The sequence below is a fragment of the Streptomyces callyspongiae genome, assembly GCF_047200695.1.
GTDB lineage: Bacteria > Actinomycetota > Actinomycetes > Streptomycetales > Streptomycetaceae > Streptomyces.
In genome coordinates, this window is the sequence record NZ_JBJZOM010000019.1 from 57,672 (window position 1) to 101,814 (window position 44,143).

Below are 44,143 nucleotides of genomic sequence, written 5' to 3' on the forward strand. Positions count from 1 at the left end.
TACGGGGTGAAACACATCGAGGACAGCTCCTACGACTTCAACGTCTTCACCCTCGACGACGAGCCCGTCCTGGGCCGGATGCACATGACCGAGGACGTCTTCCCGCCCTCCGTCCCGGCCTACCTGAACGTGTACTTCACCGTCCCGGACTGCGACGCCGCGGTGGCGCGCGCGACCGAACGGGGCGGAACCCTGCAGTTCGGCCCGATGGACACGCCGTTCGGCCGGTTCGCCGCCCTCGGCGACCCGCAGGGCGCGCAGTTCTCGGTCATCGACGTGACCACGACCACGGGCGGGATGCCGCGCACTACCGACGTGGTCTGACCTCCCGCGTGGCGCCTCGCTCCCGGGCTCACCCCGGAGCCGCGTCCCCGCGCCCGCCGACCACCAGCACCGGCACGGTGCGCTGACGCACCAGTGCCCGGGCGACGTCGCCGAGCAGCCGACGGGACAGACCTCTCCCGTGGCTGCCGACCACGACGAGGTCCATGTGCTGCTCCTCCGCATAGGCCGTCAGCGCCTGTGCCGGTGGCCCCGAGAGGATGTCGCACTCCGTCACCCGCCCGCCGCTGCGCTCGGCGACCGCCCCCAGGCGGTTCCTGGCCGCGGTGGTGCTGGGTGCCCGTGCGTCCTCGGCCGCGTCGTAACCCACCACCTCCGCCGCGACGAGGGCCTCCGCGTACGGCCCCAGCAGCTCGACGGCCAGGTCCAGTGCGGCCTGCGACGTCTCGGAGCCGTCCACCCCCACCAGCACCCGCAGGCCGCCCGGCCCCCGCGCACCGACCTCCATCCGGGCGAGCGGCCCGACCTGGTGGAGCTGGACCCGCTCGCCGGCGGCGAGGGCGAGGAAAGGCCCGAACACGGCGCCCATCACGAGCCACCCCCAGTGGTGGTAGCCCCGGCGAGCCATCCACCAGGCGGTGATGAGCCCGATCGCGACCCACACCCCCACGACGACGAGGGCGAACACCAGATCACTCATGGTCCGTTTCCCGGGTGGCGGCGGAGGCGGCAGACGTGTGCGTGAGGTGATGCCTGCCACGGTGCGACGCATCGCCCGGCGGTCCCGGTCCGGGACCACCTGTTCGGGGCAACCACGAAGGTGTCCGGGTCGGCGCGCACTCCCGCCGGGGAATCCGGGTCAGACGAAGTGGTGTCGCAGACGCTTGTCGAGAGCCACCACGAGGGTGGCGAGGGCGGCCAGGGCGAAGATTCTCAGCCAGGCACCGCCGCTGATGGGTGCGGTGCGGAAGAGATGGTTCATGGCCGGGAGGTAGGTGAGGGCGAGCTGCCCCGCCGTTTGGGCAAGGATTCCGCCGATGATCCAGCGGTTCCCGAACGGACCGAGACGCCACGCGGACCGGGTCAGCGAGCGGCAACTGAACACATAGAACAGTTCGACCGCGACGAACAGATTCACCGCGGCGGTGCGTGCCTCGGGCAAGGTCGCCCCGGTGTCGCGTTCCCAGGTGAAGAGCCACCAGGAGCCGGCGACGAGCAGGGCGGAGACCAGCAGGACGCGTACGACGAGTGCGCCGGTGAGCAGAGGGCGGGCCGGGTCACGGGGCGGCCGAACCATTACCCCGGCCTCTTTCGGTTCGAACGCGAGCATCAGGCCGAGCGCGACGGCTGTGGTCATGTTGATCCACAGGATCTGCGCGGGCAGGATCGGCAGCGTGGCGCCGAACAGGATGGCGGCCAGAACGACGAGCCCTTCGCCCATATTGGTGGGAAGCGTCCACACGATGAACTTGGTGAGATTGTCGAAGACGCCGCGCCCCTCCTCCACCGCGGCCTCGATGGTGGCGAAGTCGTCATCGGTCAGCACCATGTCGGCGGCGTCCTCGGCGACCTGGGTGCCGGAGCGTCCCATGGCGACGCCGATATCGGCCTGACGCAGGGCAGGAGCGTCGTTGACCCCGTCACCGGTCATGGTGACGATCTGCCCGCGTGCCTGCAGAGCCTGCACCAGGTGGAGTTTCTGCTCGGGCGAGACACGGGCGAAGACACGGGCCCCGTCCACCGCACCGGGATACGCGTGGTCGGACAGTGCCGTGAGTTCGGCCCCTGTCAGTACCTCCCCCTTGCCCGGGCCGGGCTGCTCCAGCAGGCCGATCCGGTCGGCGACGGCGGACGCAGTGACCGCATGATCGCCCGTGATCATCTTGACGGCGATCCCGGCGGAGCGGCAGGCGCGGACCGCGGCGGTCGCGGCCGGACGGGGCGGGTCGAGCATGGCCTGCAGGCCCGTGAAGACCAGGGAGCGGGGAAGAGGCCGCGCGGCGAACGCATCCGGAGCCGCGGACGGCAGGGCCGCCGTGGCCAGCACCCGCAGACCGTCGGAGGCCAGGTCCTCGACGGCTGCCGCAATCGTGCCGCGGTCCAGCGGACGTATACCGCCGTCGACCCCCATCTGTCCCGTGCACAGGTCGAGGATCCGCTCGACAGCGCCCTTGGCCAGCACCAGGTGGCCCCCGCCGGCTTCCCTGTGCAGGGTAGCCATGAACTGCCGCTCGGAACTGAACGGAACCGTGTCCACCCGGGGGCGGCGTTCGGACACGTCGGCCGTGCCCATGCCGCCCTTGCCCGCCACCACACGCATCGCAGCCTCGGTGGGATCACCCACCAGGTCCCACCCGCCGTCCCTGCGGGTGAGGACAGCATCGTTGCAGGCGGCACCCGCCAGCAGGCACCACCACAGCGCCTGGCTCGTACCGGCGGAGACCACAGTGCCGTCGCGGGCGTGCAGTGCACCGTCGGGGGCGTAGCCGACGCCGGTGACGTCGAAGACGGCGTCCGGTGTCCAGACCGAGCGCACCGTCATCTGATTCTCGGTGAGCGTACCGGTCTTGTCCGCGCAGATGACCGTGGTGCTGCCGAGCGTCTCCACGGCGGGCATCCTGCGGACCACCGCTCTGCGTCCGGCCATGCGGGCGACACCGATCGCCAAGGTGATGGTGACCGCCGCGGGAAGCCCCTCGGGGATCGCTCCCACGGCCAGTGCCACAGCAGCCGTGAACGTCCGCACCGCCTCCTGGCCGCGTACCACGCCCGCCGCGAAGGTCACCGCGGCCAGCGCAAGGATGACTACTGTCAGAACCCTGCTGAAGGCGGCAAGTTTGGCGGTGAGCGGCGTTGCCAGCGTCTCTGCGGCCCCCACCAGGCGATGGATCTGCCCCAGTTCGGTCTCCGGCCCGGTCGCGACCACGATCCCCGCCCCACGCCCGGCTGTCACCAGTGTCCCCGAATGCAGCATGTTGCGCCGATCGGCGACCGGAGTCCTCGGGTCCAGCACCACCTCGTCCTTCGGCACGGGTACCGATTCCCCCGTCAACGACGACTCGTCCGTGCGCAACTCCGCCGCCCGGAGCAGTCGCACATCGGCAGGCACCTTGACGCCTGCCTCGACCATCACCAAGTCGCCGGGCACCAGATCGGCTGACGGGACCCGGCGCCTGCGCCCGTCCCGCACCACCGTGGCGGTCGTGCGCACCATCGCACGCAGACCCTCCAGCGCGGCTTCGGCCCTCGACTCCTGCACGAAGCCGATCAACGCGTTCACCAGCACCACGCCGAAGATCACCGTCGAGTCGAGGTATTCACGCAACGCCGCAGTGATCACGCCCGCGATGACCAGGACGTGGACAAGCGGGTGGTGGAACTGTCGCAGAACCCGCCGCAGCAGACCGCCGCTCGACCTCGCGGGCAGAACATTGCGGCCGAAGCGCTCGAGTCGCTCGGCGGCTTCCTCGCCGCCGAGGCCGCGATCGGCATCGCTCTCCCACAGCAACACCGCCTCGTGGGCGGGAAGCCCGTGGTGGTGCGCGCCGGCCGCCGGGCGGCCGGCGCGAGGCCCCGAGGCCTCACCGCCGGACACCGGGTCCCCGCACCACGACGACCGGGCACCGGGCATGATGAAGGACGGCCTGACTGACCGACCCCAGGAGCAGACCGGTGAACCCGCCGCGGCCCCGGGCTCCGACCACGACCAGTCCCGCCTCCGCACTCGCGGCGATCAGCTCCTCGCGAGCACCACCCTGTACCACGGTGTGCTCGACCGGGACATCCGGATACCTCTCCTGCCGTCCGGCGAGCGATGCGGCAGCCGGACGCCTCTCGCCCGCTTCCAGCGCCACGAGGCGCGTGCCGCGCAGGGCGGCCTCCTCGAAAGCAAACCCGACCGCTCCACGGCCGGCGTCCGAACGGTCGAGCCCCAGCAGGACCGGGCCCGCCCCACTGCCCCGTCCCCGGACCACCATGACGGGGCAGCGGCCGTGGGCGGCCAGATGCACCGCTGTCGACCCCAGCAGAAGGCCCAGGAAACCGCCCAGCCCCCGGCTGCCGACCACCACCAGACAAGCCGTCTGCGACCGATGTTCCAGCACTGTCAGTGCCTCGCCCGTCACCAGGGCACCGGTGACGGGAACTTCGGGCGCCACGGAACGTGCGCGATCCACCGCGTCGGCCACCAGCCGCTCCGCAATGTTCCGCAACCCGCCCTCAGCGGGGCCGAGCGGAGACGGGCCGAGCGGCACGTGCATCACGGGCCAGATGAACGCGTGGACCACCTTCAGTCCGCACCCGCGCAGTCGAGCTTCGCCAGCGGCCACCGACACCGCATCCATGCTCGAGGGCGAGCCGTCCACCCCCACCACGACCGGTTCCTCCACGCCAGCCACCCGCTTTCCGCCGCATCACCCGCCGGAGTCAGGTGATGCCGTTGTGCCGTCTCCCCGCGGTACGGCCGACTGCTTCGCCCGCCATCGGCCGTCATGCGTGCAATTCCTCCGCGCGCGAGTGCCCACAGAGTTCCCACGGATTCCGGCGTGCCACGTGTGCAACGGGGCCACCACTCTGTGCGACGCGGCAACGCGGGACCTCCGCGAGGTTCCGCTCCGGCCCTCGGATGACGCCCCTGGGCCCGCCGCGCCGCTCAGCGCCGCCCTTGTGCGATTCCGGGCGCCCTCAGCGCGGGCCCGCGCCCACCCCGTCCGTGATGAGCGCGCACACGGCGTCCGGCGTCCACAGGCCCGCGGCCCCCGGACAGCCCGCCAGATACGCCGCGGTGCGCTCCGCGTCCCAGCCGTGGCCGGTCATCAGCCCGGCGGCCAGGTGCCGCAGGTAGGCCGCCGACGGCGGATTGCCGGGGACGTCGCCGTAGGCCCACGACGAGGTGAACGTCAGGACGGGGTAGCCGTCCAGGGTTCCGGGGCAGACCAGGGTCTCGTAGCGTCCGTGACCGATCACGACCCGTCCGAGGGCTTCCACCCGCTCCAGGTCGAGATCCTCTCCGGGGCTGCGGTGCATCTCCTGGGCGGCGATGTCCGAGAACTGCGAACGGCGCACCAGATAGGCCCGGGCCGGCGCCTCGCCCGGCGTCGCGGCAGGGTCGTAGAAAGCGCAACCGCCGGTCCAGACCGGCGACTCGGTGGCGAAGTACACCACGCCGGGAAGCATCACCGGCAGCGCGCGCATCGGCGCCCGGGCGTCCCGGCAGCCGGGGTAGGTGCGCGCACCGCCCGCGGGCCGCCCGCCCGAGAGGTAGCACTCCAGCCGGGCCCGGTGCATGTTCGAGCCGAACGAGGCGTACCAGACGTAGGAGTCGGCCGCGCGCCCACGCGCCCCGGAGTCGTCCAGGCGTTGCGGGGTGAGCATGACTTCCTCCGTCCGGCGCCCGACACGTCTCACTGCTCAGTGGTCCACCTGCCCGGTGAGCGCCCGACCACTCCCGCAGACGTCCGACGTGTGCGGAGCCGTCCCTCGGCGTACCGGTTGGCGTAAACGGGCAAAGAGAAACGCCCCGACGGTTTCCCATCGGGGCGTTTCTCCTGTTCACGCGGTGTGGCTGGGGCCGGGGTCGAACCGGCGACCTTCCGCTTTTCAGGCGGACGCTCGTACCAACTGAGCTACCCAGCCACAGCGGTCCTGACGGGATTTGAACCCGCGGCCTCCACCTTGACAGGGTGGCGAGCACTCCAAACTGCTCCACAGGACCAAGGTCGTGCATTGCGAGACAAGTCTCGCACAGGTGGTGCGTGCCCCCAACGGGATTCGAACCCGTGCTACCGCCTTGAAAGGGCGGCGTCCTGGGCCACTAGACGATGAGGGCTGATGGCCCACCTGGGCGCTTTGCAGCGCGTCGGGGACGTGAGAAGCATATGGGATGGCGGGACGGAACGCCAAAACGGCGGGGTGGAGGCACGCTCCCGGCGCCGACCGGCCCCGCGGGACCTCATCGGGCCGACTCCCGCGGACTCGGCGGCAGCCCCGGAGAGTCCGGCGAGCCGGGAGTCCCGGGGGACGGCGCCGTGGGGCTCTGCCCGTCCGGCGGTGTGCCGGAGGGAGCCGGAGAGGAAGGAGAGGGAGACGTCGGCGCGGTGCTGGGCCCCCGCGGCTGCACGTCGCCCGGGAGGTGGCGGCTGACCTCGGCCTTCGTGAGTCCCAGGCCGCCGAGCGTGATCGAGTCCCAGGCCTGCAGCCGCCCGGTCCTCTGGTCCAGGTACAGCACCGAGGCCTGCACCTTCTGCGGTTCGTCGTCCTCGACGGCCCGCAGGCCGCCACCGCCCGTCGTACCTTCGACCATGAGCCGGGTGCCTTTCGCGAGGGTCTCGTTGCTGCGCTCGTGGATGTGCCCGGCCAGGGCGAGCGGTACCGTCCCGTCCGTCTCCTCGACCCCCACCGGGTTGTGCATCACCGCGATGTCCACCGGGTTGCCCTGGGCCCGCTGCGTCCGCAGCGAGAACGCCAGTTCGCGCCCGGCCGCCCGTTCCGACGGGTCGCCGGCCGGCACCACCGACCGGTCCGGGGTGAACTGCGGGTCGCCCATCCCGGCGATCCGCAGGCCCGCAACGGTCACCGGCACGCCGTTGTCCAGCACGTACACGTTCTCGCCGAGTCCGGACATGGCCTTCTGCGTCTCGATCGAGTCGTGGTTGCCCCGCACCCACACGTACGGCGCGCCCAGGTTCGGGACGGTCTCCAGGAAGCGGTTCTCGGCGGCCGTGCCGTGGTCCATGGTGTCGCCCGCGTCGATGATCACGTCGATGTCGTACTGCTCCACCAGCGAGCGGATCACGCTCCACGCGATCGGGTTCAGGTGGATGTCGGCGACGTGCAGCACGCGGGTGGTGGAGGGCGACGGCTGGTACGCGGGCAGGGTCGAGGTCGCGTCGTAGAGCTTGGTGACGTTCGTGACCAGCCGGGCCAGCTCTTCCTGATAGGCGCCGAAGTCCGTGACGATGCTCCGGGCGCTGCCGACCACTGAGGGCGCGCTCGCCAGCAGTCCGGAGAACTTCGGTTCGAGGACCGACTTGGGGTTCCATGTCGCCCACGCCGTGGCCCCGGACGCGGCGAGCAGCACCAGCGCCAGTCCGCCCGCGGCGAGTGCCCGGCGGGGCCTGCGGTAGACGACCAGTCCGAGCGCCGTGGCGCCGGTCAGCACCGCCACGCCCGAGCGCAGCACGACGTCGGAGGTGCCCTGCTGCACGTCACGGACGATGGCGCCCTCCAGCCCCTGGATCCGTTCGGGGTGGCTGACCAGCGCAGTCGACCGCACCGGGTCCAGTTGGTCGACGTTCACGTCGAGACGCAGTGGCGCGCGATGGCTCTGCAGCTCCAGGGAGCCGAGCGGCGACACGTTGATCTTCGTGCCGCCGCCGAGTGACGGGCGCAGGGTCATGGTGGTGTCCATCGGGCCGACGGGCGCGCGGACGTTCCCCACCACCAGCAGACCCAGCCAGGCCCCCAGCAGGGTCACCGCGGCCAGGCCCGCCGCCCGCTGCCAGCGGTTGCCGGCCCCGGGAGCGGCCGGTATCGCGGGCGGGAACTGCTGCCGCCGTCCACGGCGGGCCTCCCGGCCCCGGCGGACCCGCGCCGCCGTGCGGCGCAGCGTCCCCGCCGTACGGGACAGGACCGTGCGCGGTGGCGGAGGTGAAGGGTCCGGGCGGTGCCGTGCCTCGCGTGCGGCCATGGAGTCCCCTCTGCCCAGACGTGGGAGATTCATGTGGAACACGGGCATTCAACACCACTCGGTGCGTGCCGGGCGATACCCCCGCAGGGCAGGAGAGGTGCCGACTCGCGGGACGTGTCCGGCGGGCGGACCGTGCCGCCGGCCCCGTGCGCGGGGAGACGCAGGCTGCCGCAGGTGTCGCCGCGGGGCCCCGGTGCACGACAATGGCCCCGTGCTGGAGATGACCCGCGAGGACTTCGAGGAACTGGTGGCGGAGGCGCTCGACCGGATTCCGTCCGAGCTGACCAGGCTCATGGACAACGTGGCGGTCTTCGTCGAGGACGAGCCGCCCGCACACGACCCGGACCTCCTCGGCCTGTACGAGGGCACGCCCCTGACCGAGCGCGGCGAGTGGTACGCGGGAGTGCTGCCGGATCGGATCACCGTCTACCGTGGGCCCACCGTCCGGCTGGTGGAGTCCGAGGGCGGCGACCGCGCCCTGATGGTCGAGGAGGTGGAGGTGACCGTCGTGCACGAGATCGCGCACCACTTCGGCATCGACGACGAACGCCTCCACGCGCTGGGCTACGGGTGAGTGGGCGGGTGCGCGGCCACGGGGCGGACGGCGCCGTCGATCCCGGTGACGAGGAACCCGTCGACCCCGATGTCGACCTCCATCTCCCGCAGCAGCGTGCGGAGACCCTCGGCCACCGCCTGTGGCACGTCCTGGCGGCCGTGGCCTGCGGCGGCGCGCTCGGTGCGCTGGCCCGCCACGGCGTGACCTCCGCGTTCCCTGCGCCGGGACGGTACTTCCCGTGGGGCGTCTTCTCGGCCAACGCGGCCGGGTGCGCCCTCATCGGTGCGGTGACGGTGCTGGTGACCGAGATTCCGCCGGGGCCGGGGCGCGTGCGGGCCCTGATGCGTCACTCCCTGGCCCGGCCGTTCCTCGGTGTGGGAGTGCTGGGCGGGTTCACCACCTTCTCCAGCTACGCACTCGGCGCAGCCCGTCTGCTGGAGGAGGGTCACGCGGCCACGGCCTTCGCCTACCTGGCGGGCATGCCCGCCGCCGCGCTCGTCGCGGTGGCTCTCACCACGCGGGGCGTCCGCAACCTGGTCCGGCGCGGTCCCCTCGCCGCGGAAGGGGAACGACCATGACGTGGCTGTTGGTCGCCGTGGGCGGTGCGGTGGGCGCGCCGCTGCGCTACCTCCTCGACAGAGCGGTGCAGAGCCGGCACGAATCGGACTTTCCGTGGGGCACGTTCACCGTCAACGTGCTCGGCTCGCTGCTGCTCGGCGTCGTGGCGGGCGCCGTACTCGCCGGGGCGGCGGGTTCCGGGGTGCGGGCGCTGCTCGGTACGGGCCTGTGCGGGGCACTCACGACGTACTCCACCTTCTCCTTCGAGACGCTGCGGCTCGCCGAACGCGGACGTGGCGCCTTCGCGGCGGCCAATGTCGTGGCCTCCGTCGTGGCCGGTTTCGCGGCGGTCTCGTTGACGCTCACCCTCACCCGGGACCTCCTCGGCTGACCGCGCCGCGGTGCACAGGAGTGGCACAGCTGCGCCGAACGGCGGCCCTGTCGTGTCCCGAGGCGGTGCGGGCCGTTGCACAGGGCACGCATCCCCCACACCCACACCCGGGAGGCTCCCCGTGCCCCAGCGTGCCGCGGTCCGCCGCGCAGCCCGATCCGCCCCGCTCCGTCTGGCCGCCTGCGCGCTGCTGCTCACCGCGGCGAGTGGGTGCGCGGACGCGGGTCCCGCCGGGAAGGGCGACGTTCCGTCCGGCGACCGCTCGGGCGCGAGTGGCGAGAAGAACCCCGCAGGCAGCAGCGGTGGTGCCGACGGGACGGCCGGACCGTCCGGGAGCCGCGAGGCGGACGGCCGCTCTCCGGGCGACGCCCGCGGGGGTGCGCCGGAGAAGGCGGGGGAGGACCGGCAGGGCAACCGGCCGCAGCGGGGGCCGGACCACGCGGCGGGGGCGGGGGACGGAGCTGCCCGTCCAGGCCCCGGTGCCGAGCAGCCCCCGGACTCCGGCGACGCCGCGGGCGAGCCCGAGGCCGACCCCGGCCCGTCGCCCACGGCCCCGGGCCGCAGCCCCGACGTCTCCGCCTCCCCGCAGGATCCGACTTCCCCGCAGGATCCGCCCGCCTCGTCCGGTGCACCCGAGCCGTCGGCGTCCGACGCCCCGCCCTCCGCCACGCCGGCGCCCGACGACCAGTCGGCCGCGGGAGCACCGGCCTGGGCGCACACCCGGTGAACCGGCGGCCCGCACGCACCTGGTTTGCACCCTGGTGGCGGCGGTGCGTATGCTGGCAGATCGTTTGATCCCATTTCCCCCCGGCGCCACCACAGAACGCGCCGTGTGGCGCGTCCCTTTTCTCACCGTGGCTGACCGCACCGAGGCGGTCGAGTGTGCCGAACACGGAGTTGTGGGCGCGTGCCATGACTCCGAGAGGTTCACTGACGCATGTCTGCGCCCGTTTCCACCCCTGACGCCGTCCTGCCCGAAGACCCGACCGCGGACCCGTCCGCACCCGGCGGGCAGTCCCCGGAGACCGTCACCTTCGACGGCCTGGGCCTGCCCGAGCAGGTCGTGCGCAAGCTCGCCCAGAACGGCGTCACCACGCCGTTCCCCATCCAGGCCGCGACCATCCCGGACGCCCTGTCCGGGAAGGACATCCTCGGCCGTGGCCGTACCGGCTCCGGCAAGACCCTGTCGTTCGGCCTGCCGCTCCTGGCACGCCTGGTCGGCGGCCGTACGCAGAAGAAGCGCCCGCGCGGTGTGATCCTGACCCCGACGCGTGAGCTGGCCATGCAGGTCTCCGATGCGCTGCAGCCGTACGGGGACACGCTCGGCCTCAAGTTCAAGGTGGTCTGCGGCGGCACCTCGATGGGCAACCAGATCCACGCCCTGGAGCGCGGTGTCGACATCCTCGTCGCCACGCCGGGCCGCCTCCGCGACCTGATCAACCGGGGCGCCTGCTCGCTCGACAACGTCGAGATCACGGTCCTCGACGAGGCCGACCAGATGGCCGACCTGGGCTTCCTGCCCGAGGTCACCGAGCTGCTGGATCTCGTCCCCGACGGCGGCCAGCGGATGCTCTTCTCCGCCACCCTGGAGAAGGAGATCAGCACTCTCGTCGACCGCTACCTGGTCGACCCCGTGAGTCATCAGGTGGACGCCGCCCAGGGCGCGGTGAGCACGATGACCCACCACGTGCTCGTCGTGAAGCCGCGCGACAAGCAGCCCGTCACGGCGGCGATCGCCGCCCGCAAGGGCCGCACCATCATCTTCGTCCGCACCCAGCTCGGAGCGGACCGCGTCGCCGAGCAGCTCCGGGAGGCCGGGGTGCGCGCCGACGCCCTGCACGGCGGGATGACGCAGGGCGCCCGCACCCGCACCCTGGCCGACTTCAAGGAGGGCAAGGCCAACACGCTGGTCGCGACGGACGTCGCGGCGCGCGGCATCCACGTCGACGGCATCGACCTCGTCCTCAACGTCGACCCGGCCGGCGACCACAAGGACTACCTGCACCGCTCCGGCCGCACGGCGCGTGCCGGCGAGTCCGGCACCGTCGTCTCGCTGGCGCTGCCGCACCAGCGGCGGCAGATCTTCCGGCTCATGGAGGACGCAGGTGTGGACGCCTCCCGCCACATCATCGGCCGCGGCGACGTGTTCGACGACGAGGTCGCCGGCATCACCGGTGCCCGTTCGCTGACCGAGGTGCAGGCGGAGTCCGCGTCCAACTCGGCCAAGCAGGCCGAGCGTGAGGTCCGTGACCTGACCCGCCGTCTGGAGGACGCGCAGCGCCGCGCCTCCGAACTGCGGGAGGAGGCCGACCGGCTGACGGCACGTGCCGCCCGCGAGCGCGGCGACGACCCGGAGGCGGCCGTGGCCGCGGTCGCCGAGATGCGGGCCGCGGAGGCGGCTGCGGAGGCCGAGGCGGAGGCCCGGGCACGCGCCGCCGAGGAGCGGCGCCGGGAGGAGCGGCGCGAGCGCAAGCGCGAGGAGCGCAACGGCGACAACCGGGGCGGCCGGGGCGAGGGACGCCCCTACCGTCGTGACGACCGGCGGGAGGACCGTCGTGACGACCGGCGTCCGTTCAAGCGTGACGACCGCCGCGACGACCGTCGCCCGCACCACCGCGACCGTCGTGACGACCGGCGTCCGTTCAAGCGTGACGACCGCCGCGACGAGCGCCGTCCGCACAACCGTGACCGCCGTGACGACCGCCGCCCGTACGGTCGCCGCGACGACCACCGTGGCGACCACCGGGGTGGCGGCTCCTTCCACCGCGGCAACTCCGGCGCCCGGTCCTCCGACCGCCGCACCGACAAGCCCCGCTGGAAGCGCAACGGCTGACGACCGCGGAGACGGCCCGCAGCATGTCGAGCACCCCGCACGGGGCACGCCTTAGAATTTCGGCCCGCCGCCGGGCTATGCTGCGGGGGCGGGTCGTTAGCTCAATTGGCAGAGCAGTGGACTTTTAATCCATTGGTTGTGGGTTCGAGTCCCACACGACCTACCGCAGAAGCCCAGGTCACGTGCTACGTGGCCTGGGCTTCGCGGCGTTCGGGGCGCCGAGGCGGTCTGCCGGGTGCTCCCGCCGTTCCGGGGAACCGCGAACGGCGGGAGCACCCGGCAGCGCGGAGGCCGGAGTGGTGCTCGGAGCGCAGCGCCACGCGGCGTCGACCCCGACGGAATGGCGCAACGGCTGAGGCCGGTCTTCCCGGTCCTCTACCCTCGGGCAGGAACTGCGTTGTGCTTGCCGACGTTCACCGTCGGAAGCGCTTTTCGGACGGGGGTTCCTTCGGGGGAGCGCTCTTTTCCGCGGTTCGGTGACGACGGCCGTTCCGGGAGTGCGGAGGGCGGCGGAAGCCGGCGTTCGACCTCGCCCGTGCCCCGGAGCCGTACGATCCCTGACAGATCGAAACAGGAGGCGGTACAGCCCCATGGTCTTCAAGAGACTGCTCGGTTCGCTCGGCGTGGGCGGGCCACAGGTGGACACGGTGCTCCAGGGAGGTGCCGCACCCGGTGCTGCCCTCCAGGGCCAGGTCTTCCTCAAGGGCGGCAGCGCGCAGCACGAGATCGAGGAGGTCCGCCTGGAGCTCGTCGCCCGGGTGGAGGCGGAGTACGAGCACGGCGAGGCGGAGGGCGTCGTCGCGTTCGAACACTTCGTCGTGGGCGGCGGCTTCCGCCTCGCCGAGGGCGAGGAGCGCGCCCTCCCGTTCTCGGTCGTGCTGCCCTGGGAGACGCCGATCACCCAGCTCCACGGCCAGTCCCTCGGCGTGGAGCTCGGCGTGCGCACGGAACTCGGAGTCGCCGGCGCGTCGGACAAGAGCGATCTCGACGCACTCGTCGTCCCACCGCTTCCCGCGCAGGAGGCGGTGCTCGAGGCGCTGGGACGGCTCGGTTTCGCGTTCAAGTCCGCCGACCTGGAACTGGGCCACATCCGTGGCACGGGCCAGCAGTTGCCCTTCTACCAGGAGATCGAACTCACTCCGCCGCCGCAGTACGCCCACGCCTGCAACGAGATCGAAGTGACCTTCCTCGCCGCCTCGCAAGGAGTCGAGGTGGTGCTGGAGGCGGACAAGCGCGGCGGGCTCTTCGGTGAAGGCCACGACGCCCTCGGCCGGTACACCGTGACCCACCAGGACGTCGGGCAGTACGACTGGACCGGGGAGGTCGACGGCTGGGTGCGTCGACTCCTCGACCAGCACGCCTCCTACGGCAGCGGGCACGGGGAAGGCTTCGGCCACGGCGCTCACGGCGCGGGGGGCCACTCCGGACCGGGGGCCGCCGTGGCAGCCGGAGCCGTCGGTCTCGCCGCGGGTGCCGCCGGAGGGTACGTCGCTGCCGAGATCATCGACGAGATCGGTGACGCCTTCGAGGACGACGAGGGGGATGACGACGGCGGTGACGAGGAGGAGTAGGCGACCGTTGTCACGAGACGGCGCTCAGGGCAGGACAGCAAGAGTTTCCCGTACGGAGGATGACGCGTGATCACACTCACGAAGGACGACGAGCCTGCCGACCTGGACGGGGTGACGCACCTGACCATCGGAGCGTCGTGGGACCCGACCGCGGGAGGCAGTGGCGGGGTGCTGGGCAAACTCCGTCGAAAGGTGGGCACCGACCTCGACCTGCTCGCCATCGCCATGCAGGGTCCGGACCCGGTGCGGATGGCCGGACTGGACTCCCTCGACCCGCTCGGCAACCGCTCCCTGCTGCACAGCGGGGACAACCAGACCGGGCACGGTGACGGTGACGACGAGACGGTGACCGTCGAGTTCGAGCGCATTCCGTCCAACATCACCTCCATCGTGTTCGTCGCCGCTGCGTACAAGAGGGGCAGCGCCTTCCAGCGCGCCCAGAACATCAGCTTCAAGGTGTACGACGCCACGGGTGGCGACAGTCAGCAGGTTGCCGACATCTGGCCGAGCCTGCTCACCGACCACAACGGGTGCGCCGTCGCCAAGGCGATGCGGGCGGCGAACGGCTGGAAGCTCAAGGTCATCAACGAGACCGGCAAGATCAAGCAGGGGAACCAGCAGGCTCTGATGCGCTTCGCCGTCGACAAGTAGCGCCGCGCGCTCCGGCCCCGCAGCCCGGCCGGGCCGGAGGCTCCCCCTCCGAAGGAGGGGCCCGCACCGGGAGTTCACGCGCGACCTGCCGCAGCAGCCCGGGCCACGGTTCGGCCTGGGCTGCTGCGGCGTTCCGTTGTCGGTGGCGCCTGCGAACATCGCGGAGCTGAGCGAGCACCTGCCCGGGGTGCGGGCCCGGGCCGCCCGGATCGCCGCCCGCTACTGGGCGCGGACCGGGCCGAGGAGTACGGCGACCGCGACGGCGTCCCCGGCCGGGTACTGGTGCGCCTGCGCGTCGAGCGCGCCACCGGCCTGGAGGGCATCGCCGACCGACACCGGCACGCCGGGACGGAAATCGGATGCACCGGGCAGCGGGGCGGGCCATGCTGCAGCATGGCGTGGACTCTCGGCGAAGACCTGGAAACCTTCCGCGAGGCTGCCGGTGCCCTCCTGGCGCACCGCCCCGACCGGCACACCGTCCTGCTCTCGGTGACGCACCAGTTGGCGTCCCTGGGCACCGACCTCTACGGCACCGAGCCACCGGTGTTCGGCTGGTGGCGCGAGCCCGGCGGCCGGGTGACCGGCGCGTGCCTGCGGACCCCGCCCCACCCGGTGACGCTGTCCGTGATGCCCGGTGAGGCAGCGGCGGCGCTGCCCGCCGCTCTCGCGGACGGCTCCCGTGCGGCGAACGGGCCGGGGCACCGCGGCGGCCCCGGAGCGTCACCTCCGGACGTGCACGGCCCCGCCCGTGTGGTGGAGGCGTACACCTCCGCGGTCGCGGCCCGCACCGGGTCGCGGATGGTGCAACGCCGCCGGGAGCGGCTGTACCGCCTCCACACCCTCCGGCCGCCCCGGCCGGCTCCGCCGGGACGGGCCCGCCCCGCGACGACCGAGGACCGCCCGCTGCTGGTGGAATGGTCGGCGGCCTTCCGGCGCGAGATCGGTCACGGCACGGCCGGGAGCAGCCGCGCGTTGGACGCGCGCATCGCCGAGGGCCGCATGATGCTGTGGGAGGACGGTGCGGGACCCGTCGCGATGGCCGGCAGCAGCCCCGTGGTGGCCGGGACGGTACGCATCGGCCCCGTCTACACCCCGGCGGAACACCGGGGCCGGGGCTACGCGGCGGCCGCCACCGCGGCCGAGACGCGGGTGCGGCTCGACGCGGACGTGGACGAGGTGCTGCTGTTCGCGGATCTGGCCAACGCCACCAGCAACGGCCTGTACCGGCGGCTCGGTTACGTGCCCGTGGACGACTACCTGGCCGCGGCGCTCCCCGGCTGAGGCGCTCCGTACGGATCGGGGCGACCGGAAAGCGGGACCGTGGTGCCGGCGGAGCACGAAGCGGTACGGTCGGCGCGACGCGGAGGGGGTGGCGACCGGTGCCGTCGGACAGGGGACGCTCCTGGTGGGGCTGGGGACGGGCGGCCGAGGCGCTGGCGGACGAGGAGTGCGTCGCGCTCGGCGCGCAACTGCCCGGCCTGCCCGAACGCCCGCTTCCCGTACCGCGCGTCACCGATCTGGACCTCCCCGCGCCACGGGTGTCCCCGCCTGCGGCGCTGGCCCACCTGGTCACCGACGCTCCCCCGGACCGGGCGGGCCACACGTACGGCAAGGCGTACCGCGACGTGGTCCGCGCCCTGCACGGCGAGGTCGCGGCGGCCCCGGACCTGGTGGCCTATCCGGCGACGGAGCGCGCGATCGCGGACCTTCTCGACTGGGCGGGCGAGCGGGGCGTCGCCGTGGTGCCCTACGGCGGCGGCAGTTCGGTCGTGGGCGGTACCGAGTACCGGCCGTCCGGCGACGTCCGGCACACGGGTGTGCTGTCGCTCGACCTGTCGGCCCTGGACCGTGTGCTGGAGATCGACGGCACCAGCGGAGCGGCGCGGATCCAGGCGGGTGTTCTCGGCCCTTCCCTGGAGGAGCAGTTGCGGCCGAGCGGGCTGACGCTGCGCCACTTCCCGCAGAGCTTCGAGTTCTCCACGCTCGGTGGCTGGCTCGCGACCCGCGCGGGCGGCCACTACGCGACGCTGCACACGCGCATCGACGACTTCGTGGAATCGATGCGGGTGGTCACCCCGGTCGGTGTCGGCGAGTCGTGGCGCCTGCCCGCCTCGGGGGCCGGGCCCTCGCCCGACCGGATGTTCCTGGGCTCCGAAGGCGCTCTCGGCGTGATCACCGAGGCCTGGATGCGGCTGCAGGAGCGTCCCCGGCACAAGGCGTCGACGGCGGTGCGGTTCTCCCGCTTCGCAGCTGCCGTGGAGGCCGTGCGGACGCTGGCGCGCAGCGGTCTCCATCCGGCCAACTGCCGCCTGCTGGACCCCGGTGAGGCCGCACTCTCGGGGGTGGCGCGGCGGGGGGAGAGTGTGCTGCTGCTGGGCGTGGAGTCCGCGCACCGCCCCGTCGACGGCACGCTGGCCGAGCTTGTCGGCGCGGCGCGCGACCACGGCGGCGTGCCGGACGGTGCGGACGGCGGCGAGGCGGCGGCCGGTTCCTGGCGCTCCGCCTTTCTCCGCATGCCCTACCTCCGTGACGGGCTGGCACGGATGAGCGCGCTCACCGAGACGTTCGAGACGGCGTGCACCTGGGACCGGGCCGTCGCGCTCCACGAGGCGGTGCGCCGCGACGTCGGTGCCGCCGTCGAGCAGGTCACCGGCGGTCGCGGCATGGTGAACTGCCGCCTCACGCACGTCTATCCGGACGGTGCCGCGCTGTACTTCACCGTGATCGCCGCGGGCCGCCGCGGCAGCGAGCTCGCCCAGTGGGACGCGATCAAGACGGCGGCCCTCGAGGTTCTTGCCCGGCACCGGGCGACGGTGACACATCACCATGCGGTGGGGCGCGACCACCGCGAGGGTTACGACCGGCAGCGGCCCGAGCCCTTCGCGCTGGCGCTGGGCGCGGCGAAGAACGCCCTCGATCCGCGCGGGATCCTCAACCCCGGCGTCCTGGTGGGGTGATCGCGCCGCAGCCGCAGCCGCAGCCGCAGCGGCGGTCGGCGGGCGTCAGCTGCAGAAGATCAGCCAGCAGCGCCGGCGGTCGTCCCGCCCGTCGGAGTCGTCGGGCGGCGGTGTGGGCGTGCTGCTCTGCGTGGGGCCGCCGCCGTCCGGCTCGGAGGGTTCCGGGGCGTCCGTACCGCCTTCAGGGGTCGGATCGGACGCGGAGTCGCTCGACTCCGTCGGGGACGGCTCGTCGCTCGACGCGGCGCTCGCCGTCGCGTCGGCCGGGACGGCTGATGTGTCGGGCGGCTCGGTGGGCGAGGCCGGGGCGGAGGATTCCTCCGCAGACTTCGTCGCCGTGTCCGCCGCACCGGCCGCCTGCGTCTCCCGGTCGGAAGGCGGACCGTTCCAGGGGATGTCGGGGGAGCCGAGCTCGGTGACGGTCAGTCCCAGCAGCAGGGCGCCGAGGCAGGCGGCGAGCAGGTACGTCCGTTTGCTGCGGCCCCGCCGGGCGCGGTGGCCGCCGTTGCCCGCCCTGCCCCGGCGGCCGCCCGACTCCGGCGGTGCGTCCTCGTCGTCGTGGGGCGGTGCGTCGTCGTAGGGGGCAGCCCCGTCGTGCGGTTCGGTACCGGGGGCGGTGCCGGCCGCGGCCGCGGTGCCCGCGGGCGGTGTGGCATCCGCCGGCGCGGCGTCCAGCAGTCCGGGCACGGCCTCGGGCGGCGGGTCGTGCGGGAAGGGCTTGGCGCGGTAGACCTGGGTCGCCGCGGGCACGGCGGACGCGGCCCCCGCCGGGCCATGGGGGTGCGAGGATCCGTGCGGCGAAGGGCCGACCGGGGTTCCGCACCCCGGGCAGACGAAGGCGCCGCTGAGATGTCTTCGGCACTGGGGGCAGTAATCCATGGCGTGGGCGAGGTTATGCTCGGGCGCCGCCTACGGGAACAACTGTTCTGTGAGAGTGCTGTGCCGATCCCGTCGACGTTGTCGCGCGGCTGTGCTCACGGGGTCCGGGATGCCCGGGGCCGGGCGCCGGGCGCGCCGGAGAGCAGCGTCAGGAGGCGGGGCGCACCTCGGTGAGGTGGGCGAAGACGACCACGTTCCCGGTGTACTCGTCGGCCTGCTCGTCGAACCTGCCGCCGCAGGTGATCAGCCTCAGTTCCGGGCGGTCCGACGGACCGTACACCTTCCGGTCCGGGAAGTCGTCGCCCTCGTACACCTCGACGGCGTCCACCGTGAAGACCGCGGTGGAGCCGTCGGTCCGCACCACCTCGACCTGGTCGCCCTTCCCCAGGACGCCCAGCCCGTAGAAGACGGCCGGCCCGGCCGCGGTGTCGACGTGACCGGCGACGAGGGCCGTGCCGACCGCGCCCGGCGGAACCCCGTCCGCGTACCACCCGGCGAGGTTGTCGTCATCCGGGGGCGGCGCTTCGAGGGCACCGTCCGCGGTCAGGTCCAGACGGGTGAGCGGTGCCGACACGCCGATGGTCGGGATGCTCACCCGCGACGGTGCCGCGACCTTCCCGTCGTCGGTGCTCCGCGACGGTTCCTCGCGCCCGCCCCCGCTCCCCGCGCTGCCGTCCGAGTCCCGTGGCGATGCGGCCCCTTTCCGGGACGCGTTGCGCGGAGGAGCGCTCGGCTCGCTCCCGAAGGCCGCCTCCGCGGCAGGCTGCGGAGGCGCGGTGACGTCCGTGCCGTGGTCGATCAGCCACACGCCCGCGCAGGCCGCCGCGGCGGCGAGGGTCGCCACGCATGTCTCGACGCCCACGCTGCGCTGCCGGGTTCGCGGCATCGACGGGTTCCTCCTCCTGCACGGGTCCGTGCGGCGGGAGCGGGTGCGGGCGGGCCTGCGCCGCGCGGCGGTGCGCGACTCACCCGCACCCGCGGCGGTCAGTGCCGCTGCGCGCGGTGCCGGCGGCGCAGGAAGAACACGCCGCCCGCGGCAGTGGCCAGCGCGGCCGAGCCACCGGCCAGCTGGGCGCTGTTCACGTCCTCGATGCCTCCGCCCAGGCCGGTGTGCATCCGGCCGTGCGGCATCGCGCCGCGGTGGTGGCCGGAACCGTCCCGGTGGTGGGAGTCCTTGCGGTCCTCCCACCGGCCGTCGTCCTGCCGGTCGTCCCACCGGCCGTCGTGGTGCCGGTCGTCCCACCGGCCGTCGTGGCGGCCGTCCTTCCCGCCGTCCTCCCAGCGGCCGTCCTCGTGCCGTTGCCGGGCGTGTCCGTCGTCCTCCCCCTGCCCGTCGTGCTCGGACATCTCCGGGGGCCCGGCGGGACGGTCCTCGTGCTTCCGGGGCTCCGCGCCCTTGCCGCCGCCGGGCATCGCGCCCGGGCCGTCCTTCCCGGACCGCGGTGGCTCCTCGCTCACGCGGATCGTGCCCGTGACCTCGCTGCCGTCGGTGCAGGAACCGCCCACGGTGTAGGTGCCGGGGCCCGCGTCGTCGGGGATGCGCAGCGTGCCCCGGGCGGTGGCGCTGCCGGCCTTCTCCGGTTCCAGCCCGATGATTCCGCCGTCGAGGGATCCGGCGTCGACACCCGCGCTGCCGCCCGGACCGCAGGCCCGTGTGGTGAGCGTGACGGTGTCCCCGGGACGTGCGGAGCCCGGAGATATCCCGATGTCGGCGGTGCCGGCCGCGACCGCGGCCGTGCTGGTGATGCCTGCAACCGCAACGGTGAGCGCGGCACCCGCGAGCCCGCGAGCAGCCCGAGACGGATGCGCCGTGGAATGCGCACGCATGAACGACCTCCAAACATTCGGGGCGTGGCGCGCCGTCGCGCCGTGGACGTACTCGAAGGACGCCCCGAGTCCGCTTCCGAGTCGAACCCGCGGCGACAGGTTTCGCCTGTCGTCGGCCGTTGTCGGTGGCAGTGTTCCGGGTTCCGCTTTTCGTGGCCTCCGGTGCCGCAACGGTGCTGCCCGGGCCGTGGGACTGCCCGGTTCGGCGGGATGGACGGGTGAACCGCCGCCCGGCGCCCCCGTGCGGGTGAGCAGGCTGATCCGGGCGGGTGACCCGGTGGCGGGGTGGCTCGTTGGTCCCGGCATGGCTGTGATGCTCACGCAGTGGTCGCCGGTGCCGTGGTCGGGGGAAACGGTTTCCCGTCCGTCGCCGCCGCCTGCCGAGGGGACTGCGCCCACGCCGATCTACGAGTCGTTGGTGCGCGAGTGGGCGCGTGCGGGCCGGGCCGTTCCCGGCGGACTCCGGGGCGACAGTGGCGCATCGGGCATGGCCGAGGTGGGCCGGTGGCCCGCTGAGGATCGTGCGCCCCATCCGTACGGCGTCGCGCCGGGGGCCTTCGGCTCCTTCGCGGAGGCGGTGCCCGCGCAGGAGACCGGGACGCGGGACGTCTCCGGTGCGTACGGGCGGCCCGCACGCCACCTCTCCGCCGTCGTGCAGTCGGGCACCCAGCCGCACGTCTCCGGGTACGGCGACGGCGGCGGCGAGGGCCGTCCCGACGGCTGGGGGTACGGAGAGGGGAGCCGGTCGGACCGCGCTGCCGGGAGCGGCGGGGCGTCCCCGGGCCGCGGCGGCGAGACGTCCACCGCCCAACTGCCGGATTCCGGGGCGGCGTCGGGCGGCCCGGCCTGGGAGCGCGTGCGCATCCTGTGACGCACGGCCGTGCCACCGACCCGGCCGGACCGCCCGGTGCGCGAGGCGCCGCACGGGCGGAAGTGACGCCTCCTCATGGGTGCACGACGTGACGGATCTGTGATCACCCTCGGAGCCGGCACGCTGACGCCAGGTGTCGGCGTGTCCGTAATGGCGTCCGATGAGTCAAGCGTCCCCGTCAAAGCATCGGCAAAATCGACGGACGGGCTTGGAATCGCCGAGCCAGGTCTATTAACGTTCGATAACGCAGCGCGGTCGTCACTGCCGTCACACCAGGCGGCTCCGTGCACTGTCGCCTAATCCTTCACGTGTTTCACCGCGCGGACGCATCGTGCGGATGAAGCATCGAGGGAGCCGGGGAACCACCAACTCCGGGGTGAATCGAACGGCCCCAGCCGGGGCCCGACGTAGGAGACCTTCCTGCTCCGAACCCGTCAGCTAACCCGGTAGGCGCGAAGGAAGGAAAGGAGAGCGCCCTCGTGGCGTCCACCAGATTCGCCCCCGAGGCCGGCGGAGCACCCGAGGCCTACGGGCCCGCGCGCCTGTACGGCCACACCGGCCCCACCACGTCCTTCCCGCAGGTCGTCCCGACCGGCGGCAGCACCGGCGGCTCCGACGACACACTGACGGGACTGCCTCCCTACGCCGAGGGCAACGCCGCGGACGCGTCCGACTGGGCCTACGGCCCCGAGGACGACGGGTCCTACGGCGAGTGGAATCCGACCGCCGAGTCCGTGCGCCCGGTGCGCGGCCGGCACCGCGTGGCGAAGCAGCGCGGCGGCATGGCCCGCAGCGGAGCGGTGCTGGGGGTCGGCATGATCGCCGCGGTCGGAGCGGGCGGCATGGCGGGAGCGAAGGAGCGGCCCGCGGCCATGTCCGTGCCCGACCTCGACTCCCTCGCCGGGTCCGTCGCCGGCGAGCTGCCCGACCGTCTCGCCGGCCTCGTCCCGGACGGCGGCGACGAGAACGGCACCGCCACGGTCGCGTCCCCGGCGCCGCTGACGTCCGTCACCGCGGTCGCCCCCGACACCGGCGCGGACACCACCACGGACACCGATGCGGGCGACGCGCTGCGGGCCCGCATCCTGGAGCAGGCCGCACAGCAGCAGAGCGCGGCCGACGCCACCGCCCGCGAGGAGGCCGAGAACGCCGCCGCGCAGCAGGCGTCCCAGGCCGCCGCGGACAAGGCGGAGGCGGCGCGCAAGGCGGAGGAGGAACGCAAGCGGAAGGCTGCCGAGGAAGCCGCGCGCAAGGCCGAGCAGGAGCGGCTGGCACGTCTGGCCGCCAGCTACACGGCACCGGTCACCTCCTACACCCTCACCTCCGGCTTCGGAGCCGCCGGGAGCATGTGGACGGCCGACCACACCGGCCAGGACTTCGCCGCCCCCACCGGCACCCCCGTGTCCGCCGTCCATGCCGGAACCGTCAAGGAAGCCGGCTGGGCGGGCAGTTACGGCTACCGGATCGTGCTCGAACTCGAGGACGGCACCGAGGTCTGGTACTGCCACCTGTCGTCGATGAACGTCTCCGTCGGTACGCAGGTCACCACCAAGGACGTCATCGGGAACGTCGGGGCCACCGGCAACACCACCGGACCCCACCTGCACCTGGAGGTCAGGCCGGGCGGCGGCGACCCGATCGACCCGCTGGCCTGGCTGCGGAGCAAGGGCCTCGGCATCTGACGGGCCGCATGGCCCCCCACGACAGCCGGACGGGTGCCCCCGTCCCGTCCGGCACACTCCACCCCCCACATCGCGTCCCGCCACGAGGACGCGACCGCCGTCCCGTCGCCGGACGGGACCGCGTCGTCCTCCCCCACGGCAGCGCTCGTCTCCGGAAGGGACGGGGCGGCGGTCACCGGGGACGGTACGTCCCCTCCTTCCCGGACTCCGGCGGCCCTGGTGCATACCCCCCGACACCAGGGCCGCCGGTCTCCTCCGGCAACGCGGCAGGGACCCGCGGCAGAGCGGGCACCCGCCGCCCCGTCACCCGGCAGGCGGCACCTCCCCGTTCAGCGCCGCAGCTGCCCGTAGGCATGGCGCACGTGCAGACGCACCACCCGGCGGCGCTGGTCGACCATCGCCGCCCGGTACTCGCTCCAATCGGCGTGCTCCCCCGAGATCGCCCGGTAGAGGTCGACCAGCTCCTCCACCGTCCGGTCGTACGGATCCGCCGCCATCTCCGACAGCTCCGCGTCGCCCTCCGCCACCGTCCAGGCCCAGCCGTCCGCCGTGGAGACGTGGTAGCTCGCCCGGGAGTCCCGGGCGAGGTTCCTGGTCTTGGCCCGGTCCGCGGTCACCGAGACCCGCACGATCCGCTCCTGCGGATCGTAGGCGTGCAGCACGTTCGACAGCTGCGGCCGTCCGTCCCGCTTCAGGGTCACCAGAACCCCCTGCTTCCGGTCGGACAGCAGCGACAGCAACGCCTCCTGCGGCACCTTCTCGTCCACCGCGGGCTCCTTTCGCGAAGCGGGTACGGTCCGCTCTCCCCAGGCTTCCACACGGGCACGTCCCCGGCAGCACGACCGGCTCCCGGCCGCACGCACCGCAACCCGAAGCGCCCGCGGGCGTTGAACAGCACGACCAGGAGGACACACCAGCGCGCCATCGGAGCACCGCATGCCCGCACCCCGTCCCCGCCGCACCGCCGTCCGTGCGGCCGCCGCCCTCGCGGCCCTCGCAGCCGTGCACACCCCGGCGGCCCCCGCCCAGGCCGCGGTCCCACCCGTCCGCGACCACCTCACGGTGACCGTCCACGACTCCGGCCGCCCCGTACACGACGGCCGGTTCGACCTGTTCTGCCACCCCACCGCCGGCAACCACCCCCGGCCCGAAGCAGCCTGCCGACGGCTGGACGCGCTGACGTCCTGGGGCCGGCCCGACCCCTTCGCCCCCGTACCTCCCGGGCGCATGTGCACCACCGTCTACGGCGGCCCGGCGACCGCGCACGTGACGGGCACCTGGGGCGGGCGCCCCGTCAACGCCGACTTCAGCCGCTCCGACGGCTGCCGGACCCAACGCTGGAACAACCTCGTCCCCCTCCTCCCGCGCACCCGCCTCTGAGCGGGGCGGACGCGGATCCACCACGGCGGAAATCCGCTCGCGGGCCGACCGTCGGCACGCCACGCGCGGCCCCGGACGTGCCCGCCGCCCGCGCTGTTCCCTCATGGCCCGGGCCGCCTCACCCCCGGCCGATCTGCTCCAGCGCCGCCAGCACCGGAGCGACCCCGTCCTCCGCACGGATCCGCGTCCCCAGACCGCGGGCCCGCCGCGTGTACGACGGATCGCCCGTCGCCCGGACGAGCGCGGCGCCCAACGACCGCTCATCCAGCCGCCGCAGCGGCACCGCGGCGGGAGCGACACCGAGGGAGACCAGCCGCCGCGCCCAGAACCCGCCGTCGAACTGGACCGGGACCGGCACCGCGGGCACCCCGGCCCGCAGCCCCGCCGCCGTGGTGCCCGCCCCGGCGTGGTGCACGACGGCCGCCAGGTGCGGGAACAGCTCGGCGTGTGGCACCTCGTCCACCGTCAGCATGTCCGGGTCGCGCGCGCCGCCGGACGCCTCCGCCGCGTCCAGGCCGCTCCAGCCGCGCTGGATCACGCCCCGCAGCCCGGCCGCCCGCAACGCCCGCACCACTGTCCGGCTCAGTCCCTGCGGGTCCGGCACCGTCGCGCTGCCCAGGCCCACGAACACCGGGGGAGGACCCGCGTCGAGGAACTCCCGTACCCGGGGCGGCAGTCCGTCCCCGCCCGGTGCGTACGGCCACCAGTAGCCCGCCACGGACAGGCCCGGTCGCCAATCGCGCGGCCGCGGCACCACCAGCGGGCTGAACCCGTGCACCACCGGCCACCCGCGACGCTCCCGTGCCCGCCGTGCGGCACCGGCCCGCGTGGCCCGTGCCCCCAACCGCGCGCGGAGACGACGCGAGGTGTCGGCGAAGAAGAGGTCCACGGACGCCTCCACGACCTGCCCGCCCAGCCGGTTCAACGGGCCTCCCCAGGAGCGTCCTCCGGCGATGGGCGGACCGAACTCGGCCGTCGGTGCGACGGGTTGCAGAAACACGCCGATACTCGGCAGCTCAAGGCCCTCCGCCAGCACGCACCCCAGCGGTGCGGCGGAACTCGACAGCAGCAGCACGTCGTTCTGCCGCGCCGCGGCCAGCAGGTCGTCCGCCACCAGACGTGCCAGCCCCCTCGCCCGGCGGGCCAGCTTCACCAGCTTGCCGGCGTCGGTGGCGCTCCGGTTCAGCGACCGGCCCCACTCCGACGTCAGCTCCGCCCGCGGATCGACGGGCAAGGCGTGGAACCCCACGCCGGCCCCGGCCACCAGCGGACGGAAGGGGGCGTGCGTCACCAGCGTCACCTCATGGCCCGCCGCCGCCAGGCCGTGCCCCAGCCCGGTGTACGGGGCCACGTCTCCCCGCGAACCGGCCGTCATCAGCGCCACCCGCATACGGCCAGTATGCGCGTGACGACGGCTCCCGACAGCGTCCCCACCACGGCCACGACCCCGCCCATACTGCCTGCGTACCGCGATACGACCACGCGCGCCGCCGGTTGTCGGCACAACGCCCGTGCATCCCGGGCGGATCTAGAGTGTCGCCATGACCGACACGTCCCGCCCGCGCGTGGTCGTCGGCGCCGCACTGCGGTCCGGCGGACGCCTTCTCGCCGCCCGCCGGACCGCGCCGCCCGCACTCGCCGGGAGGTGGGAGCTGCCCGGCGGAAAGGTCGAGCCGGGCGAGTCGGAGCCGGAGGCGCTGGTGCGCGAACTGCGCGAGGAACTCGGCATTGAGGCTGCCGTCGGGGCGCGGCTGCCGGGAGCGTGGCCGCTCGGCCGGTCCCTCGTCCTGCACGTCTGGCACGCCCGCATCCTGTCGGGCACCCCCGAACCCTTGCAGGACCACGATGCGTTGCGTTGGCTCGCACCGCGGGACGCGTTCACCGTCGACTGGCTCGACGGGGACGTCCCCGCCGTGCGACACCTCATGGAGCAGCAGGATCCGAGGGGTTGAGGCGGGTTCGCCCGGTCTCCTCGGCGAGGCGCAGCCGCTGGAACGCCGTGGGGAAGAGGCGGGCGGGCAGGAACTCCGCGAGGTGCCGGGCGCAGGCGAGCGGATCCGCCTGCGAGGTGTCGCACTCCACGTCGTACACGCCGTGCTCATGGCGTGGAACCTGTCCACAGGCGTGTGGAGGAACGGCCGGTCGAGCACGTCCAGGAGTTCCCGCGCGATGCCGGACTTCCCGGAGCTCGAGGTGCCGTTCAGGAACATGGTCGGACCGCGGGGAGGTGCTGCCGTGCCGGCGTCCTCCGTCACGGTGTGCTCCGTTCCGTTCCTCCGTACCGGTCGAAGCAGGCCTGGAGGTAGTCCTCGAGGCGTCGGCCGAGCAGCGCGGGTGTCAGGTCGGTGCGTCCCAGGTCGTGCCAGGGGCCGGCGATCTTCCCGGCGTCCGGGGCGAAACTCAGCGCGTCGAGGAGGCGCCAGTACAGGTGGGCGGCGGGGTCGCCGGTGAGGGCGCCGCCCGCCCCGGTGTACCGGTCGGCGAAGCGCATGCCCTCCTGGACGCCGTGCAGCAGGGCGAGGTTGGTGCAGCAGTGCGCGACATCCAGGTCCGCCGGGCCCCACGAGGTCTCCACCCAGTCCACGACGCCGCTGACGACCGAGGTGTCGCCGTCACCGGTGAACAGGACGTTGCCCGGGTGGAAGTCCCGGTGGAGGAAGCGGGGGACGTGGTTGGGCGGTTCGCGGCGGATGACGTCCACCGCCCGGTCCCAGAGGCGGGGACGCGAGGTGGACGGCGGGATCTCCACGCTCTCCGGTGCGGCCCAGGGCTGGTAGGGGCGCGGCCGGGCCCCGGGTGCGACCCGCGTCCGGTGGATTCCCAGGAGCTGGCGGGCCAGCAGGTCGGCGCGGTGGCCGGCCCCGCGGTCGGTCAGGCGTACGGCCCCCGGGAGCAGGGTCGTCAGGAGGGACGGGTGGGCGCAGTGCTCGGCGGCCGCGTCCACGGCCAGGACCGCGGCCGCGGGGATGTCGGTGTCCTCCAGCAGGTGCAGGACGGCCGCCTCGCGCGAGAGCAGGCCGACCGCGTGGCGAGTGGAGAAGGGGTGCGTGAACGACCGGAGGACCAGCTGCCGTTCCCCGCCCCGGCCCACGACCGACAGTCTGCGCATCGTGGAGGTCGAACCGCCGTGCAGTGCGACGGCGTCCGTCACGCGTTCCCGCGGCCCCAGCACCTTCTCGACCCACAGGCGCGTGGCGTGCGGGAGCCCGTCGCGGCTGCCGTCGTCGTCGGGATGTGTCGTGCGCGCGTGTCCCACGGCACCCGAGCCTAGCCCGGGACGTCGCCCCGCGCCGGGCCCGTACGGCAGCCCCGGGCCGGCTTCAGGTCGATCACCGGTGTGCCGTCCAGCGCATCGAGGGCGTCGACGTGCACCCGCGGGCCGTCCACGGCCGTCACCGTGACCCGGTGCAGCCCGACCGGGTTCGGGCGGTCGGGGGAGCGGGTGCTGAACACGCCGGTCTCGGGCCGCTCCGGCCGGCCGCGGGGATGCACCGTGAGCACCTCGCGGTCCGCGCGGTCGAGCCACGTCAGGACCAGTACGGCATCGCCCGGGCGCAGGTCCCGTGCGGCCTCCCGGTACTCCGCCGCGAGGACCACAACGGCCGGCGGCGCCCCCTCGTCCGGCTGTTTGGGAGCGGACGCACGGTCCGTCAGCGGCGATTCGACCCGTCCGACGGGGCGTACGCCGTAGGGGGCGTGCTCCATGCTCACTCCTCTCCTCGGGGCTCTCCGGGCCGGGCCCACGGGGCCCCACGCGCATGATCCCGCACCCCGCCCCGTGCGACCTCCGCGCGACTCCGCCCCGGCCGGCATCCGTCCGGCCACGGGCCGCCGGACCGCAACGGCCCGAGGACCTCGGCCGCCCGGCGGATACGCGTCTGCGCCGCAGGACCGATGCGTTCCGCACCGCTGCCGGTCACCCTGGCCCTCATGACTCCGCTGCTGCTCGGTGACGAGGACGTCCGTGCCCGCCTCGATCCCGCGACCGCCGTCCGGGCGGTGCGGGATGCGCTGCTCGCGCACCACGCCGGAGACCTCGACGCGCCGCCCCGGGCGCGGGCTCCGCTCGGGGAGAGCGATCTGGTGTTCACCGCCGGACGTCTCCGCGGCCGGCCGGGCCTGCACGGCTTCCGTGCGTACGACGCGGCCGGGGCGGCCGAACAGCTCGTCGCGGTGTGGGACTCGGCGACGGGCGCGCTGCGCGCCGTGGTGCACGGGCAGGAGCTGGGCGTGCGGCGCACCGGGGCGATCGGTGCGGTGGCGGTGGACGCGTGTGCGCGGCCCGGGCCGGTGCGGGTGGGTCTGATCGGCGCCGGGGCACAGGCATGGGCCCAGCTGTGGGCGCTGCGCGCCGTGCGGCCGGTGGCGGAGGTCGTGGTCGCGACGCGCCGCCCCGCCGCCGCCCGTGACTTCGCGCGGCGCGCGGAGCGCGCGTGGGGACTGCCGGTGCGCGCGGTGGACGGGGCGGAGACCGCGGTACGGGGCCGGGACGTCGTCCTCGTGGCGACGTCCAGCCCGGTGCCCGTGCTCCGGGCCGAGTGGCTGGAGCCCGGCACGCACCTGACGACGCTCGGCCCGAAGACGACCGCACGGCACGAGGTGCCCGTGGAACTGGCGGACCGCGCGGCCGTGACGGTGACGGACTCCCCGGCGCAGCTCGGCGCCTATCCCGAGCCGCACGTCTTCCACGGCCGTCCGATCGCCTCGCTCGGTGCGGTCCTCGCGGGAGAGGAACGGGTGCGGCAACGGGCAGAGGACGTCACAGTGTTCTGCTCCGTCGGCCTCGCCGGGACGGAGGTGGCGGTCGCGGGCACGCTGTCGGGCTGACGGTGCTGCTCCCGTTCCGGCTGCCGGACCGTACGGTCCGGGCGCCCGGGCTCAGAGCTGGCCGAAGGGCGGGCGCCCGCCCCCGTACGGCCCGGGGGACCCGCCGGTGCGGGGACCGTACGGTTCGGGCGACCCGCCCGGCCCCCGCCCGTACCGTCGGGGAGGGGTGTACCGCGGCGCGTGCCCCGGCGGCCCTCCGGGCCGCTGCGGAGGCACCGGTGGCGGCACCGGGCGGCGCGCCAGCGCCACGGCGGCGCGCTGCGTGGGTGGCGCGGCCGACGGCCGCCGCTGCCACAGGTGGTGGAGGAGTTCGTGCTCGCGGGCGCGGAAGTCGGAGACCGTGGTGCCGCGTTCGGCGCGTGCCCGCAGCAGTGCGAGGGACCTGGCGAAGTGGACGTACTCCGCGACGGCGCGTGCCGCCTCCGGCCCGCGCCCCTGGCGTGCCAGGGTGCGGGCCAGTGCGCAGGCGCGGGGGGTGCCCAGCGCCCACGCCTCGGGGGGAGTGAGCCACCCGGCGGCCACGTAGCTGCGCAGGGTCGTGCGGACGGTGCGGAGTTCGCCCAGGCGGGACCAGATCGCCAGCCAGGCCAGGGTGCCGAGGACCGGCATCATGAACAGGGCGTACACGACGAGGAACAGCGACGAGGCGTGCGAGGCCGCGCCGTTCCATATCGCGTGCAGCAGGACGGCGGTCAGCAGGCCCGCTACGGGGAGCACCGGCCGCAGGCGCCGACGTCGGTGCGGCAGCGCGGCGGCGATCCCGAATCCGACGCCCGTGAGGCCCGTGAACAGCGGGTGGGCGAGGGGCGACAGCAGGATGCGGACCACGAACGTCGCGGCGGTGGCGGACGGTCCGGCCTCGTAGGGCAGGTCGCCGGTGGTGTCCATGCCGTAGGCGCGGCCGAGGTACAGGACGTTCTCGGTGAACGCGAACCCGGCGGCCGTCATGCCGGCGATCGTGATGCCGGACACGACGCCGGTGAAGTGGCGCCGGCGGAAGAGGAACAGCAGCACCACGGGGACGGCCTTCGCGCATTCCTCCACGACGGGCGCGACGACGGTCGCGCCGAGCACGTCGGCATCGGGTGCGCCGGTCAGGGATCCGCTCAGCCAGGCGGTGGCGAACGTGTTGGCGAACAGCGCGATGAGTGTGGCGGCGCAGGCGCCCCAGCCGAAGGCGAAGAGGTGATGGCTCAACGGCGACGGCTCCACCCCGTCGAGCCAGCGGAACCCGGCGAAGAGCATCGGCACCGGGAGGACGGCCAGGGCCAGGCCCACGGCCAGGCCCGCCGTACCTGTCCGCTCCCGTACCAGCAGCAGGATCGCCACGCCGCAGAGGGCCAGCAGCACGGTGACGGTGAGCACCCGGATGAGGCGGCTGTGGCGGTGCCACCAGGACGGTGTCCGCGGCGGCCGGTAGCGCCACTCTGCGGGCGAGGCCGGCATCGCGGGGAACCGGGGTGGCGTGCGGTCGTCCGCGGGGGCGGCGTGCGGCTCGGGGAGCGGGCCGGCCTGCGGAGGTGTCTCCTGAACGGGTGGCCGGGTGCCGGACGGGCGGGACGGCGGAGCGGACGTGTCGGGTCTGTCGGGCTCGTGATGCACGGACTCGACAGTAACTGCGCAACCGGGCACTCGTGTTCGATCTTCGGGTTTCGGGCCCGTCGTCCGGGGAGGAGGCGCCCGGCCCGGCTGCCCGTCGCGGGCGTCGCCGCGCGGGACGGCACGGAGGCCGCACGGCGGTCTCACACGCGGCGGAACACCAGGTCGCGCACCACGTGTCCCTTGCGCAGCCCCTGCGTCTCGAAGCGCGTGGTCGGCCGCGCCCCGGGGCGGGGCGAGAACCCGCCGTCCTCGCGGGTGTTCTCGAACGCCGGGTGCTCCGTCAGCACTTCCAGCATCTGCTCCGCGTACGGCTCCCAGTCCGTCGCGAGGTGGACGAGAGCGCCGGGGGCGAGCGGTACGGCCGCGAGGTCGAGGAACTCCGGCTGCACGATGCGCCGCTTGTGGTGCCGTGCCTTCGGCCACGGATCGGGGAAGTAGATGCGCAGGCCCGACAGCGACTCCGGCTCCAGCATCTCCCGCAGCAGGATGATCGCGTCGCCGTTGGCGACCCTGATGTTGGTCAGCCCGTTCCGTTCCGCGAGCCGCAGCAGATTGCCCTGGCCCGGGGTGTGCACGTCGACGGCGAGGATGCCGGTCCCGGGGTCGTCGGCCGCCATCCGGGCCGTCGCCTCCCCCATGCCGAAACCGATCTCGCAGACGATCGGCGCCTCCGGCGGAAGGGTGTCGAAGAGCCGTCCGAGGTCGAGTTTCGCCAGCCCGTCGATGTCGAGGCCCCACTCCGGCCACCACCGCTCCAGGGCCTTGCGCTGGCCGTGCGTGACACGGCTCCGGCGCGGCTGGAAGCTGCGGATGCGCCGCTCGTGGTGCGAGCCGGCGGGATCGGCGGCCGGGCCGGCGCCCGGGTTGAACAGGGGCGTACCGGACTGCGGGCTGGGAGTGGAGGCATTCTCGGACACAGTGCCTCCGATTCTACGGTCGCCGCGAGCCCGCACCGGGGCCCCGGGGTGCCCGGCCTGCGGCCCGGTCCGCGCACGCCGCCGCCCCTCGGACGCCTCCTGTCAGACGTTCGCCGGGATGCGCGGGGCGGCTGCGGCCAGGACGCGGGACGCGATCTCCCTCCCGATCGGCAGCGAGGCGGTCGCGGCGGGCGAGGGCGCGTTCAGCACGTGCACGGTGTGGGGCGACTCGGCGAACAGGAAGTCGTCCACCAGGGTGCCGTCCGGCAGCACCGCCTGCGCCCTGACACCCGCAGGGGCCGGCAGCAGGTCCGCGGCCGTCACGTCGGGCAGCAGCCTGCGCACCGCCGCGGTGAAGGCGCGGCGCGACAGCGAGCGGTGCAGTTCACCCGCGCCGTACCGCCAGTGGCGCCGTCCCATCCGCCAGGCACCGGGGTAGCCCAGCGTCCCGGCGAGCTCGCGGGGCCGCAGCGTCGCCCGTCCGTAGCCCTCCCGGGCCAGGGCGGGGACCGCGTTGGGGCCGATGTGGACGCCGCCGTCGACACCGCGGGTGAGATGCACGCCGAGGAACGGGAACGCCGGGTCCGGCACCGGGTACACCAGGCCGCGCACGAGGCCGCCGCGTTCGGGGGCGAGCGAGAAGTACTCGCCGCGGAACGGCACGATCCGCATGCCCGGGTCGTCCCCCGCGAGGCGCGCGAGCCGGTCGCAGTGCAGTCCGGCGCAGTTGACCAGGGCGCGCGCCCGCAGCACGGCCCCGTCGGAGGTGCGCACGGCGACCCCGCTGCCTGCACGGCGGTCGATCGCGGTGACCTCCGAGCCGTACCGCACCTCCGTGCCCGCCCGGCCCGCCAGCCGCGCCAGCGTCGCGGCGACGGCGCGGAAGTCGCACACCCCGGTGGTGCCGACACGGATGGCGGCGACGCCGCGTACGTGCGGTTCGTACGCCGCGAGTTGGGAGGGCCCCAGCTCGCGCACCGGGATGCCGTTCTCCCGCCCTCGCTGCACCAGCGCGTGCAGCCGCGGCAGTTCCCCGCGGTCGACGGCGACGATGAGTTTGCCGGTCACCTCGTGCGGCACGTCGTGCTCGGCGCAGAACCTCACCATCTCGGCGGCGCCCTCGGTGGCGTACCGCGCCTTGAGGGAGCCGGGGCGGTAGTAGATGCCGCTGTGGATCACTCCGCTGTTCCGTCCCGTCTGGTGGCGCGCCGGTCCGTCCTCCTTCTCGAGAACGGTCACCCGGGTGCCGGGCGCGGCGCGGGTCAGTGCGTGGGCCGTCGACAGGCCGACGATGCCGGCGCCGACGACGAGGACGTCGCAGTCGTGGGCGGGAAGCGATGATCGTCGGGACACGTCTTCATCATGACCCGCGGATGCGGCGTCGATGCGTGCTCCGCCCTCCCGGTCCGGAAACGCCGCGCGACGCGAGGGGGCGACGGCGGGGGCGGGGGAATATGCCCGGGGATTCGACCCGTGGCATTTCGGCCAGATCCACGGCCCGCGCGGTCCCGGCCTGCCGCCGCGCCGGGTGCCGGTCGCCGGTGCAACCGGGGCCGGCACCCGCCCCGTTCTCCGGGGCTGTCGGCGGGGTGACCCGCGCGAGGGGCCCGCGGGCCGTTCCGGGGCGCACCATTCCGGTGGCTGTGCGCCGGTGCCGGACCCCGGCACCGGGCCACCCTCCGCAACCAGCCCCGATCCCGCTGTTACCGGCATGAATCCCGCCATCCGATGCCGCTCCTCTTAACGGAAGGCATGCGGCGAACTACTCTGGGTCGCAGTTGTTTTCCGCGCCCCGGCGCGGCGGAGGGGCCCCGGGGTCCGGCCACTCGGCCGCGCGGAGCGGCCCGGGCGCTCCCGCCTGCGCCGGAGGCGGCCGTCGCTGTGTCAGGGGTGCGCGCATGTCCAGGGAGCCTCGCGGGCCGAACGATAAGCTCGGCGCTGTCCTCGCCCTCGCCGGAATCAGCAACGCGGGCCTCGCGCGCAGGGTCAACGATCTGGGTGCCAAGCGGGGGCTGACCCTCCGCTACGACAAGACCTCGGTGGCGCGCTGGGTCTCCAAGGGGATGGTTCCGCAGGGAGCGGCCCCGCACCTGATCGCCGCGGCGATAGGGAGCAAGCTCGGCCGACCGGTCCCGCTGCACGAGATCGGCCTCGCGGACGCCGACCCCGCTCCCGAGGTCGGGCTGTCCTTCCCGCGGGACGTGCGCAGTGCCGTCACGACCGCGACGGACCTGTACCGCCTGGACGTCGGCGGGCGCCGCGGCGGCGTGTGGCACACGTTGGCCGGCTCGTTCGCGGTGACCGCCTACGCGACCCCCGTGTCGCGGTGGCTCATCACCCCGGCCGACCCCACGGTCGCGCGGCAGCCCGGGTCCGGAGCGGAGGAGCCGCCGCGGCAGGGCCCGCAGCCCGTGCACGGTGGTGAGCTGCCCGCCCCGGAGGGCGCTCCGGCCGCCCGCGGCGACCGCAGGTCCCCGCCGGCGCGGACGATACGGGTCGGGCACGCCGACGTCGCCAAACTGCGCGAGGCAGCGGACGAGGCCCGGCGCTGGGACTCCAAGTACGGCGGCGGGGACTGGCGTTCGTCCATGGTCCCCGAGTGCCTGCGCGTCGACGCGACACCGCTGCTGCTGGGGGCCTACTCCGACGAGGTCGGGCGGGCCCTGTGCCGGGCCACCGCCGAACTCACCCGCCTCGCAGGGTGGATGGCCTTCGACACCGGCCAGCAGGAGGCCGCGCAGCGCTACTACATCCAGGCCCTGCGGCTCTCCCGCGCGGCAGCCGACGTCCCCCTCGGGGGGTACGTCCTGGCGTCGATGTCGCTGCAGGCCACCTACCGCGGCTTCGCCGAGGACGGTGTCGACCTCGCGCAGGCCGCGCTCGAACGCAACCGCGGGCTGGCCACCGCCCGCACCATGAGCTTCTTCCGCCTCGTCGAGGCCCGCGCGCTGGCCAAGGCCTCCGACCCGCAGGCCTGCGAAGCCGCCATCACCGCCGCTGAGGCATGGCTCGAACGGGCCCGCCCGGGCGATCCCGACCCGTCCTGGCTGGACTTCTACTCCTACGACCGGCTCGCCGCCGACGCCGCCGAGTGCTACCGCGACCTCAGGGCCCCGCTGCAGGCGCGCCGTTTCACCGAGAAGGCGCTCTCCCGGCCGACGGAGGAGTTCGTGCGCTCGCACGGGTTACGCCTGGTCGTCTCCGCGGTGGCGGAACTGGAGTCCGGGAACCTGGACGCCGCCTGCGAGGCGGGGGCCCTGGCCGTCGAGGTCGCGGGGCGCATCTCCTCCGTCCGCACCACCGAGTACGTACGCGACCTGCTGCGGCGGCTCGAACCGTACGGGAACGAACCACGGGTCGTGGAGCTGCGGGAACGCGCCCGTCCCCTTCTGAAGACCCCAGCCTGACGCCCCGTACCGCCTGATGCCCCGTACCGCACACCCGGCGCACGCCCGGGGCACCTCACCCTCCCGTGCGCCCGTTGTGTGCCACCGTCGGGCCCACGGCGTGGCAGCATGGTCGGAACAGACGCCGACCGCGGCCTTCCTCGTGCGAAACCCGCGGCCCGGAAGCGCTGTTCGAGCAGGCACCCAACGGGGGAGGCGGGGCGATGCGGTGGTTGGTGGGGTGGAGCAGTTCCGCGGTGCGGTCGCGGGGCGCCGTCGCAGGCCCGGACACCGGCCCTCGCCGCGGCGGACCTGCGGGCGTACCGGACGGAATGAGCGGAGAAACGGTACGCCCCATCGGGGGACGACTCCTGTGGGGAGGCCCCGGTGAGCCCGACCCGCTCTGGGCGGTCGGCGACTGGCGCCCCGACGAGATCCGCATCGTCCACGGCGAGTCCGGCGACCGGCTCGCCGTGTTCGGCAGCTGCGGCGCGTCCGACGAGGAACTCCGCGCAGGCCTGTACGCGGCCCGCGGCGGCGCCTTCCGCCACCTGACCGCGTGGCCCGGCAGCCACACCGTGGTCGCCCGCGTCGGCCGGCGACTCACCGTGCCCGCCGACCTGGCCGGGGCCCGGCCGGTGTTCCACACCTCCTGGGCGGGCGGCACGGCCTATGCCACCGCCGCCCTCCCGCTCGCCGACCTCGTCGAGGCGGAACTCGACATCACCCACCTCGCGGCACTGCTCGCCTGCCCCGACGCACCCGAGGCGCTCGGCGACGGCACCCCGTACGCCGGAGTACGCAGAGTGCCGCCCGGCCATGCCCTCATCCTGCGCGACGGCAGCAGGGAGATCGCCGACTACGAACCCCGCACCTCCCTCGCCGTCGCCTCGACACCCCTCGACGCGGACCTCGCCGTGGCAGGCGTGCGCGACGCCCTGGTCGCCGCGGTGCGCGCCCGGCTCGCGGCGCCGCGGCACGCCTCGGAGCACGACATCGCCCCGGACACGGACCGCGACCCCGGGCCCGTCCCCGGCATGGGCCCCGGCGACCGGCGCGCCGCCCGCGGTGGCCCCGTCCCCGGCGTCGGCGCGGACCTCTCCGGCGGACCGGCCTCCGCGACGCTCGCCCTGCTCGCCGCCGGACTGCCCGGCATGCCCGGGACCGTCCCCGGCACCGGCACCGCCACCGCCGGGGAACGCCTGCTCGCCGTGACTTTCAACGACATGACGCCGGCCGCCGCCGGCGAGGGCCGCCGGGCGGAGATCGAACGGGCCGGCGAACTCGCCCGGAACCCGCGGCTGCACCACCTCGTCGTCACCGGCGGCGAGGACTGCCTGCCGTACGCGGACCTGGCGGAAGCCGCCGAGAACGGCCCCCTCACCGACGAGCCCGGCCCGTCGCTCGTCGCCGCCGCCCGGCACCGCCGGCGGCTGGCCGCAGGCAGCGCCGACCACCTTCTCGGACTCGGCGCCCGGGAAGTCCTCGACGCCCACCCGGCACGCCTCGCCGACCTGCTGCTCGACCGCCGCCGGCGGCACCTGCTGCGGCCCGCCGCAGCACTGGCACGGGCCGAGGGCGCCGAACGTGCCGCCCTCCGAGCGGTCCGCCGGGCCGCGGAAGCGGACCGTGCCCGCAACGGCAGTGCCGACGCGCCTCCCCCACCCGCCGCCACCGGTGCCGGACGCTCCGCCCTGGTGCCTCTCACCGTTTACCGCTCCGCGCGCAGACTGGCCCGGACGCCGTACCGCGACGGGGTCGAAGCGGTCGCCTCCCAGCTGCGCGACGGACGGTTCGCCGGCGGCGCCCACGGAGCCGCCGACGGCGGCACCGGTGCACTCGAACTGTCCCTGGCGGCCCTCACCTGGTGCCGCCCCGGACCGGCCGCGCGCTGGATGACCGGGGAAGCGCTGGCCCAGGTGTCCCTCCTGCTGGAGGCGGCGGCGCGGGCACGGCCGATCGTCGAACGCCCCGGAGAACGGCGGGCCCGGGCGGCCCTGGCCCGCCGGGCAGCGGACCACCGGGTCCTCGAACAGGCCGCGGAGATCCGCAACCAGCGCCTCCACACCCCCTTCTACGACAACCAGGTCGTGCGCGCCTGCCGCGACCTGCCCGAGGCCATCCGGGTCCGGCCCGGCGCCCGCGCATCGGTGCTGCGGGACGTCCTCGCCGGCGCGGGCGTCCACGACCTCCCCGACGGCTGGGGCGCCCCCTCGCACGCCTCGCAGCAGGCCTCCGCCCGCGCTGGGCTGCGCGCGGCGGCCGACCGGATCGCGGACCTGTTCGCGGCACCGCTGCTCGCCGACGCCGGCCTGGTCGAGGCCCGCGTGGTCCGCCGCGCGCTGCGTGCGGCCGCCGACGGGGAACGCGTGCCCCTCGACGGCCTCGCCGACCTGGTGTCCACGGAACTGTGGCTCCGCCGGCTCCTCGCCCGCCGCGGCAGCTGCTGGACGGGGGCGGACGCACCCCGCCGCCGCGCCGCCGACGCCGTCGTCACCGCGGCGCCCCCGCGCCCGCTGCTCTGAGCTGCGCCGCCGCACGGCACGGCAAGCGGGCGCGGCCCGTCCCGCTCAGCGGCAGCGGAACGCCGCGTCGGCCCAGTCCGCCAGGGTGGTGGCACCGCCGAGCGCACCGCCGGCCGGGCCGCCGACGGCACCGCCGTCCCGCGCCTCGGCCTGCTCCACCACCAGCCGCACCGTCTCCACACCCGCCAGCGGGACGTGCACGGCCACCGGGCGGTCCCCACTCCCGACGACCGGCGACCGCCACAACGCCGCACCGTCACCCAGAACGGTGAAGCGGACCGACCGGTCCCCGACGGTGAGCGCATCGATTCCGGCCCACCCGTCGTACGCGGTGCAGGTGCGGTTCAGGTCGACCGTCACCGACGAGCGCGCCGACACCGTGACCCCGGACCGGAACGTGCGCCCGCCCGTGCGCACCGCCCCGTACCGCTGCCACAACCAACTGCTGTCCTCGGTGCGGATCGTCGGCGGCCCGCCCGCGGTACCGGGGCGCCGGACGTCCCACGACAACGCGTCCAGCCGGAACTCCCGCGTCGGTGCCGGAGGCGGCGGCTCCGACGAGGGAGAGGCATCCGGCGTCGGCGTCGCCGGTGCCGGGCGCACCGGTGCAGGGGACGACGGCACGGTCGGCTCCGGCTCCGCGGCCTGCCGCGCCGTCGGCTTCGGCGCGGGCGGCGGCACCGCGGGCGGCTGCTCACTCGGCTCGGACGGCTCCGGCTCCCGCGTGGGCTGCGGTTCCGGGGCGGCCGGCGCCGACGACGGTGCGGCACGCGGAGCGGACTGCGGCGCATCCGCTCCGATGAGCGCGAAGGCCACCGCCACCCCGGCCGCGGTCGCCACTCCCGCGGCGATGCCGATCTTCACCGGGGTGCTCGCGCCCTCGGCCGCCGCGCCCGCGCCGCCGGCAGCCGCCGTTCCCGTCCCGGCGGCGGCGCCGCTCCCGGCCACCAGGCCGAGGAGCTTCGCCCCGCCGGCGGAACCGAACCAGCCGAGGAAGGCCACCGGCACCAGCAGGCGGATCTGCGCGTTGAGATCGCCGACCTCGGCCGCGGCCGTCCGGCACGAGGCGCAGCTCTCCAGGTGCTTCCGCAGCCCGCGCTCCGCCCGCATGCGCAACCCGCCCCGGGCGTACGCGCCCAGCCGGTCCGCGTGGCGGGCGCACTCCCCGCCCGCCTCCACCGCCCGCTGCACATGCGCCTGCAGGTAGGCCTGCTTCAGTTTCTCCCGCGCCCGGTGCGCGAGAACGGCCGTCGCGTTGCCCGACAACCCCAGCAGCGGCGCGACCTGCTTCGGCGACTCCTGCTCGACGGCCGTGTGCCAGAGCACGGTCCGGTACTTCTCCGGCAGGCTGCGGAACGCCTGCACCACCAGCGTCCGGTCCGCCTCATGCATCGCCCGGACGTCCGCGCCCGGCGACAGGGTGTCCTCCTCCGAGGCGGCCGAAGCACCCGAGACGGCCTCGGCGAACACCGCGAAGTCCTCGACGAGCCGCTCCCGCTTGGCCGTCCGCACCCACGCCGCCGCGACCCGCCGCACCGACGTCAGCAGATAGGCGCGCACCGACGTGACGGGACCCGCTCCGGAACGGACCGCCTGCAGCGTCCGCGCGAACACCTCGTTGGTGAGGTCCTCGGCGGTGTGGGTGTCGCGGCAGCAGGTTGCCGCGTACCGGCGCACGGCCGAGGCATGGCGCCGGTACAGCGTCTCGTAGGCCGAACTGTCGCCCTCGCGCATCCGCCGCAGCAGGACGTCGTCGGACAGCGCCCCGTCCACCGTCTCCCGGCCGGAGCGCCGCTGCCGCGGAACGTCCCGCGAGGAGCGGTCGCTCGCGGCCCGGCGCCGCCGCCCGCCCGACACCGGACCACCCTGCCCCGGCACCTGCGGCGCCCGCTCCCGGCGGGCCGAACGGCCCGACCCCGACGCCTTCCCCGACGCCGCGTCCCCACCTCGCCCCGGGCCCGGGGCCTCGCCCCGCCCGTCAGCAGCCATCCTGTACGCCCCCGTCCCGGGCTTCGCCTCGCAACACCGCCACAGCGTGCCACGAGTGGCGCGACGGGAAGCCGTTCACCCGGAAGGCCTTCACTCTTCCGGGTAATCGACCAGGACGCGGGACGTGACCGCTCATCTCCGGGTACGCAGCCCCTCCAGCAGGATGTTCAGCAACCGCTCCGAGGCGGCGGCCTGCTGGGCCGAGTCCGGCAGTGCGGGAGCCGACGTGGCGATCACCAGCAGCACGTCGCCGACGGTGACGCCGTCCCGCAGCTCGCCCGCGGCGCGAGCGCGCTCCACGAGCCGCCCCACGACCGCCAGAAGCTCCCCCACCACCGGACCGCCCGCGTCCTCGGAACACGCCGGATGCACTCCGCCCGACTCCGCCACGTGCCCGCCCGGGGCGTCCCCGCCCCGAACGTCCAGGTCGTCGAACGGCGTCTCCACGACCCGCTCACCGCCGCCCCCGCGCGGGCCGGGAACCGTCCACGCCCCGGGCACGGGCGCCTCGCCGCTCCCGGGCAGCCCGCCCGCCCGCAGCACCTGCGGCGGCAGCAGCCGGCCGGCTCCCGACGCCGCCGAGGTGCGGAGGAAGCACGCCAGCGCGCACCACGGCTCGTCCTCCTGGCCGAGCGCCGTCAGCGCCTGCTCGGTGAGCCGCGCCGTCTCCTCCTCCGCGATCCGCCGGACGAGGACGTCCTTGCTCGGGAAGCGCCGGTACACCGTGCCCACCCCGACGCGCGCACGCCGCGCCACGTCCTCCATCGGCGCGCCGTACCCCAGCTCCCCGAAGACCTCGCGCGCCGCACGCAGCACGTGCTCCAGATTCCGCCGCGCATCGACCCGCAGCGGCGCAACGCGCGAAGAGGTGTCCTGAATCCCCTCAGTACTCATGAAAAATCCCCCGGTGATGGTCTCCCGAGGAGACCCCCGCCCCGTTGTGGTCGTGAGTGCGGCCCTTCCGGTCGCTCACCGCACCCGTCCGGTGACGAACATAGTTGAGCCCACGTCAGGAGAGAAGAGGAATCACCCTTCCGCCCCTCGCACGCCCGGCGCACGAACGGTCCCCTCTGCGCCCCCGTCCCGCGGCGGCGAGGAGGGGCGAGCGGTCCTTCACCCGTCCGGCGTCACGCAATCCGCGCGGACCTGTGGACAAACCACCGGACCCGGGTGCGTCATGGACGAGTGACGAAGGAACCCCAGCGCATTCTCGTCGTCGGCGGCGGCTACGTCGGCATGTACACGGCGCTGCGCCTGCAGCGGAGGCTCAAGCAGTCCATCAGGCGGAACGACGTCCACGTCGTCGTCGTCGACCCCGAGCCCTACATGACGTACCAGCCGTTCCTGCCCGAGGCGGCCGCCGGCTCCATCTCGCCGCGCCACGTCGTCGTCCCGCTGCGCCGCACGCTGCCGGACTGCCGGCTGGTCGTCGGAGAGGTCACCGCCCTCGACCACGGCGAGCGCCGCGCCGCCGTCCGGACGCTCGCCACGGAGGAGGAGGGCTCGGGCGACATCGAGATCCCCTACACCGAACTCGTCCTCGCCCCCGGCTCGATCTCCCGCACGCTGCCCGTACCGGGACTGGCCGAGCACGGCATCGGCTTCAAGAGCGTGGAGGAGGCCATCGGGCTCCGCAACCACGTCCTCGAACAACTGGACATCGCGTCCTCGACCCGGGACCCGAACATCCGCGACGCCGCCCTCCGCTTCGTGTTCGTCGGCGGCGGCTACGCCGGCGTGGAGGCCCTCGCCGAACTCGAGGACATGGCCCGCTACGCCTGCCGCTACTACCACAACCTCAAACCGGAGGACCTGAAGTTCCTGCTGGTCGAGGCGAGCGACCGCATTCTCCCCGAGGTCGGTGCGGAGATGGGCCGCTACGCCCTCCGCGAGCTGCGCGGCCGCAACATCGACGTCCGGCTCGAGACACGGCTGGAGAGCTGCGAGCGGCGGGAGGCGGTGCTCAGCGACGGCTCGCGCCACCCGGCCCGCACCCTGGTGTGGACCGCGGGCGTCAAACCCCACCCGATCCTCGCCGCGACCGGCATGCCCCTGAACGACCGCGGCCGGATCCGCTGCACCGCCCGACTGCGGGTGCACGGCACCGACCACGCGTGGGCGGCCGGCGATGCGGCAGCCGTCCCGGACCTGGCCGCCTCCGGAGGCGCGGCCGCCGACGGTGCCGCCGTACCGGAGTGCGCGCCCAACGCCCAGCACGCCGTGCGCCAGGCGCGGGTGCTCGCCGACAACCTCGCCGCGGCCCTGACGGGCGGCGAGGAGACCGACTACCGCCACTCGTACGCCGGTTCGGTCGCCTCCCTCGGACTGCACAAGGGCGTCGCCCATGTGTACGGGCGCAAGCTGAAGGGCTACCCTGCCTGGTTCATGCACCGCGCGTACCACCTGAGCCGGGTGCCGACCTTCAACCGCAAGGCGCGGGTGCTCGCCGAGTGGACGCTCTCCGGACTCTTCAAAAGAGAGATCGTCTCCCTGGGCTCGCTCGAACACCCCAGGGCGGAGTTCGAACTGGCGGCAGGAACGGGCCGCCGCCCGGAAGCGGGCTGAACGCACCGCGCACGGGGGCGACACGACGCGCGAGCGGCCGTCCGGCGCGTCCGGACGGGTGTCGGTGCGGCGGGCCGCCCCCGACGTGTGACCATGGGTGAGGGCGGCACCGGCGCACAGTGACGACCGGTCGCCTCGAAGGCGACAGGACACCGGCGCCGTACCGTCCCGCGCGGCGGCGCACAGGACGGATGCGAGGATTCGGACGACGTGAACTTCACGCGCTGGAGCGCCCGACTGCCCGGCACTCAGCGGCGTACGGCCGCCGCCGCCCAGGCGGCGAAGCGCACGAGAACGCGACAGCCGTCCGGTCCGCGGTCCGACGCGGTCCCCGCCGCACGGTCCGCCTCGGAGAGCGGTGACGGCACGACGGCCGCACCTCCGTCGGGGCTGCCGGGTGCCGTCGAGGCCCTCACCGTCCACGACCTCCTCGGCCCCGTGCCCGCGCTCGCGGCCGTCGTCCACGGCCCCGACCATCGCATCGCCTACGTCAACGACGCCTACGCCGAGGTGTTCGGCGTCCGCCCCCTCGGCGAACCGGCCCGCACCGCACTGCCCGAGCTGCAGGAGCTGGGACTGCTCCCCCTCATGGACCAGGTGCTCCGCAGCGGCAGGCCCCGCACCGTGAAGTCGCGCCGGGTGACACCGGTCGGCGGACCGCGCCGCACCGCCTACTACACGTTCACCTGCACGCCCGTCGCCGCCGCGGAGGATGGTGGGGTCCTCATCTTCGCCGCCGATGTCACCGACCAGGTCGAATCGGCCGAACGGGTGCGCAACAGCGAGCGGCGGCAGCGCGAGGCAGCCGTCACCCTGCAGCGGAGCCTGCTGCCGCAGGAACTGGAGCAGCCCGACGAACTCCGCGTCGCGGCCACCTACCAGCCCGGCGGCACGGACGCCGCGGTCGGCGGCGACTGGTACGACGTCATCACGCTCGGCGCGGGCCGCACCGCTGTGGTCATCGGCGACGTGATGGGCCGCGGCGTCCGGGCGGCGGCGGTCATGGGACAGCTGCGCACCGCCGTGCGCGCGTACGCACGCCTCGACCTGCCGCCGCACGAGGTGCTGCAGCTGCTGGACGGACTCGCCTCGGAGATCGACGCGAGTCAGATCGCCACCTGCGTCTACGCCGTGCACGATCCGAACGAGGGGCTGCTGCACTACGCCTCCGCCGGCCACCTCCCGATCCTGGTGCGCGGCGCCGACGGTGTCGTGCGGCCCGCCACCGACCCGACGGGTCCACCGCTGGGCACCGGCTGCTGGCTGCACTCCTCGGGGTCGGTGCCCCTCGAGCAGGGAGCCACCGCACTGCTCTACACGGACGGCCTGGTCGAGCGGCGCGACGCGGACATCGACGACGGACTCCACGCGCTCGAGGAGGCGTTCGCCGGAGCCACGGGGCCGCCGCAGGTGATCTGCGAGCGGATGCTCCGTGCGCTGCGCATCACGGCCGAGCACGACGACGACGTGGCGGTCCTGGTCCTGCAGCACCCGGAACGCAGTGACCAGGAGGCGGAGCTGTTCCGCGGGGCCGCCCTCGATCTGCTCGGCGGCACCGAGGCCGCTCCGCGTGCCAGGGCCTTCGCCTCGGGGGTGCTCAGCTCGTGGCGCTTCCCGGTGGAGGTGCAGGATCTCGGGGTGCTGGCCGCGAGCGAGCTCGTCGCCAACTCGCTGCAGCACGGCACGCCGCCGATGCGGCTGCGACTGCGCCGCACCGACCGCCGTCTGATCGTCGAGGTCACGGACGGCGACGACCATCTGCCCCGGCGCCGCCGGGCCGACCCGGTCGACGAGGCGGGACGAGGCATCTCGGTCATCGCCACCATCGCCTCCACCTGGGGGTCCCGCCGGACCCAGGGCGGCGGGAAAGCGGTGTGGTGCGAGTTCGCGCTGCCGGAGGACGCCTGAACGGCAGGCCGGCGGCTGCGGGCTGAGCATCCGTCAGGAACGATCCGATCGTTCACCGGAGGATGGTTGACACCGGCGAACGCGGTCCGTAGAGTTCTTCGGGTTGCCGCGGGGACGTTGTGTCTCCGGGTGACTCCTCTTGCCGCTGTGTGCGGCGCCCACTGTGTGAGTGCGATTCCCCTTGCGGGGCGATTTCGGCATGCCGGAATTTCTCCCGGCCGGCTCGATTTTGAGTCGGGACGGGAAATCCTCTAATGTGGTGGACACGCCGCAAGGCGAAAGAGCAGAACCCCGCCGAC

General features: G+C 74.3%; 38 protein-coding genes, 4 tRNA genes, 1 pseudogene and 1 riboswitch (1 of these 44 running past the window's edge). Of the genes and pseudogenes, 20 read left to right on the plus strand and 23 right to left on the minus strand.

The window, feature by feature from the left end; all coding sequences use genetic code 11:
* Positions 1-324, plus strand: the 3' portion of a protein-coding gene (locus ACL06G_RS18180; protein ID WP_412836345.1) for a VOC family protein. Its footprint begins 480 nt before the window's first position; only the last 324 of its 804 coding nucleotides appear in the window; its start codon lies off the left edge, out of view; it ends in the stop codon at positions 322-324.
* 28 nt (positions 325-352) lie between these two features.
* Here the strand turns inward: ACL06G_RS18180 and ACL06G_RS18185 are convergent, their stop codons facing one another.
* The 8 genes from ACL06G_RS18185 to ACL06G_RS18220 form a co-directional block, all read right to left on the minus strand.
* Entirely contained in the window at positions 353-982 is a 630-nt protein-coding gene (locus ACL06G_RS18185; RefSeq protein ID WP_412836328.1) for a universal stress protein, read from the minus strand.
* 159 nt (positions 983-1,141) lie between these two features.
* Positions 1,142-3,877: an HAD-IC family P-type ATPase gene (locus ACL06G_RS18190; protein WP_412836329.1), complete on the minus strand. Its 2,736-nt coding sequence runs from the start codon at positions 3,875-3,877 to the stop codon at positions 1,142-1,144.
* Positions 3,864-4,670 carry a universal stress protein gene (locus ACL06G_RS18195; RefSeq protein ID WP_412787171.1) on the minus strand — a complete coding sequence of 269 codons (807 nt, stop codon included), beginning with the start codon at positions 4,668-4,670 and terminating at the stop codon, positions 3,864-3,866. Before ACL06G_RS18195 ends, ACL06G_RS18190 begins: the two co-directional genes overlap by 14 nt.
* A 295-nt stretch (positions 4,671-4,965) precedes the next feature.
* Positions 4,966-5,655: a histone deacetylase gene (locus tag ACL06G_RS18200; protein WP_412787172.1), complete on the minus strand. Its 690-nt coding sequence runs from the start codon at positions 5,653-5,655 to the stop codon at positions 4,966-4,968.
* A gap of 187 nt (positions 5,656-5,842) precedes the next feature.
* A tRNA-Phe gene (locus tag ACL06G_RS18205) sits at positions 5,843-5,916 on the minus strand.
* A 4-nt stretch (positions 5,917-5,920) separates the two neighbouring features.
* Positions 5,921-5,995 (minus strand) — tRNA-Asp (locus ACL06G_RS18210).
* A 41-nt stretch (positions 5,996-6,036) separates the two neighbouring features.
* Positions 6,037-6,109 (minus strand) — tRNA-Glu (locus tag ACL06G_RS18215).
* A 123-nt stretch (positions 6,110-6,232) separates the two neighbouring features.
* Positions 6,233-7,969 (minus strand): metallophosphoesterase family protein, encoded by a 1,737-nt coding sequence (locus tag ACL06G_RS18220; RefSeq protein WP_412787173.1) that lies wholly within the window; start codon positions 7,967-7,969, stop codon positions 6,233-6,235.
* A 211-nt stretch (positions 7,970-8,180) separates the two neighbouring features.
* Between ACL06G_RS18220 and ACL06G_RS18225 the strand changes: the two genes are divergently transcribed.
* From ACL06G_RS18225 to ACL06G_RS18260, 8 genes are all read left to right on the plus strand, one after another.
* Positions 8,181-8,543, plus strand: a complete 363-nt coding sequence (locus ACL06G_RS18225; RefSeq protein WP_412787174.1) for a metallopeptidase family protein — start codon at positions 8,181-8,183, stop codon at positions 8,541-8,543.
* An 8-nt stretch (positions 8,544-8,551) separates the two neighbouring features.
* Positions 8,552-9,103, plus strand: a complete 552-nt coding sequence (locus ACL06G_RS18230; protein WP_412836330.1) for a fluoride efflux transporter FluC — start codon at positions 8,552-8,554, stop codon at positions 9,101-9,103.
* On the plus strand, positions 9,100-9,474 hold the full coding sequence (crcB, locus tag ACL06G_RS18235) for a fluoride efflux transporter CrcB (protein WP_412787176.1): 375 nt from the start codon (positions 9,100-9,102) through the stop codon (positions 9,472-9,474). The genes ACL06G_RS18230 and crcB overlap by 4 nt, the downstream gene beginning before the upstream one ends.
* Before the next feature lie 121 nt (positions 9,475-9,595).
* Entirely contained in the window at positions 9,596-10,201 is a 606-nt protein-coding gene (locus ACL06G_RS18240; RefSeq protein WP_412787177.1) for a hypothetical protein, read from the plus strand.
* 210 nt (positions 10,202-10,411) lie between these two features.
* The gene (locus ACL06G_RS18245; protein WP_412836331.1) at positions 10,412-12,307 is read left to right on the plus strand and encodes a DEAD/DEAH box helicase; all 1,896 of its coding nucleotides are present in this window, start codon (positions 10,412-10,414) and stop codon (positions 12,305-12,307) included.
* Between the two features lie 90 nt (positions 12,308-12,397).
* Positions 12,398-12,470, plus strand: a tRNA-Lys gene (locus tag ACL06G_RS18250).
* A 427-nt stretch (positions 12,471-12,897) separates the two neighbouring features.
* On the plus strand, positions 12,898-13,878 hold the full coding sequence (locus ACL06G_RS18255) for a sporulation protein (protein WP_412787179.1): 981 nt from the start codon (positions 12,898-12,900) through the stop codon (positions 13,876-13,878).
* A 66-nt stretch (positions 13,879-13,944) separates the two neighbouring features.
* Entirely contained in the window at positions 13,945-14,529 is a 585-nt protein-coding gene (locus ACL06G_RS18260) for a TerD family protein (protein WP_412787180.1), read from the plus strand.
* A 219-nt stretch (positions 14,530-14,748) separates the two neighbouring features.
* On the opposite strand, the gene ACL06G_RS18265 is transcribed toward ACL06G_RS18260, so the two are convergent.
* Positions 14,749-14,871 (minus strand): hypothetical protein, encoded by a 123-nt coding sequence (locus ACL06G_RS18265; protein WP_412836332.1) that lies wholly within the window; start codon positions 14,869-14,871, stop codon positions 14,749-14,751.
* Positions 14,872-14,922: 51 nt separating this feature from the next.
* Between ACL06G_RS18265 and ACL06G_RS18270 the strand changes: the two genes are divergently transcribed.
* Together ACL06G_RS18270 and ACL06G_RS18275 are read left to right on the plus strand one after the other, a co-directional pair.
* Positions 14,923-15,810, plus strand: coding sequence for a GNAT family N-acetyltransferase (locus tag ACL06G_RS18270; RefSeq protein WP_412787182.1), 888 nt, complete (start codon positions 14,923-14,925; stop codon positions 15,808-15,810).
* Between the two features lie 98 nt (positions 15,811-15,908).
* Positions 15,909-17,486 carry an FAD-binding oxidoreductase gene (locus ACL06G_RS18275; RefSeq protein WP_412787183.1) on the plus strand — a complete coding sequence of 526 codons (1,578 nt, stop codon included), beginning with the start codon at positions 15,909-15,911 and terminating at the stop codon, positions 17,484-17,486.
* A gap of 45 nt (positions 17,487-17,531) precedes the next feature.
* Here the strand turns inward: ACL06G_RS18275 and ACL06G_RS18280 are convergent, their stop codons facing one another.
* The 3 genes from ACL06G_RS18280 to ACL06G_RS18290 form a co-directional block, all read right to left on the minus strand.
* Entirely contained in the window at positions 17,532-18,365 is an 834-nt protein-coding gene (locus ACL06G_RS18280) for an SCO2400 family protein (RefSeq protein WP_503167833.1), read from the minus strand.
* A gap of 148 nt (positions 18,366-18,513) precedes the next feature.
* Positions 18,514-19,251, minus strand: a complete 738-nt coding sequence (locus ACL06G_RS18285; protein ID WP_412787185.1) for a class F sortase — start codon at positions 19,249-19,251, stop codon at positions 18,514-18,516.
* Positions 19,252-19,349: 98 nt separating this feature from the next.
* The gene (locus tag ACL06G_RS18290) at positions 19,350-20,192 is read right to left on the minus strand and encodes a hypothetical protein (protein WP_412836333.1); all 843 of its coding nucleotides are present in this window, start codon (positions 20,190-20,192) and stop codon (positions 19,350-19,352) included.
* A gap of 304 nt (positions 20,193-20,496) precedes the next feature.
* On the opposite strand from ACL06G_RS18290, the gene ACL06G_RS18295 reads away from it, so the two are divergent.
* Positions 20,497-21,063: a hypothetical protein gene (locus ACL06G_RS18295; RefSeq protein WP_412836334.1), complete on the plus strand. Its 567-nt coding sequence runs from the start codon at positions 20,497-20,499 to the stop codon at positions 21,061-21,063.
* 309 nt (positions 21,064-21,372) lie between these two features.
* Positions 21,373-21,530: riboswitch (cyclic di-AMP (ydaO/yuaA leader) on the plus strand.
* A 12-nt stretch (positions 21,531-21,542) separates the two neighbouring features.
* A complete protein-coding gene (locus ACL06G_RS18300; RefSeq protein WP_412836335.1) occupies positions 21,543-22,745 on the plus strand; it encodes a M23 family metallopeptidase in 1,203 nt (400 codons plus the stop codon).
* 329 nt (positions 22,746-23,074) lie between these two features.
* Here the strand turns inward: ACL06G_RS18300 and ACL06G_RS18305 are convergent, their stop codons facing one another.
* The gene (locus tag ACL06G_RS18305) at positions 23,075-23,512 is read right to left on the minus strand and encodes a PPOX class F420-dependent oxidoreductase (protein ID WP_412787189.1); all 438 of its coding nucleotides are present in this window, start codon (positions 23,510-23,512) and stop codon (positions 23,075-23,077) included.
* A 169-nt stretch (positions 23,513-23,681) separates the two neighbouring features.
* Here ACL06G_RS18305 and ACL06G_RS18310 point away from each other — a divergent pair, with 169 nt between their 5' ends.
* A complete protein-coding gene (locus tag ACL06G_RS18310) occupies positions 23,682-24,125 on the plus strand; it encodes an SSI family serine proteinase inhibitor (RefSeq protein ID WP_412836336.1) in 444 nt (147 codons plus the stop codon).
* Between the two features lie 118 nt (positions 24,126-24,243).
* Here the strand turns inward: ACL06G_RS18310 and ACL06G_RS18315 are convergent, their stop codons facing one another.
* The gene (locus ACL06G_RS18315) at positions 24,244-25,515 is read right to left on the minus strand and encodes a glycosyltransferase (protein WP_412836337.1); all 1,272 of its coding nucleotides are present in this window, start codon (positions 25,513-25,515) and stop codon (positions 24,244-24,246) included.
* 151 nt (positions 25,516-25,666) lie between these two features.
* On the opposite strand from ACL06G_RS18315, the gene ACL06G_RS18320 reads away from it, so the two are divergent.
* Complete coding sequence (locus tag ACL06G_RS18320) at positions 25,667-26,077, plus strand: (deoxy)nucleoside triphosphate pyrophosphohydrolase (RefSeq protein WP_412836338.1); 411 nt, start codon at positions 25,667-25,669, stop codon at positions 26,075-26,077.
* On the opposite strand, the gene ACL06G_RS18325 is transcribed toward ACL06G_RS18320, so the two are convergent.
* The 4 genes and pseudogenes from ACL06G_RS18325 to tsaA form a co-directional block, all read right to left on the minus strand.
* Positions 26,049-26,216 (minus strand): hypothetical protein, encoded by a 168-nt coding sequence (locus tag ACL06G_RS18325; RefSeq protein WP_412836339.1) that lies wholly within the window; start codon positions 26,214-26,216, stop codon positions 26,049-26,051. The two genes, ACL06G_RS18320 and ACL06G_RS18325, sit on opposite strands and share 29 nt — an antisense overlap.
* A 59-nt stretch (positions 26,217-26,275) precedes the next feature.
* Positions 26,276-26,335, minus strand: a pseudogene (locus ACL06G_RS18330) (phosphotransferase-like protein); the annotation flags it as partial.
* A 41-nt stretch (positions 26,336-26,376) separates the two neighbouring features.
* On the minus strand, positions 26,377-27,381 hold the full coding sequence (locus ACL06G_RS18335; protein WP_412836340.1) for a phosphotransferase family protein: 1,005 nt from the start codon (positions 27,379-27,381) through the stop codon (positions 26,377-26,379).
* Between the two features lie 11 nt (positions 27,382-27,392).
* Positions 27,393-27,830: a tRNA (N6-threonylcarbamoyladenosine(37)-N6)-methyltransferase TrmO gene (gene tsaA, locus ACL06G_RS18340; protein WP_412836341.1), complete on the minus strand. Its 438-nt coding sequence runs from the start codon at positions 27,828-27,830 to the stop codon at positions 27,393-27,395.
* A 189-nt stretch (positions 27,831-28,019) separates the two neighbouring features.
* On the opposite strand from tsaA, the gene ACL06G_RS18345 reads away from it, so the two are divergent.
* Complete coding sequence (locus ACL06G_RS18345; RefSeq protein ID WP_412787197.1) at positions 28,020-28,952, plus strand: ornithine cyclodeaminase family protein; 933 nt, start codon at positions 28,020-28,022, stop codon at positions 28,950-28,952.
* Between the two features lie 51 nt (positions 28,953-29,003).
* Here the strand turns inward: ACL06G_RS18345 and ACL06G_RS18350 are convergent, their stop codons facing one another.
* From ACL06G_RS18350 to lhgD, 3 genes are all read right to left on the minus strand, one after another.
* Positions 29,004-30,554, minus strand: coding sequence for a PrsW family intramembrane metalloprotease (locus tag ACL06G_RS18350; protein ID WP_412836342.1), 1,551 nt, complete (start codon positions 30,552-30,554; stop codon positions 29,004-29,006).
* 140 nt (positions 30,555-30,694) lie between these two features.
* Positions 30,695-31,483: a tRNA (guanosine(46)-N7)-methyltransferase TrmB gene (gene trmB, locus ACL06G_RS18355; RefSeq protein ID WP_412787206.1), complete on the minus strand. Its 789-nt coding sequence runs from the start codon at positions 31,481-31,483 to the stop codon at positions 30,695-30,697.
* Between the two features lie 90 nt (positions 31,484-31,573).
* The gene (gene lhgD / locus ACL06G_RS18360) at positions 31,574-32,824 is read right to left on the minus strand and encodes an L-2-hydroxyglutarate dehydrogenase (protein ID WP_412787199.1); all 1,251 of its coding nucleotides are present in this window, start codon (positions 32,822-32,824) and stop codon (positions 31,574-31,576) included.
* Between the two features lie 545 nt (positions 32,825-33,369).
* On the opposite strand from lhgD, the gene ACL06G_RS18365 reads away from it, so the two are divergent.
* Positions 33,370-34,878, plus strand: a complete 1,509-nt coding sequence (locus ACL06G_RS18365; RefSeq protein ID WP_412787200.1) for an NsdA family TPR-like regulatory protein — start codon at positions 33,370-33,372, stop codon at positions 34,876-34,878.
* A gap of 203 nt (positions 34,879-35,081) precedes the next feature.
* A complete protein-coding gene (locus ACL06G_RS18370; RefSeq protein ID WP_412787201.1) occupies positions 35,082-37,382 on the plus strand; it encodes an asparagine synthase-related protein in 2,301 nt (766 codons plus the stop codon).
* A 45-nt stretch (positions 37,383-37,427) separates the two neighbouring features.
* Here the strand turns inward: ACL06G_RS18370 and ACL06G_RS18375 are convergent, their stop codons facing one another.
* Positions 37,428-39,371 (minus strand): sigma-70 family RNA polymerase sigma factor, encoded by a 1,944-nt coding sequence (locus ACL06G_RS18375; protein ID WP_503167851.1) that lies wholly within the window; start codon positions 39,369-39,371, stop codon positions 37,428-37,430.
* Between the two features lie 132 nt (positions 39,372-39,503).
* The gene (locus ACL06G_RS18380) at positions 39,504-40,265 is read right to left on the minus strand and encodes a TetR/AcrR family transcriptional regulator (protein WP_412836343.1); all 762 of its coding nucleotides are present in this window, start codon (positions 40,263-40,265) and stop codon (positions 39,504-39,506) included.
* 342 nt (positions 40,266-40,607) lie between these two features.
* On the opposite strand from ACL06G_RS18380, the gene ACL06G_RS18385 reads away from it, so the two are divergent.
* Together ACL06G_RS18385 and ACL06G_RS18390 are read left to right on the plus strand one after the other, a co-directional pair.
* Positions 40,608-41,936 (plus strand): NAD(P)/FAD-dependent oxidoreductase, encoded by a 1,329-nt coding sequence (locus ACL06G_RS18385; protein ID WP_412836346.1) that lies wholly within the window; start codon positions 40,608-40,610, stop codon positions 41,934-41,936.
* Between the two features lie 210 nt (positions 41,937-42,146).
* Complete coding sequence (locus tag ACL06G_RS18390) at positions 42,147-43,844, plus strand: ATP-binding SpoIIE family protein phosphatase (protein WP_412836344.1); 1,698 nt, start codon at positions 42,147-42,149, stop codon at positions 43,842-43,844.
* Positions 43,845-44,143: the final 299 nt, after the last annotated feature.

Excerpts from the sequence above, each read along its gene's own strand:
- ACL06G_RS18185 (WP_412836328.1), bottom strand. The coding sequence starts at position 982 with ATGAGTGATCTGGTGTTCGCCCTCGTCGTCGTGGGGGTGTGGGTCGCG.
- ACL06G_RS18200 (WP_412787172.1), bottom strand. The coding sequence starts at position 5,655 with ATGCTCACCCCGCAACGCCTGGACGACTCCGGGGCGCGTGGGCGCGCG.
- ACL06G_RS18220 (WP_412787173.1), bottom strand. The coding sequence starts at position 7,969 with ATGGCCGCACGCGAGGCACGGCACCGCCCGGACCCTTCACCTCCGCCA.
- crcB (WP_412787176.1), top strand. The coding sequence starts at position 9,100 with ATGACGTGGCTGTTGGTCGCCGTGGGCGGTGCGGTGGGCGCGCCGCTG.
- ACL06G_RS18245 (WP_412836331.1), top strand. The coding sequence starts at position 10,412 with ATGTCTGCGCCCGTTTCCACCCCTGACGCCGTCCTGCCCGAAGACCCG.
- ACL06G_RS18255 (WP_412787179.1), top strand. The coding sequence starts at position 12,898 with ATGGTCTTCAAGAGACTGCTCGGTTCGCTCGGCGTGGGCGGGCCACAG.
- ACL06G_RS18270 (WP_412787182.1), top strand. The coding sequence starts at position 14,923 with ATGGCGTGGACTCTCGGCGAAGACCTGGAAACCTTCCGCGAGGCTGCC.
- ACL06G_RS18280 (WP_503167833.1), bottom strand. The coding sequence starts at position 18,365 with ATGGATTACTGCCCCCAGTGCCGAAGACATCTCAGCGGCGCCTTCGTC.
- ACL06G_RS18285 (WP_412787185.1), bottom strand. The coding sequence starts at position 19,251 with ATGCCGCGAACCCGGCAGCGCAGCGTGGGCGTCGAGACATGCGTGGCG.
- ACL06G_RS18290 (WP_412836333.1), bottom strand. The coding sequence starts at position 20,192 with ATGCGTGCGCATTCCACGGCGCATCCGTCTCGGGCTGCTCGCGGGCTC.
- ACL06G_RS18295 (WP_412836334.1), top strand. The coding sequence starts at position 20,497 with ATGGCTGTGATGCTCACGCAGTGGTCGCCGGTGCCGTGGTCGGGGGAA.
- ACL06G_RS18310 (WP_412836336.1), top strand. The coding sequence starts at position 23,682 with ATGCCCGCACCCCGTCCCCGCCGCACCGCCGTCCGTGCGGCCGCCGCC.
- ACL06G_RS18315 (WP_412836337.1), bottom strand. The coding sequence starts at position 25,515 with ATGCGGGTGGCGCTGATGACGGCCGGTTCGCGGGGAGACGTGGCCCCG.
- ACL06G_RS18320 (WP_412836338.1), top strand. The coding sequence starts at position 25,667 with ATGACCGACACGTCCCGCCCGCGCGTGGTCGTCGGCGCCGCACTGCGG.
- tsaA (WP_412836341.1), bottom strand. The coding sequence starts at position 27,830 with ATGGAGCACGCCCCCTACGGCGTACGCCCCGTCGGACGGGTCGAATCG.
- ACL06G_RS18345 (WP_412787197.1), top strand. The coding sequence starts at position 28,020 with ATGCGTTCCGCACCGCTGCCGGTCACCCTGGCCCTCATGACTCCGCTG.
- ACL06G_RS18365 (WP_412787200.1), top strand. The coding sequence starts at position 33,370 with ATGTCCAGGGAGCCTCGCGGGCCGAACGATAAGCTCGGCGCTGTCCTC.
- ACL06G_RS18370 (WP_412787201.1), top strand. The coding sequence starts at position 35,082 with ATGCGGTGGTTGGTGGGGTGGAGCAGTTCCGCGGTGCGGTCGCGGGGC.
- ACL06G_RS18375 (WP_503167851.1), bottom strand. The coding sequence starts at position 39,371 with ATGGCTGCTGACGGGCGGGGCGAGGCCCCGGGCCCGGGGCGAGGTGGG.
- ACL06G_RS18380 (WP_412836343.1), bottom strand. The coding sequence starts at position 40,265 with ATGAGTACTGAGGGGATTCAGGACACCTCTTCGCGCGTTGCGCCGCTG.
- ACL06G_RS18385 (WP_412836346.1), top strand. The coding sequence starts at position 40,608 with ATGTACACGGCGCTGCGCCTGCAGCGGAGGCTCAAGCAGTCCATCAGG.